General features: G+C 43.6%; 44 protein-coding genes, 2 tRNA genes and 1 pseudogene (1 of these 47 running past the window's edge). 13 read left to right on the forward strand and 34 right to left on the reverse strand.

Annotated features, from left to right (window positions below):
* Positions 1-268: 268 nt before the first annotated feature.
* From EKM67_RS01615 to EKM67_RS01645, 7 genes are all read right to left on the reverse strand, one after another.
* Positions 269-341, reverse strand: a tRNA-Val gene (locus EKM67_RS01615).
* A gap of 11 nt (positions 342-352) precedes the next feature.
* A tRNA-Glu gene (locus EKM67_RS01620) sits at positions 353-424 on the reverse strand.
* 154 nt (positions 425-578) lie between these two features.
* Complete coding sequence (locus tag EKM67_RS01625) at positions 579-1706, reverse strand: LCP family glycopolymer transferase (RefSeq protein ID WP_225417269.1); 1128 nt, start codon at positions 1704-1706, stop codon at positions 579-581.
* 132 nt (positions 1707-1838) lie between these two features.
* Complete coding sequence (gene smpB / locus EKM67_RS01630; protein WP_125576620.1) at positions 1839-2312, reverse strand: SsrA-binding protein SmpB; 474 nt, start codon at positions 2310-2312, stop codon at positions 1839-1841.
* 409 nt (positions 2313-2721) lie between these two features.
* A complete protein-coding gene (gene rnr / locus EKM67_RS01635) occupies positions 2722-5043 on the reverse strand; it encodes a ribonuclease R (RefSeq protein WP_125576623.1) in 2322 nt (773 codons plus the stop codon).
* 428 nt (positions 5044-5471) lie between these two features.
* Positions 5472-5708 carry a preprotein translocase subunit SecG gene (gene secG / locus EKM67_RS01640; RefSeq protein ID WP_164506527.1) on the reverse strand — a complete coding sequence of 79 codons (237 nt, stop codon included), beginning with the start codon at positions 5706-5708 and terminating at the stop codon, positions 5472-5474.
* Between the two features lie 97 nt (positions 5709-5805).
* A complete protein-coding gene (locus tag EKM67_RS01645; protein ID WP_125576627.1) occupies positions 5806-6816 on the reverse strand; it encodes a helix-turn-helix domain-containing protein in 1011 nt (336 codons plus the stop codon).
* Between the two features lie 160 nt (positions 6817-6976).
* Between EKM67_RS01645 and EKM67_RS01650 the strand changes: the two genes are divergently transcribed.
* Positions 6977-8611: an ATP-binding cassette domain-containing protein gene (locus EKM67_RS01650; RefSeq protein WP_125576629.1), complete on the forward strand. Its 1635-nt coding sequence runs from the start codon at positions 6977-6979 to the stop codon at positions 8609-8611.
* A 295-nt stretch (positions 8612-8906) separates the two neighbouring features.
* Here the strand turns inward: EKM67_RS01650 and eno are convergent, their stop codons facing one another.
* From eno to clpP, 6 genes are all read right to left on the reverse strand, one after another.
* Positions 8907-10199 (reverse strand): phosphopyruvate hydratase, encoded by a 1293-nt coding sequence (gene eno, locus EKM67_RS01655; RefSeq protein ID WP_125576631.1) that lies wholly within the window; start codon positions 10197-10199, stop codon positions 8907-8909.
* 90 nt (positions 10200-10289) lie between these two features.
* Positions 10290-11045, reverse strand: a complete 756-nt coding sequence (gene tpiA / locus EKM67_RS01660) for a triose-phosphate isomerase (RefSeq protein WP_125576633.1) — start codon at positions 11043-11045, stop codon at positions 10290-10292.
* A gap of 19 nt (positions 11046-11064) precedes the next feature.
* Positions 11065-12276, reverse strand: a complete 1212-nt coding sequence (locus EKM67_RS01665; protein WP_125576635.1) for a phosphoglycerate kinase — start codon at positions 12274-12276, stop codon at positions 11065-11067.
* 106 nt (positions 12277-12382) lie between these two features.
* Complete coding sequence (gene gap / locus EKM67_RS01670; RefSeq protein WP_125576637.1) at positions 12383-13408, reverse strand: type I glyceraldehyde-3-phosphate dehydrogenase; 1026 nt, start codon at positions 13406-13408, stop codon at positions 12383-12385.
* Positions 13409-13450: 42 nt separating this feature from the next.
* A complete protein-coding gene (locus EKM67_RS01675) occupies positions 13451-14488 on the reverse strand; it encodes a sugar-binding transcriptional regulator (RefSeq protein ID WP_125576639.1) in 1038 nt (345 codons plus the stop codon).
* A gap of 894 nt (positions 14489-15382) precedes the next feature.
* Positions 15383-15970 carry an ATP-dependent Clp endopeptidase proteolytic subunit ClpP gene (gene clpP / locus EKM67_RS01680; protein WP_125576641.1) on the reverse strand — a complete coding sequence of 196 codons (588 nt, stop codon included), beginning with the start codon at positions 15968-15970 and terminating at the stop codon, positions 15383-15385.
* Positions 15971-16984: 1014 nt separating this feature from the next.
* Here clpP and EKM67_RS01685 point away from each other — a divergent pair.
* The 6 genes and pseudogenes from EKM67_RS01685 to EKM67_RS01710 all read left to right on the forward strand — a co-directional run bounded on the left by EKM67_RS01685 (position 16985) and on the right by EKM67_RS01710 (position 24295).
* The gene (locus EKM67_RS01685; protein ID WP_125576643.1) at positions 16985-17680 is read left to right on the forward strand and encodes a VIT1/CCC1 transporter family protein; all 696 of its coding nucleotides are present in this window, start codon (positions 16985-16987) and stop codon (positions 17678-17680) included.
* A 248-nt stretch (positions 17681-17928) separates the two neighbouring features.
* Positions 17929-19049 (forward strand): annotated as a pseudogene (locus tag EKM67_RS01690) (trans-sulfuration enzyme family protein).
* 3 nt (positions 19050-19052) lie between these two features.
* Positions 19053-20195: a trans-sulfuration enzyme family protein gene (locus tag EKM67_RS01695; RefSeq protein ID WP_125576645.1), complete on the forward strand. Its 1143-nt coding sequence runs from the start codon at positions 19053-19055 to the stop codon at positions 20193-20195.
* 206 nt (positions 20196-20401) lie between these two features.
* On the forward strand, positions 20402-22405 hold the full coding sequence (locus tag EKM67_RS01700; RefSeq protein ID WP_125576647.1) for a serine hydrolase: 2004 nt from the start codon (positions 20402-20404) through the stop codon (positions 22403-22405).
* A gap of 205 nt (positions 22406-22610) precedes the next feature.
* The gene (locus EKM67_RS01705; protein WP_125576649.1) at positions 22611-23522 is read left to right on the forward strand and encodes an ABC transporter ATP-binding protein; all 912 of its coding nucleotides are present in this window, start codon (positions 22611-22613) and stop codon (positions 23520-23522) included.
* A gap of 2 nt (positions 23523-23524) precedes the next feature.
* Entirely contained in the window at positions 23525-24295 is a 771-nt protein-coding gene (locus tag EKM67_RS01710; protein ID WP_125576651.1) for an ABC transporter permease, read from the forward strand.
* 63 nt (positions 24296-24358) lie between these two features.
* On the opposite strand, the gene EKM67_RS01715 is transcribed toward EKM67_RS01710, so the two are convergent.
* From EKM67_RS01715 to EKM67_RS01750, 8 genes are all read right to left on the reverse strand, one after another.
* Positions 24359-25423 (reverse strand): glycosyltransferase, encoded by a 1065-nt coding sequence (locus EKM67_RS01715; RefSeq protein WP_125576653.1) that lies wholly within the window; start codon positions 25421-25423, stop codon positions 24359-24361.
* A gap of 900 nt (positions 25424-26323) precedes the next feature.
* Entirely contained in the window at positions 26324-27148 is an 825-nt protein-coding gene (locus tag EKM67_RS01720; RefSeq protein ID WP_125576655.1) for an alpha/beta fold hydrolase, read from the reverse strand.
* A gap of 2 nt (positions 27149-27150) precedes the next feature.
* On the reverse strand, positions 27151-27792 hold the full coding sequence (locus EKM67_RS01725) for a malonate decarboxylase holo-ACP synthase (protein ID WP_125576657.1): 642 nt from the start codon (positions 27790-27792) through the stop codon (positions 27151-27153).
* A complete protein-coding gene (gene mdcD / locus EKM67_RS01730; RefSeq protein ID WP_125576659.1) occupies positions 27780-29447 on the reverse strand; it encodes a biotin-independent malonate decarboxylase subunit beta in 1668 nt (555 codons plus the stop codon). Before mdcD ends, EKM67_RS01725 begins: the two co-directional genes overlap by 13 nt.
* Complete coding sequence (locus EKM67_RS01735) at positions 29437-29736, reverse strand: malonate decarboxylase subunit delta (RefSeq protein WP_125576661.1); 300 nt, start codon at positions 29734-29736, stop codon at positions 29437-29439. Before EKM67_RS01735 ends, mdcD begins: the two co-directional genes overlap by 11 nt.
* Complete coding sequence (locus EKM67_RS01740) at positions 29711-30562, reverse strand: triphosphoribosyl-dephospho-CoA synthase (protein ID WP_125576663.1); 852 nt, start codon at positions 30560-30562, stop codon at positions 29711-29713. Before EKM67_RS01740 ends, EKM67_RS01735 begins: the two co-directional genes overlap by 26 nt.
* A gap of 4 nt (positions 30563-30566) precedes the next feature.
* Positions 30567-32213: a malonate decarboxylase subunit alpha gene (mdcA, locus tag EKM67_RS01745; RefSeq protein WP_125576665.1), complete on the reverse strand. Its 1647-nt coding sequence runs from the start codon at positions 32211-32213 to the stop codon at positions 30567-30569.
* A gap of 3 nt (positions 32214-32216) precedes the next feature.
* Positions 32217-33128, reverse strand: a complete 912-nt coding sequence (locus tag EKM67_RS01750) for an acyltransferase domain-containing protein (protein ID WP_125576667.1) — start codon at positions 33126-33128, stop codon at positions 32217-32219.
* Positions 33129-33323: 195 nt separating this feature from the next.
* On the opposite strand from EKM67_RS01750, the gene EKM67_RS01755 reads away from it, so the two are divergent.
* The 4 genes from EKM67_RS01755 (at position 33324) to EKM67_RS01770 (ending at position 38199) form a co-directional block, all read left to right on the forward strand.
* A complete protein-coding gene (locus EKM67_RS01755) occupies positions 33324-34199 on the forward strand; it encodes a LysR family transcriptional regulator (RefSeq protein ID WP_125576670.1) in 876 nt (291 codons plus the stop codon).
* Between the two features lie 888 nt (positions 34200-35087).
* Positions 35088-36203: an acyltransferase family protein gene (locus EKM67_RS01760; RefSeq protein WP_125576672.1), complete on the forward strand. Its 1116-nt coding sequence runs from the start codon at positions 35088-35090 to the stop codon at positions 36201-36203.
* A gap of 134 nt (positions 36204-36337) precedes the next feature.
* Positions 36338-36466, forward strand: coding sequence for a methanol dehydrogenase (locus EKM67_RS01765; RefSeq protein WP_125576675.1), 129 nt, complete (start codon positions 36338-36340; stop codon positions 36464-36466).
* Positions 36467-36504: 38 nt separating this feature from the next.
* Positions 36505-38199, forward strand: coding sequence for an oleate hydratase (locus EKM67_RS01770; protein ID WP_125576677.1), 1695 nt, complete (start codon positions 36505-36507; stop codon positions 38197-38199).
* Positions 38200-39109: 910 nt separating this feature from the next.
* Here the strand turns inward: EKM67_RS01770 and EKM67_RS01775 are convergent.
* The 10 genes from EKM67_RS01775 to EKM67_RS01820 all read right to left on the reverse strand — a co-directional run bounded on the left by EKM67_RS01775 (position 39110) and on the right by EKM67_RS01820 (position 54535).
* The gene (locus EKM67_RS01775; protein WP_225417270.1) at positions 39110-40054 is read right to left on the reverse strand and encodes a galactose ABC transporter substrate-binding protein; all 945 of its coding nucleotides are present in this window, start codon (positions 40052-40054) and stop codon (positions 39110-39112) included.
* A 127-nt stretch (positions 40055-40181) separates the two neighbouring features.
* Positions 40182-41153: a sugar ABC transporter substrate-binding protein gene (locus EKM67_RS01780; protein WP_125576682.1), complete on the reverse strand. Its 972-nt coding sequence runs from the start codon at positions 41151-41153 to the stop codon at positions 40182-40184.
* Entirely contained in the window at positions 41143-43008 is a 1866-nt protein-coding gene (locus EKM67_RS01785; RefSeq protein ID WP_225417272.1) for a cache domain-containing sensor histidine kinase, read from the reverse strand. The genes EKM67_RS01780 and EKM67_RS01785 overlap by 11 nt, the downstream gene beginning before the upstream one ends.
* On the reverse strand, positions 42971-44599 hold the full coding sequence (locus tag EKM67_RS01790) for a response regulator (RefSeq protein WP_125576684.1): 1629 nt from the start codon (positions 44597-44599) through the stop codon (positions 42971-42973). The genes EKM67_RS01785 and EKM67_RS01790 overlap by 38 nt, the downstream gene beginning before the upstream one ends.
* A gap of 385 nt (positions 44600-44984) precedes the next feature.
* Entirely contained in the window at positions 44985-46640 is a 1656-nt protein-coding gene (locus EKM67_RS01795; protein WP_125576686.1) for a galactose/methyl galactoside ABC transporter permease MglC, read from the reverse strand.
* An 18-nt stretch (positions 46641-46658) separates the two neighbouring features.
* On the reverse strand, positions 46659-48167 hold the full coding sequence (locus EKM67_RS01800; RefSeq protein ID WP_125576688.1) for a sugar ABC transporter ATP-binding protein: 1509 nt from the start codon (positions 48165-48167) through the stop codon (positions 46659-46661).
* A gap of 140 nt (positions 48168-48307) precedes the next feature.
* Positions 48308-49600, reverse strand: a complete 1293-nt coding sequence (locus tag EKM67_RS01805; RefSeq protein WP_125576690.1) for a substrate-binding domain-containing protein — start codon at positions 49598-49600, stop codon at positions 48308-48310.
* A gap of 797 nt (positions 49601-50397) precedes the next feature.
* A complete protein-coding gene (locus tag EKM67_RS01810) occupies positions 50398-51861 on the reverse strand; it encodes a glycoside hydrolase family 1 protein (RefSeq protein ID WP_125576693.1) in 1464 nt (487 codons plus the stop codon).
* A gap of 33 nt (positions 51862-51894) precedes the next feature.
* Complete coding sequence (locus EKM67_RS01815) at positions 51895-53052, reverse strand: GGDEF domain-containing protein (protein ID WP_164506529.1); 1158 nt, start codon at positions 53050-53052, stop codon at positions 51895-51897.
* A 100-nt stretch (positions 53053-53152) separates the two neighbouring features.
* Complete coding sequence (locus tag EKM67_RS01820) at positions 53153-54535, reverse strand: FAD-dependent oxidoreductase (protein ID WP_225417274.1); 1383 nt, start codon at positions 54533-54535, stop codon at positions 53153-53155.
* Positions 54536-54821: 286 nt separating this feature from the next.
* Between EKM67_RS01820 and EKM67_RS01825 the strand changes: the two genes are divergently transcribed.
* Positions 54822-55526, forward strand: a complete 705-nt coding sequence (locus tag EKM67_RS01825; protein ID WP_125576697.1) for an EAL domain-containing protein — start codon at positions 54822-54824, stop codon at positions 55524-55526.
* Between the two features lie 70 nt (positions 55527-55596).
* On the opposite strand, the gene EKM67_RS01830 is transcribed toward EKM67_RS01825, so the two are convergent.
* A complete protein-coding gene (locus tag EKM67_RS01830; RefSeq protein WP_125576699.1) occupies positions 55597-56112 on the reverse strand; it encodes an NUDIX hydrolase in 516 nt (171 codons plus the stop codon).
* 138 nt (positions 56113-56250) lie between these two features.
* Between EKM67_RS01830 and EKM67_RS01835 the strand changes: the two genes are divergently transcribed.
* On the forward strand, positions 56251-56676 hold the full coding sequence (locus tag EKM67_RS01835; protein WP_125576701.1) for an AlbA family DNA-binding domain-containing protein: 426 nt from the start codon (positions 56251-56253) through the stop codon (positions 56674-56676).
* A gap of 30 nt (positions 56677-56706) precedes the next feature.
* Here the strand turns inward: EKM67_RS01835 and EKM67_RS01840 are convergent, their stop codons facing one another.
* Positions 56707-57288 (reverse strand): histidine phosphatase family protein, encoded by a 582-nt coding sequence (locus tag EKM67_RS01840; protein WP_125576703.1) that lies wholly within the window; start codon positions 57286-57288, stop codon positions 56707-56709.
* Between the two features lie 183 nt (positions 57289-57471).
* On the reverse strand, positions 57472-57671 hold the end of the coding sequence (locus EKM67_RS01845; protein ID WP_125576706.1) for an ABC transporter permease. The gene runs 2209 nt beyond the window's last position; the window shows 200 of its 2409 coding nt (coding positions 2210-2409); the start codon falls outside the window, past its right edge; it ends in the stop codon at positions 57472-57474.

Consider the following 57671-nt stretch of genomic DNA (forward strand, 5'->3'; position numbering starts at 1 on the left):
AAAAGCGATATCTGTAAATTCAGATATCGCTCATAAATCTCCACCAACACTATTTGACAAAGACCCACAAAATTGTGTTGGTTTTTTTCGAATGAACCTCCAGCAATCAGACGCCCATTAAACATAAACTTCCTTATTAGTTCCACTCAATACAGAACCGTCAGCAACGTCCTAAATCCAGCCCAGGGTCTTCCGCAAAACTGAACTAATTCTACAAACCGAATGCGACGTTATTCAAATTCTAGCATAAGTAAACTAACAAGCTACATGGAGGTTACAGGGCTCGAACCTGTGACCCTCTGCTTGTAAGGCAGACGCTCTCCCAGCTGAGCTAAACCTCCAGATGGTGCCATGACCCGTACGGGATTTGAACCCATGTTACCGCCGTGAAAGGGCGGTGTCTTAACCACTTGACCAACGGGCCATTCAATAAGCAATAATTAGTATATCGAGAAAAGCAGTATTGGTCAATACTTTTACTCAAAAATTATTTGCCTATTTTTTTAAATACTGTCGCAATACGATTCACCTTGCAAAAGTGATGACTCAAATCATAAAGCGAAATGCATCAGCCGACTTTAATTGGAGTAGACTTCATAATTCTGATCGAATGTTGGGTTAGTGAAGATAAACCCATTATTTGCATTCAACTGATTTTGACGCGTGGTTTCGTTGCTGACGGTTTCTTTTGTGAGGCTCAATTCGTTACGAATTTTATCGGAAACCCGTTGAATTTCTGTTGTGGAAGCAATTTGGACAGATGCTTCACCCCAATAGGCACCCACGCCTTGCAGGTGATCACTTTCAACCGTCGTGGCAGCACTCCGATAATTCTTGAAGATGGCGACCATTTGATCGAAGGTGAAATTGGTTGTGACGTTACTCGAGATCGAGTCTAACAACTTTTGAAAATTAGCCAAGGTCCCCGTTGAGGCAGCACTTTTAATGATCGACTCGATGATCTGACGTTGCCGTTGCTGGCGACCATAGTCCCCTTGCGGATCTTCATAACGCATCCGCGCATAATTAAGAGCCTGTTCGCCATTCAGATGCATCTTGCCTTTTTTGAAAGTTGAACCACCATATGAGAAGGCCAAGGTGACCTCCACATCGACCCCATTAACGGCGTTGACGATCTGTTCTAGGCCGCCCATGTTGACACTAACATAATTAGTCAGTGGGACATTTAAAAGCTTAGAAACAGAGTTTAGGGCCATTTTAGCGCCACCCTGTAAGTTGGCCGAGTTGATTTTTTGGAAATCATAATTAGTCGTGCCGACAATTTGAGCCATCGTATCTCGCGGCACACTCGTCAACGTTGTCCGTTTCGTCTTCGGATTGATCGTGGCCACGATGATCGTATCGGAATTACCATAAACTTCTTTACGACCATAAGCCCCGGTATCCGTTCCGAGCAAAAGAATAGAAATTGGATCCTTGGCAACCACATTATCCGTCGTTGCCGCTTCTTTTGCTTTATCAACCGAGGAATAAGTCTTATCTAGCGCACTTTTCGTTTCTTGATAAAGATGGACACCATATGCCACACCAACTAATAAAATTGCCGCAAGAACTAACAAAATAATTCTTAAAATAGGCTTTTTCTTTTTATCACGTGGTCGCCGCGGTATGAACGGTTTCTGTGATTCATTGTCTTTTCCATCGGTTTCTTGTTGCATCCGATCAGTTCGTGCATGTTCTGACATAGGCGCCCCTCATTACGCGTAATTTTACAACATTATAGCATATTAATGTGATAAAAAATAACGTGGATAATTAAATGTTTATTAAAAAAGCGTTGACCATCGAGGCCAACGCTTTCGTACCAGAGCTTAACATCAGAAATTGTTCTTCATCACGCGTTGTAATTCGCGATCTTGTTCGCGTCGCTTAATGGTTTCGCGCTTATCGTACTCATGCTTACCAGTTGCGACACCGATCAAAACTTTCGCGTAGCCGTGCTTAAGATAAACTTTCAAAGGCACGATGGTCACACCCTTATCTTTAACCACGCCGACTAATTTAGCGATTTCGCGTTTATGCAAAAGTAATTTTCGATTCCGCAGCGGATCATGATTGAACTGATTACCGGCATCATAGGGACTAATGTGAACATTTTCCAACCATAATTCACCTTGGCGAAAATGGGCATAGCCATCCTTTAGATTGATTTTGCCAGCCCGAACCGATTTGATCTCGGTCCCCGTCAAAACGACTCCAGCTTCATACGTATCTGAAATCGAATAATCATGTTGGGCCTTGCGGTTAGTAGCTAACTGGTTTTTAGGCTTTTCTGGATGTTTCTTCGCCATCTTGATCACCTACTTCATTTTGAAATTAACGAAAATAGTTCATGAGTTTTAGTGGATTTTGAAAAACATTGCTCTGATATATCTATGTGATTCCGGCGGAATTTGCGGTGAGAGCAGGCAACTGGCTGTGGGGACGGTTCCAGGATTTCCAAAGTACGGAAATTCTTACACCTGCAATCTGAGCTTTTCCAAGACCGGGAAAATCTCAGATGTGCCCATTTCTGTAAATTCGCCAAGTACGCTCATTAACAGAAATTTCACTGCGAGTACCTGCTCTCACCACAAATTCCCCCTCGTCTATTCGAAGTCAGAGAAATGATGTAAGTCTTTCTAAAAAACAGCTTTGCAAATCTTACCCCCAAAATAAAATCCGTTTAGGTAGTAGTTGCAGAAGAAGGTCGACTAATAATTAACGCTTCTTTTGTCCATTGCGTGAACCATTAGATTTATGCTCATACTTGCCTCGATGGGTTGGCTTATTATTCTGGCCAGTCGTCGCAGGCTTGTGCGGTGCAGAGGTTCTGGTTGTTCTTTCTGGTGCAGGTTCTTGTCCGGCAATGATGAAATCGATTTGACCTTGATCAGGATCTGAACGCAAAACTCTGATCTGAATTTCTTGCCCAATTTTGAAGACATTATGCGTCTTAGCACCCGTCAACGTCATTTGTTTCTCATCGTAGTCGTAATAATCGTCACGCATGTTCGAAATATGGATCAAACCTTCAACGGTATTCTCCAGTGAAATGAACATCCCAAATTTGGTAACTGACGAGATAACACCCTTAAATTCCTGACCGACTTTATCCATCATGAATTGAGCTTTCTTCAAATCATCGACATCCCGTTCGGTACTGATCGAGCGGCGTTCTTGCTCAGAGGTGTGAACAGCGATGTCAGGTAATTTTTCTGCCCAACGTTCTTTGTTATCGTCAGACATCCCTTGGCTCGCGTAACTATGGATCAAGCGATGAACCATTAAATCAGGATACCGACGAATTGGCGACGTGAAATGCGTGTAGTATTCTGCACCTAAACCGAAATGGCCCAGAGCATCAACGGAATAGCGAGCTTGTCGCATGCTCCGCAATAACATCGTCGTGACAACCATTTCTTCTGGTGTGCCCACAACTTTCGCCAAAGCTTTTTGTAATTCAATTGGCTTGATATCGTCTGCCTTACCGTGACCCACGATTCCGAACGCAGAAACGAATTCGAAGAATGCTTTGATTTTTTCACCGTCTGGTGTTTCATGAACGCGATAAAGGAATGGCACGTGTAAGTGATTGTAATGTTCAGCCACGGTTTCATTGGCTGCCAGCATGAAGGATTCGATCATCTTTTCAGAAGTCCCGCGATCACGCAGAACGATATCGATTGGCCAACCTTTTTCGTCGACCTTGATCTTAGCCTCTGTTTCCTCGAAATCAATGGCTCCACGTTCATGACGACGTTTAAATAAAATCGCATGTAAGTCAGCCATATCTTCAAGCATTGGGATTAATTGGTCATATTCTTTGGTCATCTCAGGATCATGATCTTCGATAATTTTATTGACGTTGTTGTAAGTCATCCGCGCTTTAGAACGGATCACACTTGGAAAAATCTGATGATTCAAAATTTGACCCGTATGGTCGATTTCCATCTCACAAGTTAATGTTAAACGATCCTCGCCAGGATTCAACGAACAGATCCCGTTAGATAAGCGGAATGGCAACATTGGTAAAACACGGTCGGTCAAATAAGTACTCGTGCCACGTTCGTAAGCTTCCTTATCCAGTGGCGAATCTTCAGTAACGTAATGGCTAACATCGGCGATATGCACGCCTAAATAAAAGTTTCCGTTTGGCAATTTGGTTAAGCCAACTGCATCATCGAAATCTTTTGAATCGTCGCCATCAATGGTCACCACCACTTGATCGGTCAAATCTTTGCGATTGACCCAATCATTGGGTTGTAATGCATCAGGGACAGTTTGTGCTTGTGCTTGCACATCCTCGGGGAATTCGGTACGAACACCATGTGAATAGACCAGTGCCATAATATCGACACCGGGATCATTTTTATTACCTAAAGACGTGATTGCTAGCCCTAACATCCGAGTTGGATAGGCATCGCTAGGATATTCAGTCACTTCAACTTGAACCATGTCGCCCATTTGTGGATGGATACCTGTATCTTTAATATAAACAGGATAATTGGCCAATTTTTTATCATGACTACGGACATAACCGATCAAGCCGGTCTTAGCGGCTTGCGCATCGCTGTATGGCTGGAATTCGCCCACTAACTGAGTCATGCCATGCTCAAGAATCTCGCTAACTTCGCCTTCAGGACCCTTACCATTCCAAGGATTCGCCTTTTTAACAATTTTAACCTGAACGCGATCACCTTGTAAGGCATGCGCAGTGCTCTGCTTAGGCACAAAAACGTCAGGAACTTCTTCAGTACTCTCTTCGTCAGTCTCGACGCGAACAAATCCGAATCCCTTGTCATTAGCGGAAAATTTACCGATCACTTCTTCAGAAGTTGGTGTTAATTTGAACCGCCCACCTTCATTGACCGTAACAGATCCTTCACCTTCTAATGTTGCCAAAATCTTGACTAAACGCTTGAATGCCGTTGCACCCTTGAGTTTTAAAATATCGTTGATATCTTGAACACCATATTTACGTTCAGGATTCTGCCGAAAAATCTCTAAAACCTCTGCTGTTAAATAATCTTGCTCTGCCATCTAATTCCTCACTATTTCTATAATTTAATTAGTTTCTCTATTGCTAAACACCATTGCAAAATTTCAAATGATTAGAAACATCATTCCGATTTGGCAATGATGCTTAGCACAAATCCCATTCACTGGCTCAAAAAAGCCTGATAACCCATCCCACTCAACCCACGGGCCTTTCCACACGCAGAACTAACTCTACAAACCGAATGAGACGTTCATTCCAGCTACAAACCACACGCGGGTCAACCTGCCCGCAGAACTAACTCCACGAACCAAACAAGACGTTCACTCCAGCAAAACCACACACCACGGGTCTACCCACCCGCAGAACTAACTCTACAAACCGAATGAGACGTTCATTCCAGTTCTACACCAAAAAAACAACAAGCTACAAAAAAAGCCCCTACGATTTGCAGGAGCATCATTTCCCAGTGTTAATGTGACGACAGATAAACCAAGGCAATTGCCAACACAAAGAAAATAACTCCTAAGACGGCAGTTGCCTTCTCCATGACCGCTTCAAACCCACGCTTCTTGGTTTGACCAAATAATTCGCCACCACCACCAGATAGTGCGTTTAACGCATCTTGTTGTTTAGTCGGTTGCATCATAACTGCGATGATGATAATAACCGAGTCAATGATTAATAATGTCTGAATAATATCGTACAATGGCTTGACCTCCGAAAACATAACTACAGAATCTTACTCATAAAACAATATCATAGTTGCGGACTTTTTTCCAGTCCCACAATCACTCAATTAAAAACTATTTGTCTCGATAATAACTCAGAGGATTGCCTTTTTTCGCAATCGCAGCGGTTAATCCGGGAAATCCTTGTAAATATGTCCCCAAATCTTGCTTGGCCTTTTTCGGAATCGACTCCAGTAACCGAACAATCACGCCGATCTCCTCGTCAGACCAGACAACATGATAGCCATATAGTTGGCGCAGATGGCGGACCGTATCCAAGTAACCGTCTTGAATAAACTGCGCACTCTCTGGGCTCAAAACAAAAAGGGTCCCCGTAATCTGTTTGATCTGTTCAACAGCGACCCGTGAATCTGTGTCGGCAATTTCAACGAATTGCTGAAAAATTAAGTAACTCATTTTTTCATTCAGTGTGGGATTATCCGCTTGCCACATCGGGTCAGCTAAAACCTTCCGGGCTTCTGGTAGTGCCTTGATCTCGATCGCATACCAAAATCTATTCTGTAATAACAGTTTACTCAAGCGATAATAGTCTGAATGAAATTTGAAACGTGCCAGATTATCTGCGATGCGTTGAAAAGTTGATTCGACAACCATCGGGTCCAACAGAAGAACTTCTTTCAACAAGATCGTTAATTGATCGATCGTCAATGAAACTTTATCCAGATAATATGTTGCCAACCACAATCGTTCTTCTGTTGGCAAATCTGCGTCAAGCCAATATTTCAAATGTGCCATGATTGCTAACTGCTTAACTTTCGGATCAGCGCTATTCCGATACTGTTCGTAAAAAGCCAACGGCGCGGGATCTTCTAACGAATCGAATTTGAGTTGTTGATAAGCCGACCTCGCCGTATCATCGGATTTCGGTTGTTCAGTATTCAAATGTTGCAATGTTTCTAAGTCTAACTCTAATCTTGACATGACTGTTAACAAGCTGTTGGCCTTGAGATCCACTTCGCCATTTTCGAAACGGATGGCTTGGCGCTTGCTCAATAACCCGGTGTAAAGTTCTTGCTGAGTTAGATTCTGTTCTTCTCTAAATCGTTTAATGATTGAACCAAGCATTTATCCCGCCCCCATGATCACTCTAACTGATAATCAGTTTTCAAATTTAATAGGTGTCGTTTTCGTCATCATATCATTTGAGTCTGGCAATAACAATCTATAGTCAGCTATATCGGCATAGCAAAGCTTAACCGGCCCTAGATCATTGGAGGAATCAACTATGAAAAAAATTTGGAAAAGCGTTAAAGTTTCAAGCTATCTTGTCTTTTTACTCGGTCTGATCTTAACGTCATTCAACGGCGTCTTCGTTGCAGAGATGATCAAACGTGTTGGACAGTTCAAGTCGAATTCAACACCGCGGGAAATCATCACATTTACTTTAGGCAGTTTAGGCGCTTGGATCCTGATATTCTTTGGCATTTATTTAGCCTGTGTGATGCAAGCTTCGATCCTACGACAAATCAATGTCTTTTTAAAGCGTCAAGTTGCTCGCCAACAATTGAGGCAGCCACAAAATCCAAAAGTTACTGGAACAATTTCATTCATCAGCAACGATTTGAATTTACTCGTCAACAATTATTTCGAACCAATTTTCAATATCGTGAGTAATATCGGTACGCTTACTGTCTCAGTCATTTATATGGTCTCCATTGATCCACTGATTGCGTTGCTCTACATTGCCATGGGGTTCACGATACTAATTCCAGAACAACTCGCCAAGAAGAGGCTCAATCAAGCCGGTGCCAATTTTTCCTTGCAAAAGCAAACCTACTTAGACTATTTGAAAGATATCTTAAGTGGGAGCACCACGCTCAAAGCCAACCAGGCGTTGCGAGTCGGCGAAACAAAACTACAGTCAACTTTAGAAAACTCTGAAACCGCGCAATATCAAATGGATAAGCTCACAACTAAGGTGAGTTTCTTTACACACATCCTCTCGGGCATCAACTTCATTCTTCCTTTTGGAATCGGGTTGCTCGTCATCAGTCAGACCCACTCATTATCGATCCCCTCGTTGATTGCGATTTTTCTGGCTTCTAATCAGGTTTTTAATCCGTTAATGTATACAGTCAGCTACTTCAATCAAATCACAACCACGAAAGATGTTCGTACGAAAGTTGAAGCGATCATTCAGGACAACAGCACCACATCATGGCCAGAAGCAGCAGAATCAACTGACTTTTCTGTGGAAAATCGTTCACCATTTAAGACATTGTCGATCAAACAAGTGACTAAAAGCTTTGCAGATAAAGTCGTTCTGAATCAATTCTCGTTAGTCGTTCATCCGCATGATCGCATCCTGATCACTGGAAAAAGCGGTGCCGGTAAGTCAACGATTTTTAATTTACTGATGGGTGTTTTCAAACCGGATCAAGGCGCGATCGATCTAGATGGGCATCCCCTCACTGATCCGCAGATATTTGGGATCATCCACCAACAACCTTATATTTTTAATCAAACTATCGCCTACAATTTAGCTTTAGGCCAAGCAATTTCCAGACAAGCTCTACTGGCAGCACTCGATACGGTTCAATTAACAACCGAGTTAGGTGCAGATCCACTGACTTATCAAGCCGGCGAAAGTGGTGCAAATCTTTCAGGCGGACAAATTGCGCGCATCGAAATTGCCCGCAATATTTTGCGCAAGAAGCCAATTCTACTTGTTGATGAAGTAACGGCTTCTTTAGATGATCAAAGTGCCACTCACGTGAGAAAGATTCTTTATGCACTTGACGTCGCCATCATTGAAATCGCCCATCACTACAACAAAAATGGACAGCAAGCCAATTTCCAACAAGTCGAATTGATCAACGGCCAAGCCAAACTAATCGATCAGACCGAACGCCCCACATAAATCTAGCAAATTAAAAAAACGCATCTTTCCACACGCAGCACCAACGCCACAAACCAAATGAACCGTTGATTCCAGTCACCCACACACAACGGGTCTACCCACTCGCAGAACTAACACCACAAACCAAATGAGCCGTTAATTCTAGTTACCCACACACAACGGGTCTACCCACTCGCAGAACTAATTCTACAAACCGAATCAGACGTTGATTCCAGTCACCCACAGTCACATATAACAAGCTACAAAAAAAGAACTCACAATTTAATTGTGAGTTCTTTTCGATGGTTCAAACGAATTATTTACCTAAGTTGTAGAAGCTGTGAATACCTTTGTATTGAGCAGCATCGCCAAGTTGGTCTTCGATCCGCATTAATTGGTTATATTTAGAAATACGATCAGTCCGGCTCATTGAACCAGTCTTGATTTGGCCAGCATTAGTTGCAACAACTAAGTCAGCAATTGTTGTATCTTCTGTTTCACCAGAACGATGTGAAACAATTGCAGTGTAGCCAGCTTCTTTAGCCATTTCGATAGCTTCGAATGTTTCAGTCAAAGTACCGATTTGGTTAACCTTAACAAGGATGGCATTGGCAACGCCCATGTCGATACCCTTCTTAAGATAATCAGTGTTCGTAACGAACAAGTCATCACCAACGATTTGAACTTTTTTGCCAAGTTTGGCAGTCAAAGTCTTCCAGTCGTCCCATTCGTTTTCGTCCAAAGGATCTTCGACAGAAACGATTGGATACTTGTCGATCAAACCGTCGAGTAATTCAGTGAATTCTTCGGCAGTATATTCGCGACCATCAGCTTTAGTCTCATATTTATGAGTTTCAGCGTTGTAGAATTCTGATGAAGCAACATCAAATGCGATGCTGATATCTTCGCCTGGTTTGTAACCAGCACGTTGGATAGCTTCAACCAAGATTTCGAATGGTTCTTCGTTGTTAGCAAGGTTAGGTGCAAATCCACCTTCATCACCAACACCAGTGAAGTCGCCACGGTCTTGCAAAATCTTCTTCAAAGCTTGGAAAGTTTCTGAACCCATCCGGATAGCTTCGTGAACAGACTTAGCACCAACAGGCATGATCATGAATTCTTGGAAATCGACGTTGTTGTCAGCATGTGCACCACCATTGATAACGTTCATCATAGGTGTTGGCAATACATGGGCATTGGGGCCGCCAAGATATTCATACAATGGTTGGCCTAATTCGTCAGCAGCAGCACGAGCGGCAGCTAATGAAACACCAAGAATTGCGTTGGCACCTAACTTAGCTTTGTTAGGCGTACCATCTAACTTGATCATTGATTGGTCAAGGGCACGTTGGTCAGTAACGTCCATGCCAATAACAGCTTGGGCAATAGCATCGTTTACGTTAGCAACGGCTTTTAAAACACCTTTGCCACCGAAACGACTCTTGTCACCGTCACGTAATTCAACGGCTTCGTGTTCACCTGTAGAAGCGCCTGATGGCACAATAGCGCGGCCAAAGCCACCTAATTCAGTATAAACTTCAACTTCAACAGTTGGGTTACCACGAGAATCTAAAACTTCGCGGCCTAAAACATCAGTAATTACAGACATATGTTTTGCTCCTTTTTACTTTTTACCGATCAAATCGGCGGACAACCTTATTTTACCAAATTACCAGGGTAAATAACAAAGAAATTGCGATTAATCTTGATAATTAACTAAAGCTAAGAATGATTCTGGGTCAAGGCTAGCGCCACCGACTAAACCACCATCGATGTCAGGCTTTGCCATTAATTCTTTAACGTTAGCAGGTTTAACTGAGCCACCATATTGAATGCGAACATTCTCAGCAGTTTGTTCGTTGTAAAGATCTTTGACGGTCTCACGAATCACTTGGCAAACTTCTTGAGCTTGGTCACTTGAAGCCGTCTTGCCAGTACCGATTGCCCAGATTGGTTCGTAAGCAATAACGAGACTAGAAACTTGATCAGCTGATAAACCTGCCAATGCAGCTTTAACTTGACCAGAAACCCAGTTGTTTGTTTCGCCAGCTTCACGTTGTTCCAATGTTTCACCACAGCAGATAATTGGTGTGATGCCATTGTTGAACAATGCTTTAGCTTTTTTGTTAACGTCTTCGTCTGTTTCATGGAAATATTGACGACGCTCTGAATGGCCAACGATTGTGTAATCAATGCCCATTTCTTTCAAAACTTTAGGACTTGTTTCGCCAGTGAATGCACCATTGTCTTCAAAATAGGCATTTTCAGCAGCAGTCTTTAAGTTAGAACCCTTAGCACTTGCAAGCAAAGCTGATAAGTCAACTGCAGGTGCAGCAATAACGGCTTCAACTTTGTCAGATGCAGGTAATTGATCTTTAACTGCGTTAACAAATGCAGTTGTTTCTTCAGGGTTTTGGTTCATTTTCCAGTTACCAGCGATAATTGGTGTTCTCAAAATTAATTCACCTCAAAAATTATTTTTCGGAAATAGCAGCGATACCAGGTAATTCCTTACCTTCAAGATATTCAAGTGATGCGCCACCACCAGTAGAAATATGGCTGATCTTGTCAGCAATTCCTAATTGGATCGCAGCAGCAGCTGAATCGCCACCACCGATAATTGTTGAAGCATCCTTCAAATCACCAAGTGCGCGGCCAACTTCAAGGGTACCATCAGCATAGTTGCTCATTTCGAATGCGCCCATAGGACCATTCCAAACAACTGTCTTGGCATCTTTAAGAATGTCTTTGAACAAAGCGATTGATTTAGGACCGATATCTAAGCCCATTTCGCCGTCAGGAATATCAACGCCGACAACTTCGTGCTTAGCATCATTTGAAAATTCTGCAGCAGCAACGTTATCAACAGGCAAGACGATCTTGTCGCCTGCTTTTTGTAACAATTCTTTAGCCAATTCAACTTTATCAGCTTCGAATAATGACTTGCCAATTTTGTGACCTTGAGCAGCTAAGAAAGTATAAGCCATACCGCCACCGATCAAGATATGATCAGATTTAGGGATCAGGTTTTCGATCACGCCGATCTTGTCAGAAACTTTAGCACCACCAAGGATCGTTACGAATGGGTGAACTGGATTATCAACGGCATTGCCAAGATACTTGATTTCTTTTTCCATCAAGTAACCAGCAGCAGCAGGTTTGCCAGCAGCCTTCATAGCGGTTGCGATACCAACGTTAGAAGCATGAGCACGGTGAGCGGTACCAAAAGCATCATTGACATAAACGTCGCCCAATGAAGCCCAGTATTCGCCCAGCTTAGGATCGTTCTTGCTTTCGCGTTTGCCAAAGTCATTGTCGATATCTTGGAAGCGCGTGTTCTCCATTAAGATAACATCGCCATCAGCCATTTCGTTGATAGCAGCTTCTAATTCAGTACCTTCGTTAGTTGGCACGAATTTAACTTCTTTGCCAAGTAATTCAGATAAACGTGCAGCAACTGGACGCAAGCTCAAAGCCTTTTTGTCTTCGTCACTCTTGATCCGGCCAAGGTGAGAAAGTAAAATTGCCTTACCACCGTTTTCAGATACATATTTGATCGTTGGTAATGCAGCAACGATACGGTTATCATTGCCGATCACACCATTTTTGATCGGAACATTAAAGTCGACACGGATCAAAACTTTCTTATCCTTAACATCGACATCAGAAACAATTAATTTTGCCATTGATGGACAACCTCCACGACTATTTTCAAAAAATAAAGGGCGAAAGGAGTAGACCTCCCTCCGCCCTAAAATCAGCATATTAGATTAATGCGTTGAACTTTTTAAATTAAAGAGTTGCGAACTTGAGTAAAGTACGAACCATTTGGCAAGTAAAGCCATATTCGTTGTCATACCAAGCAACAGCCTTAACTAATTGGTGATCCCCAGCAGTTGTAACTTCTGTTTGAGTAGGATCGAAAACTGAACCGTAAGTAGAGCCAATAATGTCACTAGATACGATGCTGTCTTCATTGTAACCAAATGAAGGGTTGTCGATTGTGTATTTCTTGATTGCAGCATTAACTTCGTCTGCATCTTTGACTTTTTTGCCTAAGATAGAAACTAATTCAGTAACTGAACCATCAGGAACACCAACACGTTGTGCATGGCCTTGTAACTTGCCAACTAAGTTTGGTAATACCAAACCAATAGCTTTAGCAGCACCAGTTGAGTGAGGAATAGTATTGATTGCAGCAGCACGTGCAGCACGGACATTACCCTTACGTTCTGGGCCGTCAAGCAACATTTGTGTTGAAGTATAAGCATGGATAGTTGTCATAGTACCAACTTCGATACCAAATTGTTCGTCTAATGCTTGCGCAAATGGAGCAAGTGAGTTAGTTGTGCAAGAACCAGCAGAAACAATTGTGTCGTCAGCTGTCAATTCGTTATCATTTACAGAGTAAACGATTGTCTTAAGGTCGCTACCAGCAGGTGCTGAGATCAAGACACGTTTTGCGCCAGCATCCAAATGAGCTTGTGCTTTTGCTTTTGAAGTGTAGAAACCAGTACATTCGAGTACGAAGTCAACGCCATCATTCTTAACCCAAGGAATATCTTGTGCTTGTGGGTCTGCATAAACATGGTATGATTTACCATTAACGACGATTGAATCCTCAGTAGCACTAACTTCAGCATCCAAAGTGCCATGAGTTGAATCATATTTAAGCAAGTGAGCAAGCATAGCAGGTGAAGTCAAGTCATTGATTGCAACAACTTCGATATCACTTGATTTTGCACCAAGTTCCAAAATACGACGGAATGCTAAACGTCCAATACGTCCGAAACCATTAATACCAATCTTTACAGTCATACAAAATTTCCTCCTTCAGGAAATAAAAATATAAAAATTTCTTTAAAAGGTTGCCCCTTTTAAAAGCGAGTTAGCAGCAGACTCATCCGTGATAAACCACGTTTGATGAGGTGCGTTGTGCATGTATGCTCGAATTGCTGTGGCCTTCTTAGCACCAGCCGCAACTGCGAAAACATACGGAATATCATTCAGATCCCGAATCTGTAAACCGATCCGCGGTATCTTGTAAACAACTTGACCAGTTTCATCGAAGAAATAACCAAAAGCCTCGGCAACTGCTTGCTTCTGCTCTAATTCTGCGATCACATCGTCGGACATTTGTCGGCGACTGGCCATAGTCATTGCCTCACCAATGCTATGGATCACAACATTGGCATGAGAAATCAAATCTAAAACCGGTTTGATCGATGGCTCCTTGAGTAGCGGCTCATACGTGCGTTCACTGACATTTTCAGGAACATACAAGCTTCGATGCTCACCGCCGGTATTCTGCGCCATCTGCGAACAAATCGCATTAGCCTGAATATCGACGAGCTCACCAACCCCACCGCGTGCAGGAACAAATAGTAATTGACGCTGACGCGCTAATTGCGGTGTAAATTCTTTCGCAACTGCTGCCATTGTCGTTCCGCCCATTGCCGCGATCACATTACGACCATCAGGCAACAATAGCGATAAAGTGTTATTGAGCAGCTGACCAAGACGTTTAAGAACTGGTGGCTGTTCATCACTATCTCCCGGAACAATGAGCACATGATCAATTGCCAATAAGGAAGCCAATTTCTTTTCCATCTTGGGAAATCCAAGTAAGTCAGACATTAAGCCGTCTAATTTGGCCAAGATTTCATGACCGCTCTCAGTTAACACCATACCTGATTTTGACGATAATATCAATCCAGAAGACTTCAGAAAATCCGTCTCCGTTCGCAGCACACGTTCGCTCAAATCGAGTTCTTGTGCTAACGTTCGTCGACCTACTGGCGCCATCCATTGAATCCGTTGCAAAACCAAATATCGTTGTCTGATCGTATTCAAGAAGTCTGGAGCGATTGTTTCAATCCACGCCAAATCATTTTGCATAACTCTCAAACCTTTCCGTGGGACAGATATTGTCCATCGGTGTCATTTAAAGACCCATCGTGCCAAAAATAAAAGAGATCACACGATGTGCCCACTCTTCTCAAGAACATATTCATTATAACAACACCTATTTATCATTGCAAGAACTAACCACGGATTTTTCACAAGTAAGCATTTTCATTTTTGACAGCCACTTCCCTAACTAAATTGCGCGCCTTATTACCAACTAATCAACAACCAAATTGCAAATCTTCCCACACGCAGAACTAACGCCACAAATCAAATGAGCCGTTCATTCCAGTAATCCAACAAACAAACTACCGAAAAAACGAATCTTTCCGCCCGCAGAACTAATACCACATACCGAATGAGCCGTTCATTCCAGTAATCCACCAAGCCACCTAACAAGCTACATAAAAACCACCCAGATCAACTAGGTGGCTAAACAAACAATATTCAAAATAGAACAAACTCAAACTACCAAAAGAACGAATCTTTCCGCACGCAGAACTAATGCCACAAACCGAATGAGCCGTTCATTCCAGTCATCCGCCAAGCCACCTAACAAGCTACAATAAAAACCACCCAGATCAACCAGGTGGCTAAACAAACAATATTCAAATAGTACAACCTCAAACTACCAAAAGAACGAATCTTCCCGCACGCAGAACTAATTCTACAAAACGAATGAGCCGTTCATCCCAGTAATCCACCAAATAAACTACCAAGCTACAATAAAAGCCACCCAGATCAACCGGGTGGCTAAACAAACAATATTCAAAATAGAACAAACTCAAACTACCAAAAGAACGAATCTTCCCGCACGCAGAACTAATTCTACAAAACGAATGAGCCGTTCATCCCAGTAATCCACCAAACCAACTAACAAGCTACCTACTTATCCTGCATATTAACCATGATTTTGTCGATCAAACCATAATCTTTAGCTTCTTCGGCACTCATATAGTTATCGCGTTCTGTGTCTTTTTGAATCGTTTCGATACTTTGACCAGTGGCATCGGCCAAAATCTTGTTCATCTTTTTGCGCGTCTTCAAAATTTCTTCGGCTGCAATTTCGATTTCTGTTGCTTGGCCTTGTGCACCACCCAAAGGTTGATGAATCAAGACAGTAGAATTAGGCAATGCAAAACGTTTGCCCTTTGTACCAGTCGCTAATAATACGCTGGCCATAGATGCTGCCATACCGATCGCAATCGTTTGAACATCAGATTTGATAAAGTTCATTGTGTCCATGATTGCTAAACCAGATGTGATCACACCACCAGGTGAGTTGATATAAATTGAAATATCCTTAGTTGAATCTTGCGCGTCGAGAAAAAGTAACTGTGCAATCACAGAATTGGCTGTTTGGTCATTGATTTCACCAGACAACATAATGATTCGATCTTTAAGTAAACGGGAATAAATGTCATAAGCGCGTTCACCACGAGAAGTTTGTTCAATAACTGTTGGCACTAACATTGTATTGCCTCCTTGATTTCGTTTTTACGAATTAGCACTCTTAATGCTACTTTGCTAATTTACCATAATAGTCAAAATAGGTCAAACAATCTAACTCTGTTAAATTATGATTTGTTCAGCAACTCATATTATAATTTTTATTGTGTAGAAATTCAATTAATACGATGGAATGTTACTGCTGAAATCATACTAGTATAACCTTTTTTAAAAACAATCTACCTGCGGTCGAAAGTTCTGGGGCAGGCAGTACGTTGGCTTGTGGGACCGCTCTCCACTTTTCCAAGTTCGGGAAAAGTTCCGAGCTTCGATTCGAGCTTTTGCAAAATCGGCAAAATCTCGAATCGATCCACCATGTAAGGCGGGCAAAAACGGCCCGCCAACATGGTTGTCACTGCCACGACTGCCTGCCCCAGAACTTTCGACCTAAACATATTTGATTTAATGTAGGAAATAAATAGCTAGGTTCCTAGAAGTTGGATTATCAATGTTGCCTTTACTTTGAATAACTAAAGAAGCAAAGCGATGAATTTAAAATCTGAGCATAATAAGACACGACCGATTTTAAAAATAGGTCGTGTATATAAATTACCAATTCTCGCTTCACGCGTTAAAAGAATATTGGTTGGAATAGAAATACAAATTAAATCTTCAACGCAAACCATTCGAGCTCGTACGAATAGACTAGGCGAAATTTGTGGTGGGAACTGTGACTGCAGTGGTATTTCTGTTAACGAACGAATTTTGTGAGTTTACAGAAAGGGGAAATGTGAGATCCGGCGGTTTTCCGGAGCTCACATTTCAGGCGGAAGAATTTTCCGTACTTTGGAAAATCCTGCAGCCGTCCCCACGGCAGTTTCCCAGTTCCCACCACAAATTTCGCCGGAACCGCACAAAAATCAAACCACAAAAAACTATTTTTATATTTTTCATTAGAATGATTCCAAATGTGATTGTAAGCAACCAAAAATATAGTCATACTACCCTTATAACATAGAAAAAATAGGAAGAACCTAAATGCAGAAAATAGCCACTTCAAAAATACGTTTACTATTCGACAAGCACGAACGACCAAATCTAGTTCGCGCCGCGGTCATGGGCGCTAACGACGGCATCATTTCCACCGCAGGCATCGTAATGGGCGTTGCCGGTGCCAATCTACCTCCATTAACGTTGCTATTGACCGGATTATCCGCGATGATCGCCGGCGCCTGTTCAATGGGTGGTGGCGAATATGTTTCCGTTTCGGCGCAGCGCGATGCACAGAAAGCTTTCGATAAACTGTCCGCGCAAACTGTTCTGGACGAAGACAATGGCTTTGACAGCTCACTTCAAAAGAATTATCAACAACATGGTCTCTCAGTTGAACACGCTCAAAACGTCGCGCAAAAAACCAACGCCGATTTATTGACCGTCTTGATCGCCAAACGCCATTACCAAACCCAGCAACGCTTGAATCCTTGGCATGCCGCGATGGCTGATTTTATGTCGTTTATTCTTGGGGCGCTGTTGCCACTTATTTGCATCGTCTTCTTGCCTGCTAACATTAAAGTCGTTGGAACCATGCTCAGTGTGGTCGTCTGTCTTTTCTTCACCGGTTATTATAGTTCGCGTCTAGGCCAATCGCCATCATTCAAGGGCGCCTGGCGCAACATGCTCGTTGGTATCCTGACGATGGTGATCAGCTACTTGCTGGGAACGATCGTCGGTTAAAATTTTATGGGCACATTAAAGACACCGTTTTGGCGGTGTCTTTTTTTATTCCATTTTGAAAACAAGCCAACTTTCATGATGTTAAAGATAAAAAAATGATAGTAAAATTATCCGAGCATCACTTGACCCGCTGGATTATTAGCGTATTATAAATTTATTAGATTAAAAGATAATGAGAACATGGTTAACTTAATTTGCCTCTTGCTACTCATTTATCACCATATTTTAAGTAAGAAGGACTTCTGCTCATGACTAAAATTTCAACACAACTGATCCAAGGTTCCAACGGTAGCGATGACGATAAAACTGGCGCCGTTTCTGCACCGTTATATTTTTCGACCGCATTTCGGCACCCGGGGTTGGGTCAATCGACTGGCTACGATTATTCCCGCTTGGCCACACCGACGCGCGAATTACTTGAGTCTCAGCTGGCGACGATCGAACACGGTGAACAGGCTTTTGCGGTTAGTTCTGGCATGGCCGCAATCGATCTAGTTTTCTCAACGTTTACTAAAACTGGCGATCATTTCATTGCCAGCGATGATTTATATGGCGGCTCGTTCCGTTATTTCGATAATCAAAAGGCTAAATATCTGATCGACTATGAGACTTGGAATGGTCAAGATACCGACCAACTCGTGCAACTGATCAAGCCTAGCACTCGCCTGATTTGGCTCGAGACCCCTTCCAACCCAACGATGAAAATCATTGACATCAAGAAAGTTGCACGCGCAGTTCATCAATTGCGCTCCGACATTTTAATTGCGGTGGACAATACTTTTTTGACCCCGATTTATCAGCAGCCTTTGACTGAAGGCGCGGATATCGTCGTCCATTCCGCAACTAAATACTTGGGTGGGCACAACGATATTCTTGCTGGTGCGGTTGTTGTGCAACTCGCCGAATTGGCCGAAAAACTGGCCGCACAGTTAGTTACCACTGGGCAAACGCTCGATCCGTTTGATTCCTGGTTGCTGTTGCGCTCGCTGAAAACATTGAGTGTCCGCATGCATGCTCACACGCAAAACGCCCAATTTTTAGCGCAAAAATTAGCGACGCTTGCTGGCGTGGATCGGGTTTTGTACGCCGGCGTCGGTGGTATGATCAGCTTTTATTTAAACGATAACTATGACGTCAACACATTTTTGCAAGGATTGAAAGTTTGTTCGTTCGCCGAAAGTCTTGGTGGCGTCGAAAGTTTAGTCACCGTTCCCGATGTCCAGACCCATCACGACATGCCGGTCGTAAATCGGCGCGCACTCGGAATCACGCCCAACTTGATCCGTCTGTCCGTTGGCTTGGAAGACAAGATGATTTGTTCGCAGATTTGCAGCACGCCATTAATAATGCTAAGAAAAACGAGGCCTGATCCATGAATGATCAAACAAAAATTATAAAATTAACGACCGTCAAAGATAAAGAAAGTGGCGCCATTAATACGCCGATTCAACTGAGTTCGACTTTTCAACAAGATGATTTCGATCATTTCGGCGAATTCGATTATTCGCGCAGTGGCAACCCCACGCGCAAAGTCGGTGAAAATGCCGTTGCGCAACTCGAAAACGGGCAGTACGGATTTCTATATAGTACCGGTATGGCGGCGATTTCGTCCGTGTTAGAAACTTTTAGTCAAGGTGACCATTTGATTGTTTCGAAGTTCGTTTATGGTGGTACTTTCCGCGTGTTCACCGAAGTCTTGAACCGCTTTGGCATCGAGCACACTTTTGTCGATCTGCGTGATCTCGATCAAGTGACCGCGGCTATCCAGCCGAATACGAAGGCTATTTATATCGAAACGCCCTCGAATCCCGTTTTAGCCGTAACCGATATTCGTGCGATTGTCGAAATTGCCAAGGCGCATGATCTGCTGACGATTGCGGACAATACTTTCATGTCGCCTTATTTACAAAAGCCGTTGGATTTAGGCGTGGATATTGTCGTTCATTCCGCCACCAAATTTCTTTCCGGCCACTCCGATATTCTTGCCGGCGCCGCGATTACCAATGATCCGGCGCTTGCAGACAAAATCTATTTCATCCAAAACGCCGTCGGTGCCACCTTGGGTGTTTCGGACACGTGGTTATTATTGCGTGGCATTAAAACTTTGGGCGTTCGCATGGCCCAATCTTCTTCGTCGGCTTTGACCATCGCCAGCTGGCTCGAGCAGCAACCCGCAGTCACCCGAGTTTGTTATCCCGGGCTAAAAAGTAGCCCCGATTACGAAATTCAGTTGTCTCAGGCAAAAAATGGCGGCGCCGTCTTGAGTTTCGACGTCGGGAGTGAAAATAATGCCCGCATCTTAGCTGAGGCCGTTCAAATCCCCGAATTTTCTGTCTCACTTGGTGGTGTCGAATCGATTCTTTCGTACCCACCTAAAATGAGCCATGCCGAATTAAGTCCAGCCGAACAGGCCGACTGTGGGATCACACCGGGATTGTTGAGATTTTCAGTCGGTATCGAAGACCCTGCCGATTTGATTGCGGATCTCGAGCAAGCCCTCGCGCAGATAAAATAGCCACCACCATCACTAAAAACAAGCGTATTTTATCAACAAAAAGTTAAATTTTATTCATAATTGACGATTATACTAGCTATAGTCGTTATTTTTTATACATAATAGTGGCAGCAGTCATTTGTTAAATGAACGACATTCTATCGATGATCCCGATTCTTTGCGCCGCAATTGAGCATCACCACTCGACTTAAAAGGGAGTTTCCAATGTGAAAATCAAACGACTTGATCTGGTTGCATTTTTCTTATTCTCACTCATTCTTTTCTACGAATTTCGTGGCAATATTTTTTCAGGCTCGGTTATTTCCATCGGTGTCGTTTTCGTCCTGATCGGTTTCTTGGTTACTGCTCGCGCGCTCGATCGATTTGCCGCCGATCAAAAATTGACCTTGTCCTCATTTCTGTTCGGCGCATTAAAAATATTATTGTTGCCGCTCATTTTTTTGGTCATCTTGATCGTCCCCCTCGCTTTGATCTTCAATCGTGAGCTGCTGACCGGATTGGGCAGTCAACTTGCGGCGACTCTCGGGTTTGCCAATAATTTTTATCAAACAACCAGCTTGGGGAGCGTTCACTTCATCAACGCCAACGAACTTTTCTTCCACGTTTGGCCGTTGGCGATCAGCGCACAATTTCTCCTAGTATGGACGATGTTACTGTTATTAATTGCTAAAATAAGCGCCAGAAGTTCGCGGGCAGTTCGCCAAATGAGAATCTTAACGTTCATTGCGGCGGGCTTGATCAGTGTGGTCGGTCTGATGATATTGGGTCGGGAAACAATTGCTGGTGCGAGTTACGCGCGTCTCTACTTTTCCGCGACTTCATACCTGCTACCGTTTTTCGTGGGAAGCAGTTTAGCGTGTCTATATGGCTATCAAACGGCACCACAGAACTTTGTTGACCGGATATTGCACCTGTCGAGTCGGCGGCAACTTTTAATGATCGGAATCGATTCGCTGCTAGTGTTAGGCATTGCGGTCGGCACCCACATCAATCATTATTGGCAGTATTTCTTGATCATTGTGCTCGGCTGCATCCTTGCCGCGACCGTCCTTCATGCGATTCGCGTTTTACAAATTCAACGGCAGATCACACCAAATATTCGCACGCTGTATTTCTTCTATTTGTTATATTTGACGACCTGGCCACTATCGTTGATCCTCGCCGATCATTTTTCAGCCACAGTCAGTTTTGGACTCGCATTATTATTCGCGATTATTTCCGCGCTAGTCTATCAGTTATTTGCTAAAATCGTCGTGCGCAAGTTTTTGACCATCAGCCATCCTCACCAGGTTCGAATTTCTGCCGGCGTGTTGATTGCAATCACGGCCATGTTTGTCTTCGCGCAAAATCATCGACCCGATTCCGTCGATGGCGCCACCGATCCGGCCGCAACCCTCGCTCAACTGAAATCCGCCGCTTCGGACAGAATCATTACTACGACCACCGCGACGACGAAAACAACCGCCAAGACGACATCAACCGCTGCAACGACCAATGATAAAACGGCGACCGAATTAAAGACGGCTTGGCAAAAAATATTGAACACCACGAATAGCCACGTTCAAATCGCCGTCTATTCGAATAAGACCAAACAAACTTATCGGCTCAGCAACGTGAGTACCACCACAACTTTTGACACCGCCAGTATCGTCAAAGTCTCCGTGCTCACAGAATTATTGAAGCAGAAACAAGATAGTAACACGACTTTGACCGCGAGTGAGAAAGCCTACGCCGTCAAAATGATCGAAGACAGCGATAACGACGCCACCACTTACTTGTTAAACAATCAAATGGGTGGTTACACCGCTACTCAAGCCTTATTCGACGATATCAAGATGACGCAATCGACCGCCAACGCCGATGCTTGGGGCAACACGCAAACTACCGCCACTGATCAAGTGAAGCTTTTGAACGCGATTTATTACAACACGGGGAATTATTTATCGACGGCTTCCCGCAAATATATCAAGATGTTAATGGCCAATGTTGAAGATACGCAGGATTGGGGTGTCTCTGCCGGTGCAACCAGTTATCACGTTAAAAATGGTTGGTTGAACGCTAGCGACGGCACTTGGCGAGTTAACAGTATCGGTCACATTGAAGATGGTGATTACACGATCGCAGTGCTCACCAATAATAATAGCGATGAAACTGCCGGGATCGATTTGATCGAAAGCCTGGCAAAAGTAACCCATGATATTTTAGATTAAAAATAATCAGCCGCCACATTCCGATTTATTCAGAATGCGGAGGCTATTTTTTTGCAACATTTCACAATCATGGTCTCAAAAATTGGCTAGTCTCAGTCAAACGACCGATTGCCACCGACTCACAATTTGCGTTAGGATAACAACTGTTGAAACACGTGTGATTTTAACGTGTGTAATCGGGTTAAATACATATCTGGAGGAAGTTATGGCAAATTTATTAAGCGTCCAGCAATTAGACAAGTCGTTTGGCAATCGACGTGTCCTTCATGGCGTTAACTTTGAAGTCGCCGCCGGGCATATTGTGGCATTAGTTGGTCCCAATGGTGCCGGTAAAAGCACGATCATGAAAGCCGTTCTCGGTTTGATCCCAACGGATGGTGGTCATCTGACCATCGATTCCCAACCGGTTTCGATCACGAGCCACCAAGCACTCGCTCATGTGGGCGCGCTGATCGAATATCCCGGGATCTATCCGTTTCTGACTGGGAAACAACATCTCGAATTATTCGCCGATAAAGAAAATCGTGACACCAATATGACGCAAATCGTCGAAGCGCTAGGGATGACTAGCTATATCGATCATAAGGCCAAGCAATATTCATTAGGCATGAAGCAAAAACTTGGGATCGCACAAGCCCTCGTCAATCATCCTAAGCTCGTGATCTTGGATGAGCCGATGAACGGACTCGATCCGCAAGCCGTCAAAGATTTGCGCGATTACATTCGCAAGATGGCCGATCAAGGCACTAGCTTCTTGATCTCAAGCCATATTCTCAGCGAATTGGAAAAACTCGCCGACGATGTCTTGATCCTCAATCACGGCAAAATCGTCCAACAAAGTAGTATGGGCGAACTCGTTGCATCTGGGGGCACGTCATACGTGATCACCACGGCCGACGATGCCTCCGCAAAAACTGCATTAATGGCTGCTGGCTTACAATTAGTTCCCGCTGAAAAAATCATGATCCGCCAACAAAATGAGAAAACTTTAAATCAAGTTTTGCAGACCTTAGTCAACGCCAACATCGAAATTACCGACGTCGTTAAAGTTCAACACGATTTGGAAGAATCCTTCTTGGACATGGTCAACACGCCAACCACAAAGGAGGACAAATAATCATGGGAACTTTAATCAAACAAGAACTTTATAAACTCACTCATAAAAAGGGCACTTGGATCGCGATTGGCATCATGGTCGTTCTCCAAATTATCCCTGCTCTCGTACAAAAAGCCGATTCTGAATTTTTCCAACTGAGTTCTCTGATCAGTAACGATTATTTAGGCGGTGGGCTCTATTTATTCATCATGATTGCCAGCGCTGCTAGTATTATTGCCATGGAATTTCAGTACGGCACGATCAAGCAGCTACTCTATCGGCAATATTATCGTAGTCAAGTTTTTATCAGTAAGTTGATCGTCATCTTCATGCAACTAGTTGTGCTAAAAGTTATCTCCACAATCATGACTTTCACCTTGACTGCCCTACTCTTTCCCAGCTTCGATTGGGATCAAAAAATCGAGGGTAGTCAAACGTTATTACAACTATATTTCTTGGGAATGGGTGGAAACGTGCTTGTCACCGTCTTTCTGCTAAGCGTCGTGATTCTAATTGCAACCTTACTCAAAACCAACGCTGCCGCCATCACTAGTGGTTTCATCGGTTACTTCGTTTCGATGGCTGCTTCTAGCGTCTTACTACTCCTGATCAATAAATGGCATTGGCTGCGATTCAATCCATTCAGCATGTTGATGACCAGCTCGCAGATCATCTCGCCAGACATGAGTCAAGCAACGCTGATGAGCACCCCGTTAATGATCACGCTCACCTTTGTGTACACGATTTTATTCACGTTCATCGCCTATTTCAGCTTCAGAAAACGTAGCGTCTAATTCCAATTTAAAGGGCCTGACCACAGTTTAAATACTGTGGTCAGGCCCTTTTTCAATCGCCATTTAAGCTTGGGCAATTTTAACTAAGGCTGCTTGCAAATGTGTGAAATAATTCTGATCATAAAAACGATCGATACTTGCTTGAACCACCCGCTCATCGACAAACGGATCATCTTGCACAACTTGCTTGAGTGCACGATGCAATTTCCCGCTGTCTTCTAACGGGTACAAGAACCCCGTGCGCCCTTCTTCAATAATATCCGCCGGACCCGTGGGACAATCCGCCGCAATACAAGGCACCCCATGACTCATGGCTTCAAGCAACACCATGGGCAACCCCTCGAATTTCGAACTCAACAGCAGCGCATCCGCCGTCTGAATTTGCGGCCACGGATCGGTCACCCAACCATGCCAACGAACGCGTGATTTCAACTGCGGATGGCGCTTGATAAACGCCTTACACTTATTCAACCCAGAACCCGCACCATAGAAATCGATCACCCAATTACCGTGCAGATTTTGCAAAGCACCAAGTAAACTCTTCAGATTCTTCTGACCACGATACTGGATCCGCCCGATAAAAATAAAATGCTTCGGTTCATTATCATGACTCCGAGCAATCAGCTGTTGTGCAGGTGTAACTGGATTATAAATCGTGTAAATTTGGTCAGCCGGAATATCAAAGCCACGCATTTGCTCGGCGATCCCGCCACTGATGGCTAAATGCGCGTCAGCATCTTTTAACGAATTCGTATCAAACCAAGTCACATTGCTCAACGTACTGTGGATCCAAGAGACAATTTTATAAGGTCGCTGCATCCTCCTGCGGATCTGCGCCGCCACAAAAATTGGGCGAGATCCTAAACAGATCACCAATTCCGCGGTGGTATTGGCCATATAATGCCGCGTAAATGAGCGAACAATGATCGGATTGCGCGTCGGATTCTGCACGATCTCAACACGGCGGTCTAATCGTTGCAGCCACTGTTTATGTTGCGATCCTTCGGTTAAAACGAGTTGATAATGATTGTTGGTGGTGTTTTGCGTGAGATAATTCAGGACTTTGATCAGGACTGTCTCGGTCCCACCTTGCCCCGAAAGAAATGGGGTCACAAATGCAATGTTCATATGTAAAGCTTCCTTTCCTTAGTTTAATCGTAACACAGGAAAGCAAAAGTGGCGGGAATGTGAGTTTTGGGGATGGGATTATACTGATATCGCTGAAAGATTCAATCTTCGCTTGGATAGATTTTTGTGGTTCCGGCTAAATTTGTGGTGGGAACTGGGAAACTGCTGTGGGGACGGCTGCAGGATTTCCAAAGTACGGAAATTCTTCCGCCTGAAATCTGAGCTCCTGAAAACCGCAGGATCTCACATTTCCCCTTTCTGTAAACTCACAAAGGCCGTTCGTTAACAGAAATATCACTGCAGTCCCAGTTCCCACCACAAATTTCGCCTCGTCTATTCGGAAGAGCTCGATAATATTTATTGCATGACATTTTTGTTATTTAGGGTAAAGGCTACCTTGATAATCCAACTTTCAGGAACCCATCTATTAAAATCCTACGCTAAACTAAATAAGTTTAGGTCGAAAGTGCTGGGGCAGGCAGTCGTGGCAGTGACAACCATGTTGGCGGGCCGCTTTTGCCCGCCTTACATGGTGGATCGATTTGAGATTTTGCGGTTTGTGCAAAAGCTCAAATCGAAGCTCGGAACTTTTCCCGCACTTGGAAAAGTGGAGAGCGGTCCCACAAGCCAACGTACTGCCTGCCCCAGCACTTTCGACCGAAGGTAGACCAACTTTCAGAAAATATTATCAAAAAAAGAGCAAAAAAAATCGGTCACTTCTGACCGATTTTAGGGTTAATCTTTCTTAGAATGACATAAACTTCGACAAGCACACTGCGTTTCGTCTAACATCTGGCAATGACACTCACCATGATAACCCGCGCAAGGACAGCCTTCGTGGCAGCTCATGCCGGCATGGCAGGCAGGATTTTCTTGATGAGTTTGATTTTCGGTCTTCATTTACGATTTACCGCCTAATTTTTCTCGGCGACCACGCGTTTTCAGTAAGAAATGGCGCAGCGTTTGATTAAATCGGTCGGGAACTTCGGCCATAATATCGTGCCCACAATCGTCGATCAGAACCTGACTAGCAACCGCATTCCGCTCGGCGACCCAAGCGCCATAACCTGGGCGATAATAAGGGCTCTGTTTGGCAGAGATAAATAGTGTTGGACTGGTTTCCTGACAAGCGGTTTGCCGCCAATCCGCACGAAAATGACTCTTCAACAATGGCAGACCCTTTTCTCGAGAAAACGGGGCGTTGGTCTGGGCAATACTAAACGGTCGAAAAATACGATCAACGAAACCATGCAACGTTTCGCGAACGGCAGGTTTGGTGGCGTACTTTTCTTGCCAGTTATTCTCATTGACGCCGACAAAGCCATACGGCCACTCCGAATCATTGATCATTTTCGGCGGCTGATCGACTAGTACAATGGCTTTGACCGCCAAGCTAGGATAACGCTGGCGTAAATTCCAAATCACGCTACAGCCCATTGAATGGCCCACCAGGATCGGTTGGTCGAGCTGCAATTTTTCAATCAAGCCCGCGAGATCATCGCCCAAATCATCAAGGGATTGCGCATAATCGCCTGCAGAACCACCCTGCCCGCGAAAATCATACCGAATCACGTGATACGATAATTGGGCCAACATGTCGAGTTGCCCGGTCCAAATTTCCTTATAACTGCCGAAGCCGTTGATGAAAATCAGAGGTTGATCTTGCACGTCACCCTGTTGTTCAACGGCTAATTGTTGACCATTCGCCAACGAAACCAATGTCATTTCTAGTCATCCATTTCTGTCATTAATTGCCAAGGATCTTGGCTTAAAATCGGACCCTCGTTAGTCTTCACGAGAATTTCTGCCGTCCGTTGAGCCGCATACTCTTCCAGTGAAAAGCCGTATTGTCCCTGCACCATTTGAATATCCGCGTGGGCACCCATGATCGTGCGTAGCTCGGCGATCAAGTGTTGCGCTTCGTGAGGCGTTATCCGCTGCTTTGGCAGTGTCATGATCACATCCACGTCGCTTTCTGGACGCGCCATTTCAATACCGGTCACCAATTCATAAGCCAGTGAACCACCGACACCCCATTCGTAAGTTTTCAAAAGCGGGGTGATGGCGTCCAAAGTTTGAAACGGTTTTAGCTGCCGGCGCGTGGACGAAAGCTTCGGTAAATATTGCAGCGCTTGTTGCGGCGTCACCGCAGCCAACCAATTATCGGGATGGATCCAAGTGCCGAAGCGCTGGCTTTTTTGGAAGCCGCGAATGCCAACTGGAATTCGGTCCTGCTGCTCACCTCGACGCACGATCACGTACGAAGTTAAGTTTAATATTTTTTCTGTCCACACTGGCAAAGGATCCGCCGTTAATAATAACGTCGGATCCTTCAACTTGATCAGTGTGTGTGGCATTAGCCGTTCCATTGTTCGTCCATCAAACGGCGTACCTTATTTGTGGCAACACGGCCACTTTGGACAGCGATCGGGTTCGTGTAACGGAAACTCAAATCTGTGGGCTTGTTATCTAAGTCTGCTAAAGCCTCATCGATCACGCCTTCGACAGTCGAAATTGCCTTAGCGCTAGAATCATAGCTCTTCACACCAGAAATCAGTTTGTAAAGTGAACCTAATTTTTGATAATTTTCAATATCATAAGCCATTGCGGGAACATGCTTCGTGGCTTCTTCCAATTCGGCGATCGTCCGTTGTGTAATACGGGCAGAACTGGCTTTGCTCATGGCTTGAATCGTGATATCAAGGTCATCGAGTGCGATCAAGCGATTCGATTGCAACCCATGTGCTAAGAAACCACCGGATACGGCGTCGCCAGGAATAAAGGCAACGACTTTGTGACCGGCCTGACGTGCGCGTGCATAGGCACTGGCACTGGCAGCCAAAGACATGTGGATCCCGATCAATTCTTCTTTGTAGCCATAAGCTTGGCTAGGCACATCGACGACTAAAATCAACGGTGTCTTTTCAGCTTTGTTGGCATCAGCCTTGATCAAATCATTAACAACCGATGCAACGGTATAGCCTTCAACCAAACCAACTTCACCGTGGCGAACACGTGGGAAGCGATTATTTTCATCGGCCACGATAGCAATATACTCACGGCCATTTTTCTGTGCGTGTAAAACGGTTGGCACATCACTGTGCGCGTTCTTGATGCCCGTCAATTGTTCGAACCATTGACGGCCACGACTCTTCGTCCCTGGCTTGCTACCCTCAGTTGCAGCAGCCAGATGATGTTCAGTCGTCTTAACTTGCTTGTATAACTTCTTGTAACCATCAATATCCAAAGGTTGGCTAGGATCGAGTTGATCCAGCAACGATAGGTAAAAATCACCTTGTTGATCGCGATGGCTATCTTTATTTTCATTGATGGCACTGGTAATGGCATTTCTGAAAGCATCCACGTCGTCATCAACGACTTCGTCAATGATTCCGGTAGCTTGGCGTTGTTTCGTACCCAACGTGCTCCAGATCAAATCCTTGTCGCTAGAATCGAATTCTTGAACGCCAGCTTCTTGTTCGATGACTTCTGGACCATTCAAGGCGATACGGGCACGGTTAGTCCCGATCACATATGACAAAAGTGCATTCGTGATCGACATACCACCGAATGAACCCACACGACCAGGAACCAGGCCAATAACTGGGACATACTTTTTAAGAGCAACGACCATGTTATGGATCTCTGAAATTGAGAGCAAGCCATAATTAGCCTCTTGCAAACGAACGCCACCTGTATCCAAGATGATGATCGGATAAACGGTTTTGCCAGCCTTATTGTCGGCCAAAGCGTGTTCCAAAGCAGCAACGATTTTGGCACCACTTACTTCACCAATACCGCCGCCTTGGAAATTACCTTCGATACCAACGACCAGTGCATTTTTACCACTGATCTGGCCTTTCAAGATCACGATACCGTCATCACTTTCAGGCACGATGCCTTGTGGTTCCAAGTGTGGTGAGATCATGTCGTCAAAAGGACCGATCAATTCACGGCCAGTGCCTGCGTCTAACAAGGCTTCGGCGCGTTGGCGTGCATGTAATTCTACGAAACTATTGCTCATCTTTCAACGCCTCCATTGCTTGAGTTAAACGTAGGTTGACTACGCCGGGTGTTGCACCAAAGTCATTAATTTCAAAGTTTGCTTTGATTGGGTAACGATCGAAGAAACGGTCTAGAACATGTTCCCATGTTTCTTTGAAACCATCGCTACCAGTCACGATAGCCAATTCTGCGCCATCTTTATCAGTTGGACGCAATAATACTTCTAAGTCACCTGAAGCAACGACGCCAACATGGACGGGATGGTCGATCGGTTGTGTTGCTTTATAGTTGAAATGTAATTTTTCCATAATCTAAAACGCTCCTCTCGGCTAAATCTTGTTTGGGTAAAGTCTTTAAGAATTTCGTCGCGGCAAAAAGATCAGCGCTGCCACCAGGCGAAATATTTTTTTCAATTGTAAAATCGGCCAAGCCAGCAAACTCCGAATTTTTCAAAACCGGCTCACTAGCTTGCGCGATTCGTTTAGCTTGTTGCTGCAAAAATCGTAACGTCGCCAGATCCGAACGATGGATCACATTCGTATCATCGACCGTCGCGTACAAGGTCAACAGCGCACGCAACCAATCATCTTTAGTCGTCAACGGTAATTCCAACAGACGGGCAATATGCGGAAAGTTACTCTGTGCCTCAGCTTGTGCGCCACCGATCCCATATTGATGTTGGGCTTGTTGACCATAGGTTTGTTTGGTGACCGATTCATTGCCAGGATCATCGATCCGGGCGAGTTGCCCCGCAATCGCTAATAATTGCGCAGAATTTGCCGCGGGTTGCAGCCAATAAGCGGTGACCAGCAAACCTAACGCCCAAATCGCACCCTTATGTGTATTCACACCGTTCGTCGCGGCAAACATCCTTTTCTCAGCGGTGCGACCCAAGCTGCCGATCTGTTCGCGCAACAAGTCATTAGGCGCCCGTCCCTCAGCAACGGCACCTAATTGCACGAAATAATCGTGCAGACTCGCCGCAGAACGATGAAACAATGCGGCATCCATATCTTGATGAGCACCATTCGAAATGGCATCGACTAACCCAGGCTTCGGTGTAAAATCAACTTCCCAATCCAAAGCGGCGACTGCTAAATCGGCGATTTTTTGATAATTAGTTACGGCCGTCATCTGATTATGACCAGCTACGGAACTTAGCAGGTGGATTATAAAGACCCTTCGACCATTTAACTAAGTCTTCCATATTTTGTGCAGCTAATAATGACCGCTTAGCATCCGTGCGACGAACACCCAAGTCTTCAGGCAAGGCCACGATACCGCGAGCACGCAAATCATTAAGCGTCTTGGCATTGCTACGCAAACCAACAGGTGTAACACCAGCAATAGCTTCGATGGCAGCTTGGCGTTCAGCCATGCTATCCGTCTTGTACAAGTAGGCGATCCCTTCTTCAGTCACGATATGCGTCGTGTCTTCGGAATAAATCATGATCGGCACGTTAGCCAATTTAGCTTCTTTACGAACTTCTTCAGCATCCAAGTGATCAACGAAAACAGGTTTCTTACTTGAACCAAACGTTTCAACCATTTGAACGACTAATTTTTGTCCCTTACCTAATGGATCATTGTCAGGACGAAGACTTTGCCAAGCTGGCGTTGAGTGACGACGACCCGTTGGATTTGAACCCATGTTAGGCGCACCACCGAAACCAGACAAACGACCATTGGTGACAGTTGAAGAATTACCGAATTGATCGATCTGCAACGTTGAACCAACAAACATATCCAGCGCATATTGACCGGCCATTTGACCGAAAGCACGGTTAGAACGCATCGTGCCATCTTTACCAACGAAGAAGACGTCGGGACGTGCAGCAATGTATTTCTCCATGCCGACTTCGCCACCGAAACTGTGGATCGATTGGATCCAACCACTTTCGATTGCAGGAATCAACGTTGGCGTTGGGTTAACTTCCCAGTTAGGAACGATTTTACCCTTCAAGCCTAATTGCTCCCCATAAGTTGGTAAGAGTAATTCAATTGCGGCCGTGTTAAAACCAACACCATGGTTAACAGACTGAACATTGTGCTTTTCGTAGATCCCACGAATAGCCATCATGCCCATTAAAATCTGTAATTCGGTGATATTTTGTGGATCACGGGTGAATAATGGTTCGAGTTGATAAGGTTCGTCTGCAGGAATAACGACGTCGATCCAATCAGCAGGAATATCAACACGTGGTAATTTATCAACGACTTCATTGACTTGAACAATAACGATCCCGTCTTTAAATGCAGCTGATTCAACGATCACAGGTGTCTCTTCGGTGTTGTAACCAGTATAAAGATTACCGTCACGGTCGGCTTTGTCAGCTGCAACCAAGACGACATTAGGAATCAAATCAACAAATAAACGTGCGTACAATTCCAAATAAGTATGGATATCACCAACTTGTAGCGTACCGTCGGCGATCATTTGCGAAACACGGGTACTTTGGGGACCGGCGAAAGAAAAGTCCATCTTGCTGGCAATCCCATCTTCGAAAATATCCAAATGTTCTGGGCGAGAAATACTGCTCATGATCATATGCAGATCATGTACTTTTTCAGGATCAACACTGGCTAAAATTTTCGATAAGAAACTGGCTTGTTTCTGGTTGTCGCCTTCAAGGACGACCTTATCGCCACTACTGATCAATGCTTCAAGAATCTGTTTTGCATCATTGGTCTTGGCATACTTGCCAGAAAGTAGTGGCTGGACAGCGGCCATCTTCGTGGCTTTGGCGTCACGATGGCTGGCCCAATTACGTTCACTATCACTCATAAATTAAGAACCTCTTTCCCATTTTTTCAATAAATAAGTTGCGTCAGCAATCGTCATCTGATCTAAATAGACCTGATGAATATCGCCGAACTTCTGCGCGAGCACCTTTCTAAACGGACGCCCGGGAGAAAAATTAATGATCACGTTGGGCTGATAATCCGTCGCCACTGCCATCATTGACTCGAAGAAAACTGGATGAGCCAAGTTGTGACCCAGATCGTCGCGTAACGGTCCAGATTGTCGAACGGCATGACCCGTATTGTTGGCCAGATAGATACCTTGTGGCCGGTCGATCGTCACATCCGCTAAAGAAGCCGCGAGTTTAGTGGCAACGTCATTCATCAACGGTGAATGAGAAGGCACCGGCACGCGCAAGCGCATGGCTTTAGAAGCACCGTTGTCTTTTGCCAACTGAACGACGGCATCGATGGCTTCCAACTGACCGGATAAGGCGACCTGATCTTCCGCATTCTGATTCGATGCGTAGACCGGCTTTTCTTTCGTCGTCACTTGTGCGACCAATGCCTCAACTTCAGGCCGTGTCAAGCCTACGACGACGCCCATCCCATAACCACTTGGATACGCGCCTTGCATGAGCTGAGCACGTAACTTCACCGTTTTAAATAAATCCGGTGCCGAAATCGAACCCAACGCATACGCTGCAGCGAAAACGCCAAGCGAATGACCAGCAGCTAACCGCGGTTTAAAACCAGCAGCCAACAGACGATCCACTTGATCCACTTGCAATAATTCGATACCAACTTGCAACTGAACCGAATCTTGATAGGCATCATCAGTATCCAACAATTTCAGTTGTAACTGATCTTCAACCTTGGCTCGTAATCCCGGATCAACGGTTGCCAACATGTCAGCATGTTGACCGCCCTGTCCAGGGAAAATCCAAAGAGAATCCAAACGAATCCCTTCTTTCAAAGTGTGCTTAATTATGATGAACTCATAACGAGACACACGTTTCAATCATCGTTTCATTTATCATTTTCCGAAACAACATGATCGATCTCACTTGATTACTTTAACGCGAATATATATTGATGTATAATGATTAATATTCATTTAATATAACTACAGGTTATGAAAGCTGGAAAAATAATGAACCTCTCACAACTAAAAGGCTTCGCGCTGGCCGCCCAGACTGAAAGCATCACCCAAGCTGCCCGATTAGCTTTTATCAGCCAACCTGCAATGTCGAAGTTGATTCAACAATTAGAAGAAGAATTAGGCGTCACCCTTTTTGACCGCGTCGGCAGAACCATCAAGCTGAGTCAAAACGGTCAACTTTTCCTGTCGTATGTCTCTACCGCGCTGGATGAACTGCAACAAGGAATCGATGCGGTCACTTCCAAGGCCAAACACCCCACACAACCGATCCGCTTATTGATCGAAGTTGCCTCCAGCTTCATTCCAGAAATGGTTCGCCGTATTCAAAGCCAATTTCCGGAAACGCCCGTCCAATTGACTCAACGCATCGCAACAATCAGCGAACCGCACCAGTTTGATTTCACCATTTCAACGCGCGAGCCCTTGAAAGAGGACATTGCAATTCCACTGATCAACGAAGAAATCTTCGTCGGGAGCGCCGGCGTTCAAATCAACTCACCATATATTAATCCCACCGATTTAAAAGATATGCCGGTGATTGGGATGGGCTTGCACAGCCCGTTGCGCGACACGATCGATAATTATTTCGCACAATACGGCATCACGCTGAATTATCAATACGAAGCCGATGATCCCGCGACCTTGCGCGAATTATTATTGAGCAACGCCGGGATCGGCTTTATTCCAGCAACGACTTGGCAATCCACCGGTAAAAAAATGCATTTAGCACGGCTGATTCCCAATCCCCCATTCCGAACGATTTATCTAACTGAAAATAAAGCCACCGAAACCAATCTCAATCGCGTCGTGGCTAATATTTTGGTTCAACTGTTTGTTGAACAGCGGAAGAATTCTTTGAAGGTTTGAAATAGTGATGTTAAAAAGATGATCTACCTGCGGTCGAAAGTGCCGGGGCAGGCAGGTCTGTGGCTGTGGGACCGCTCTCCGCTTTTCCAAGGACGGGAAAAGCTCCGAGCTTCGATTTGAGCCTCGGAAAAACGCCGAGTCTCGAATCGATCCACCATGTAAGGCGGGCAAAAGCGGCCCGCCTTACATGGTTGTCACTGCCACGACTGCCTGCCCCAACACTTTCGACCTAAACTTAATTTTAGTTTAGTGTAGGAAATGAATAGCTGGGTTCCTGGAAGTTGATTTACAATGTAGTCTTTACTCTGAATAACAAAATAAAAAATGTGATGAATTTCAAATCTGTGCATAATAGGACACGACAAATTTTTAAATTGGCGCCGAATAGCTTGGAAAGACGATAATGTCAGCTTTTCAAGCGAAAGATTGCGCCTATTTTAAAATCTGTCGTGTATCCAGTTTGCCAATTTTCATTTTGCGCGTTTAAAAAAATATTGTTTGGATTAGAAATGTAAATTAAATCTACAACGTTAATCTTTATCGAGCTCGTTCGAATAGACTAGGCGAAATTTGTGGTGGGGACTGGGACTTGCAGTGGTAATTTTGTTAATGAGCGGTTTTTGCGAATTTACAAAATGGGAAAACTGGAGATCCTGCGGTTTTCAGGAGCTCCGGTTTTAGGCGGAAGAATTTCCGTACTTTGGAAATCCTGCAGCCGTCCCCACAGCAGTTTCCCAGTTCCCACCACAAATTTCGCCGGAACCACAAAAAATTATTTTCAATTATCTCTGATCCCCCACATTCTTGCTTATTTTTTTATTCTCTGCTAGAATAACTCAGAAACAAACCACCTGATCGATCTCACAATCTGAAAAAGGTGGTTCCACCATGACTAAATCAAACAAACTGACCGTCATTTCTGCCGACATCGGCGATTATCTCAAACTTGGCGCCTGCACGGCAGTTATGTTGCAAACAATTTTAAGTTTAGCTTTAACAACTTCCCCATCAACAACCGCGCAAACTTGGATCGGCATGATTTATGACCTGGTCAAGTTTACAGCGCCCGCATTTATTTTCGGCATTCTATACACAACAACACGTACCACCATCGACAAAACCGATCTCACTTATGGCCAGTACATGAAAGGCACTTGGCACGGCTTATTTATTCCGACCATCTGGTGGACATTCGTTTATCTGCTGGTCATGCCTTGGGTGCAACAAGTCAATCAATATCACGATCTTCCTAGCTTCCTCTGGCATTTTATCAACGGGAACGCCTCACCGCATTTGTGGTACAACACGATGATGCTTCAGTTCATTATTCTGATGCCACTATTCTGGGCGATCGGTCGTTGGGTCGGTCAAAATACAAAGCGTGGCCTGATTATTTTCGTCGCAGCCATCATCGTTCAAGGTTTGTGGTTAGTTTTTTATGACACGCAGATTTTCCACGGTCCCCACATGCAAGACTGGTATTTATTCGACCGTTTCTTCATGAGCTTCTTCATTTACGGCGTCTTCGGAACTTTAGCTTGGCAATTCCGCGAATTCTATAATCGCACCGTTAAAAAATACTGGCTCGTCTTGGTCGTTCTTTTCATTGCCATCTTTGTTTGGGTCAACCGCGAACTGTTTAACTTCGGCTATCCGGTCATGCTCGCCAATGCACCCTACTACAAACCTTCGATGACTTTATTCGACCTGATCATTATCGGTTTGCTTTCTGCACTCGCCGTTTATCAAATCGAACGCAAATTGCCGTTCACGAATTTCGTCCACAGCTTTGCCAATTTCGCGTATAAGGCCTACTTGTCGAACGTTTTCTGGGCACAATTACTTTGGCTCACGTTTGGTAAAACTTTAATGCAGCACTCCACTTTCTTCGGCATTGTCATTATTTATGTACTGACTTGGTGCCTCGCGTTTGCATCTGCCTTTGGATTACATGCCATTTGGTCACGCCTCAAGCCCCGATTAACCGTGAAGAAAACCGCCTAATTAATTTAAATCAATTATTTACTAGACACCTTACACAAGGTGTCTTTTTTTTAGACACTTTTAGGACTTTGTCTATTGGTTTTCGTAGTAAAGCGACTATGATGAAGTCGTAATCAGAAAAGGAGTGACAAAATATGAAAAAGCATTTATTCGGTCTTAGCTTGACCCTTGGTGCTGTCGTTTTGGGCGTCGCTTACGTCGCCAAAAAAACCGGCTTTTTTGAAAACGATAGTCACTTGTACGACGAATTCGAATCCCGTTAATTTTTTAAAACTATTGCACTTAGAATGGAGAATTTCCAATGAGAAAAAATAAAGCAATTATGATTGGTGCCGGCCTTTCCAACATGGCCGCTGCCGTTTATCTAATTCAAGAAGGCAAATGGCAAGGTGATCAGATCACCTTCTATTCACTCGATGATCACGGTGCTAACGATGGCGCCACCACTGATTCTGTCACGGATGAGTATTGGAATAAGAATCATCCGCTTGAAAATAAAAAAGGCTACGTCGCTCGTGGTGGCCGCATGTTAAACTATCGGACCTATGTTGATTTGATGGACCTTTTAAATCGGGTCCCTTCAACAACAGAGCCAAATATGACTGCCGCCGAAGATACACGCGACTTCGATGCCAAACACCGCACGTTTGACAAAGCGCGTTTACTAGAAGGCGACAAAGGCATCATCGATGGTGGCAAGCTTGGTTTTAACAACCAAGACCGGCTAATGTTGACTAAATTAATTGCCATGCCCGATTCAGAAGAGGAAAAATTGGACAATGTGACCATCTCCGAATATTTCAAAGATGATCCCCATTTCTTCAATACCAATTTCTGGATGATGTGGGAAACAACTTTCGCCTTCCGTTTGCAAAGTTCCGCTCAAGAATTCAGACGTTACATGCACCAGATGATCTACGAATTCACGCAGATCGAGCATTTGGTCGGTGTTAACCGGACCAGATATAACCAGTATGAGAGCATCATGTTGCCACTGATCAATTACTTGAAGGATCAAGGCGTTAAAATCGTCTTAGATCGTCTCGTCACTGACTGGGATTTCAAAGATACGCCGATGCAAGATGAAATCACAGTCACGGGATTAGAAATGCTAAATACCAAGACCAACAAAAAAGAACACGTTGATGTCGACGATGACACTGCCGTTATTTTCACCAACGGATCAATCACCGACTCTGCAACAATGGGCGATTATGATCATCCAGCTGCAGAAAATATGGATTACGGTGCCGCTTCGAGTTTATGGAAAAAAGCCAGCGAGCGTTTCTATAACGTTGGTAATCCCGATAAATTCTTTGCAGATCGCAATGCCAGTGAGTGGGTCAGTTTCACACTGACTACAAGTGATCACGTCTTGCTCAACGAAATCACTCGGATCACCACGCAAGTTCCTGGTAATGCCTTGAATTCATTCATCTCGACTTCACCGATCACCGAACTCGGCCAAAGAGATGTCAACATGTCGATCGTTGTTCACCATCAACCTCACTTCACTACTCAAAAACCAAACGAATCTGTTATTTGGGGCTATTTCCTTTACCCACGTCGTCGCGGCGAATTCGTCGACAAGCAATATATCAAGATGACCGGTAAAGAAATGTTGCAAGAATTGATCGGTCAATTATCTAAAGTCGATCCTGGCCCAGGTAATATTCGTGATAAAGAGTCTGAAATTATGGACAGTGTTATCAACAATATTCCTGTTTACATGCCATATGCTTCTGCCTTGTTTAACAATCGTGCCAAGACAGATCGTCCCAAGGTTATTCCTGCACATTCGACCAACCTCGCCTTCACTGGTGAATTTGTAGAACAGCCTTACCAGATGATTTTCACGGAACAAAGCGCCGTCCGTTCCGGCGAAATTGCGGCTTACCACTTCGCTGGAATTCCAATGGCCAACTTGGTCAAGACACCACGTTACGATAAGGATCTCAAGACCTTAGCACGCGCTGCTAAAAAAATGTTTGATTAACTGAATTGAACGTAAGACGATCACGTCGATTGATGACGTGATCGTTTTTTGTGCGTTTTTAATCTACTTACGGTTGAAAGTGCTGGGGCTGGCAGGTCTGTGGCTGTGGGACCGCTCTCCACTTTTCCGAAACGTGTTCTGCAACATTGAAATCAGCATCTAAGAGATCAAGCCACGAAGAATGAAGCCCGATTCTTGTGTCTTGACGTCTTAGCTGTTGATTTCAACCCATGTTGCGCCACACTCTGGAAAAAGTTCCGAGCTTCGATTGAAGCCCCGGAAAAACGCCGGGTCTTCAATACGATCCACCATGTAAGGCGGGCAAAAACGGCCCGCCAACATGGTTAGCACTGCCACGACTGCCTGCCCCAGCACTTTCGACCTAAACGTATTTGAGTTAGTGTAGGAATTGAATAACTGGGTTCCTATAACTTAATTGACATTGTTGTCTTTACTCTAAATAGTTCAGCTTGAGAGTTTGATTGATTATCATGTCCGCATTTCGTCTTCTAGAAATTAAAGTTGCAGTACAAGTCAGTCGCACAGGACTAGACGTTAACTAGAGTAACCACTATAAAACTGCCGAGATGAGTCAGAACGCGGAAGAAAAAGTTGCGACTCGCAGTGAAATTGTTCTTGCGGGACCAAATTATTTCCTAAATGTTCTCGGATGAGTTACGCAAGAATTCAGTTCTCCACAAACCCAAGTCCCGCTAGAACAAGGGTGAGCTTCAAGACTTTTGTGGGTTTCAAAAGGCTTGAAGTCATCCCCACAGCGAGGCGCAACATTTTTCTGCAGCGTTCTGACGGAACCAAACAAACTCCTACCATACGCAAAATAAGTGTTCAAAACTTGCAGTTTCCCAGTTCCGCCACAAAATTCGCCAACATCAACAAATTATCAATGCCTTTATCGACTCGATGAACTGGTCGATTGATAGTCAGCAACATTTTCTTTCGTAATTTTCGCGTAGGGCAAATAATTTTGCTGAGTAAATCTTGAATCTTTTTCTGAGTTATCATTTGTTTCCAGCATCATGACCAAATCGGCCATTTTCTTGGCCTGCCCTTCTTTATCATTATAAACCGTTCCTGCGAGCAATCCCTGTTTCACAGCCACTAAGCCTTCATCCGTACCATCAATGCCGAAAAAAACGGGAATACTTGATTCAGTTCGATTCAGCTTTGCATAAGCATCAATACCTCCTAGTGCCATGTCGTCATTATTTGAAAGGACGAGTTCGATCTTATTTTGATACTGATTGATCAGCTGAAGCATCCGATTCTGGGCTTGTGAGCGATTCCAGTTGGCAACACCATATCCCAGCTTTTCTAATTTAATACCGCTAGCTTTTAAAGTGTTGACTGCCTCTTCTGTCCGAATAATGGCGTCTTGATGGCCAGGCTCACCCTCTAAAACCACATATTGAATCTTGCCATCTCGATTACGATCGACATCATTATTCCCTCGAATGAAATCCGCCGCGAGTTCACCCTGCATTACACCGGATTCTTTTGCATTTCCACCCACATAATAGAGTTTATTCCACTGCTTCAAATCTTCGGTAACTGGTTCTCGATTGAAAAAAATGACGGGGATTTTTTTCTTTTTGGCCAATTCGATAATTTCAGATGAGTCCGTTCGATCGACCAAATTAACGAGAAGCACATTGCAACCCGCGTCAATAAGTTCCTTAACCTGCGTATTTTGACGGCGTTGTGAGTCCGCTGCGTCACGAGTCGTCACTAGAGTTGAAATATCTTTATTGTCGCCATTGCGTTTCAGTTCACCTTCAAAACTCGTGACCAGCTCTTTGATAAAGACATCCGTTTGGTCATAGCAAGAAATTCCCACATAAATTCTACTCGCGTCTCCTGTCTGCGTTTTGGCACAGGCACTTAATAACAATACCGCTACGCCGCAAAAGATAAGCTTCCAAAATTTTTTCTGTTTCAACATAACACCTCTACTTCAATAAAGACTATTGATTCATCGTTGTTAAGAGTTGCTGATTCTTTTCGGAAAACAGCTGTTCACGACGTATGACGCGAAAAGAAACAGACTGAGCTTGAATACCTTTGTATGGATGCTTAAGAAACTGTGCTAACTGACTTAGGCTTTGATGGCCCACACTAAATTGATCAGGCACAATGAGACATTCTATGGCATCTGTATCGAGATAATAAATCGCCTCGGTAGAATGACCGATGCCATAAACGACCGGACCAGTTAAATTGTTAGTCTTAACTTGATTGCCCAATATCGTCAAGCTTTGATCATCTAATGCAACTAGCACATTTGTTCTCGTTAGCTGTGAGCGTTTTTTGTTTTGATCTGTTTCAGTCGAGTGACTCGTTTGCCAAGAAATCATTGCACCTTTCCCTTTAATCCCATTTTCAAATCCCTGCTGTCGACGCGCCACAGCTTCTGTGGATTTTGTTTCGGAAACAAGTCCAATTGTTTTTCCAGCAAGATTCCCCGAATAGTCGTTCAATATTTCTTTAGCCAAAGCTTTCCCCATAGCGTAATTATCTGGTTCAACTGTATTTAAAGCCGTTGTTTTCGATGTTAAAGAAGCTTTAGAGCCAATTAAGAGGATCGGGATCTGATGGTCACTTTTCGTTAGCGTTGCTTCCATATTGGCTCCAGTGGCGGGCTGGAGAATAATCGCATCAGCCCCCTGTTTGATTTCTTGATCAATTAAGCGCTGTTGCTCTTTGACAGTCATCGTTTTTCCAGTATCTACAACAAACATTTCTGCATTAAAATCCTTGCTCGCTTTTTTTAGGCCATATCTCAACGAAGCCCATTGATTCCCATCAGAGTCAGGAATGATAACAGCCACTTTGCCCACAACTGAATTGGTATTCCCGTTTAACATCACAGAAGCGAGAATAATCGCTAAGATAGCTAAGACAGCTTCAACCAGAATAAATATTTTATTATTTTTCATCGGTGCCTCCACTATCCTGACCAGCGATTCCTTGACTATGCAGCCCCTGTTCAAGACGCTTTCGAGTTTCTTCAGAATAAGGAATTGCCGGGAATCTCATAACGACTGTGGTGCCTTCATCGGGTTTGCTCTTGATCGTTAATCCATATTCCGTGCCAAAGTGAAGTTGAATACGTTTATTGACATTTACAAGCCCCACACCAGATCCTTTTTTAGCTACCTTGGTACTATCACTCAGGAGCGACGAAACTTGTTCTGCGGACATCCCAATGCCATTGTCAGTGACCGAGAGAACAATATCACCATCTGAAAATTTACCTACTACTCGGATATATTCCTCATCATCCACATCGCGCACCGCATAATTCAGACTATTCTCCAAGATGGGTTGCAGAATTAATTTAACCGTCGCATATTTTTCAATCTGTGGATCAATTTCAAACTCAACCGAAATGGATTCTTGGTAACGTTCCTTTTGAATATTCATATAGCTTTTTGCATGTTGCAATTCATCTGCAATCGAAATAATCGTACGCCCTTTTGATAAACTGACTCGAAATAACTTAGCGAGTTGCGTGATCATGAACACCGCCTTCTCATTACGCTCACCTTCAATCATCCAAGTGATAGAATCCAAGGTGTTGTATAAAAAGTGGGGATTGATCTGGCTCTGCAAAACGTCCAACTCACTTTTACGCCGTTCATTATGTTCCACGATCACTTCCTGCATCAGTTGCTCATTTTGTTCGTACGATTGCTGAATCGATTCGCCTAGATGTCTAATTTCTGAAGAACCACCACTATAAATATTTGGTGTTTTACCTGATTCGTATTCGGTTACAGAGTCATTAAGCTTTTTCAGTGGTCGTGAAATTCTTAGAGAGATCAAGCGATTTACGACCACGAGAACCATTGCCATCATTACCAAATATAGCGACATGAAAAGACCGGCTTGTAACCGATCTTGCTTAAATGTCGTGGCTGGGATCACACCAACTAGTTTCCAACCTGTATAACTAATGTCGTTAGCAATGACTTTGCGCTTCTCCCCTCTAAACGATTCATCATAACTTCCTTCTTGATAATCGGCCACCGCTTGATTGTTCTCGGCAGTGATTCCTCTAGCAATTTGAGTTTGCTTAGGGTGATAGATTATCTTTCCTTGACTATCACACAGATAAAAATATTTCTCATTATTTTGGGTGTTCAATTGATCCATGATATGAGAAATTTGATAATAGTCCATGTCAACAAGTAAGACGCCAAGCTGCGATTCACCGCCTGTACTCAATTCCACAGCGCGGCTTAGAGAAATGACCTCATCATATCGCATCGTGCCATTATCAAAAAGATTTTGAATGTGTGGCGTCGAAAAATGGATATTTTCAACTTGTGCGAGCGCTTCTTGATACCAGTCCTGACTAGTCACATCCGGGTCTTCCTTCTGCAAAGCCACTGGTTCAGCCGCCATCAGACTGCCTGAATGATTATAAATAGCAATATTTGATAAATTATTTTTGTTGCTCTGGTAGAGGAGATTCATGCCTGAATGAATACGTTCAGTCTGGAGTGAAAGATCATTTTCTTTGACCACATCATAATAAACAGCATCGGATATTTGTCGCATTTGAATCAGATAATCTTCCAATGATTCTCTCGTTTGCTGAGCCATTTCTTGTGTGGTATCGATTTCTTTTTCCTTCGAGAGTGAAGAGAACCGCTCATACAATAACACACCAGTGATCATAGTTACGATAATCGATAACGTCGAAAAAACAAGCATGATAATCGATTGCATACCCATCGAAAGAATCTTGTTAGTGTGTTTTGACCCTTTGCTCATCACTTTCTGCATATCCCATCCTATATTTTAATGGTGAAAGACCAAATCGCCTTTTGAAAACATAACTGAAATAATTTGGATCAATATAGCCGATCTTGCGGCCGATCACATAACTTTTCTCTTCTGTTTCGAGCAATAAGCGAGATGCCCGATCTAGTCGATAATCAGTTAGATATCCAATAAACGATTTGCCTGTCTCTCGTTTAAACATGGAAGAAAAATATGAATTGGAAACACCGAGAGATTGACAGACATCATCCAGTGACAAGCTTTCATTAGCATAATTTTGATGCACATACTCCTGTGCCTTTGAAACTAAGGACTGAGTAGACCGGCTCCCGGCAGAACGCAACTTCTCATGTAATAAGTTACTGATCTCCACGAGCCATCTTCGCAATGCTTCTGGTTCTAGGTCAGGAAGCCACTGATATAAATCCTTGAGATCTTTCGTAAATGGCGCTATGGAAATACTATTATTGGCAGCAAAACGATACAATGAGCCAATTAATTCTGAAACCACAATGATATGTTGTGGCAAGGATTTTTCAGTAGTATAAACATGATCAAGATATTTATTCGCTTCTGCTGAAATTTCGTCTGCGGATCCCACGTGAATCTTTTTTAATAGGTCTGATAGCTCGATGTCATCGGTTAGATTGAACCCTTCCATTTTTTGTGGGGCAACTTCTTTGATATTGATCACGCGAGAAGCACCGTAGATTCCCCGATAAGAAACCGCCATTCTCGCACCGGCATATGATTGATCGAGCTCAAGTAAGTGAGCGGCCACTTGACCAATGCCGATCGTAACAATTGCACCAATCATGCGAAAAATATATTTACACAGATGGTCACAATCATCAGTTAATCGCGAAACCTCATTTTCATTCTGTAGTTGAACTAACATCACCGTATCGGTTAAATACGTGAAATAAACGGCTTCCCATTCTTGATCGAAATAATTCTTAGCTTGTTGTTGCACGGATGCCACCAATAATGAAATATCCATTTCTGCTGGTGCTTGTGTCAGGGAGGTGTGGAGTACCAGACAACAATATAAGGGACCAGTCAGGGGGATCTGATAGTTTGCTAGATATCTAGGTAAATCTACTTCTTTTATTTTACCTTCAAGCAGGGTCGAATAAAAGTTAGTCTGCATGAGTGGCAATGATTCTTGATAATGCTGCTGTAAAATTTCCACATTGCGACTTTCATTAATTTCTCGATCTAGCTTTTCTTTCAATCGCGTAAATACTTCAGTGAGTTCCTTGGCACCAGCCGGCTTTAAAATATATTCCCCCACGCTCAGATGGAGCGCCTCTTTTGCATATTCAAATTCGTCAAATCCAGTAAAAATAAGCACTTTTGTAGTTGGGTAATCAGCTCGGACGTGTTGAATAAGTTCTAGCCCATTCATATAAGGCATCTTAATATCGGTCATGATGACATCAGGTTGACAATCGGCCATGATATCAAGCGCTTTCATTCCGCTGCTAGCTCGTCCAATGATCGTAAAGCCTAACGCCTCCCAATCAAGTTTTTTAATGATGGCGTCTAAAACTTCTTCCTCATCATCCACTAAAAGGAGCGTGTAGTTTTCCATAATCTTTCCTCCAGTTATATTTAGAGTAGAGATACTAGATAAAGCGCTTAACTTTTATGCCGGGCGCTTTTTTAATTTTTATTTTATGCCACCTTGTCGACAGAATCAGTTTTATTATATCAAATAATTGTTAAGAAAAATACAATTCATTTATTATAGTTGACCTGTTTCCAGCTAAGTTACGCGTCAGCCATCGGATTTAAAAATAGTCTGACATTTAGAGAACTGAGTCCGCATGCGCATCGAATAAATGATTTCAAACCAATAAGCGACAAAAAACGATTCAGCTGCACAACACAACTGAATCGTTTTTATCTAATTCAAATTTTCCAAGACTATTGTTATTGATCCTGAATCTATTTTTGCCAATTAAGCAAGTAGCGACTCATTTCTTCTGTACATATTTTAACGAATCTAAGGTTACGGCAACTAAGATAATAATACCTGAGAAGACAAACTGGAGGTTCGTATCGATACCAAGAATTGTTAAAGCATATGTCAATGCGGTAAAGATCGTCACCCCGACAACGACACCAGAAATTTTTCCGATCCCACCAGTAAAGGAAACACCACCAACCACACAGGCTGCGATCGCATTCATTTCCCAACCTTGACCATATGCTGCTGAACCAGATCCAACCATTCGAGCGGTTTCCAGCCAAGAACCAAATCCATAAAGAATTCCGGCTAAGATAAATGCACCCATGGTAACTGCAAAAACAGAGATACCAGAAACGGATGCAGCTTCAGGATTACCACCAACTGCGTATAGGTTTTTGCCAAAGCGGGTCTTATTCCAGATAAACCAAACGATTACAATAGCAGCTATTGCCCAAATAATAATGGTTGGAAAACCATTCAGCTTAGGAATGATCAAGTTAGGAATCCCGGGGTCAATGGCACCGAAGGAAACCCCTTTAGTCGCATAAGTGACCAATCCGAAAATAATCAATGTGTTAGCCATAGTTGAAATAAATGGATGCATCTTGAACCGAGCGGTGAAGAATCCGGCAATCGTCGTAAACACTGTACATAATACAATACAGGCGACTAGTGCAAAGATAACTCGGACACCCAATGACATCTTCGTGAAATCAAAAATATGACCAAAGACACCACCGGTATTAATGCCTTGATGCATGATAATCGTCGCAGCCGTCATGCCCATACCGACCATACGCCCAATCGAAAGATCCGTACCCGTTAATAGAATTAATCCCGCAACACCAAGCGCAAGAAACATTTGTGGTGAAGCTTGCTGAAGGATATTAATAATATTATTGTAAGTTAGTAGCGGTGTCCCTTTCACAATGGGTGTCAGAATGGCTAGAAAAATAAAGACGATGATAATCGCAAAGTATAATCCATTACGCAGCAGAAAATCTCGCCGGTTGAAAGTGTACTTATAATTTTCCCATTTTTGATCCAGCAATTCTGTAAAACTAGGACGCGACATTTTAAGTAAGTCAATGAGTTGATATTTCTTCAAAAAGGCCAAATGCTTTCTGTCTTTAATCCGACGCTCTTCAGCTTGTAAATCCATTTTTGCGTCGTAACGTTTATTCTTATAGACTTGTTTCTCCTCTTTAATTTCCTGAGGATCTGAAAGCTTAGCATTTTCCTTTTTATAAGTTTCATCAAGTGTCTGAACATTTTTCTGGTAATCTTTCTCAGCCGCTATTTTTTCTTGAACCGTACTTTCTTTAACATGCTGGAAATAATCTTTTTCGAAATGTTCTTTTAAGTATGCTTCTGCTTGATCAATGTACTGATTAATCGCACTTTTGTTTTGGGCTTCAACCTTTTTAGCTTTTTCTAAATCTGCCTTGTAACCCTTTATAGCTTGTGCTTTTTCTTCTTTCGATTGACTGCGGTCATGCTTGGCATTTTCAATATTGCTCAATGCTGTAATGACCTTATCCGTACCATCTACACGTAGTTCGTCGATTTTTTTCTGAATTTGGCCGACATGTTCATCAATTGGTTGAAGGAGCGCAATTTCTTGCTCAGCGGTCAGGATTTTATTTTTTTGAATCACCATACTTTTTTATCTCCTTTACTATAAATACTTTGCACTGAGCCTTAACAGCTCTTCTTGATTCGTTTCTGCCGTATTGACTATCCCTGAAAGTTGACCATTTGACATGACCCCGATCCGGTTGGTGATCCCAAGAATTTCAGGCATTTCTGACGAAACCACAATAATACTTTTACCTTGCTTCGCCATTTCAATGATCAACTCATAGATTTCGTACTTCGCGCCAACATCGATCCCGCGAGTGGGCTCATCCATCATAAAAACACGGGGATTTCGTTCTAGCCACTTGCCGAAAATCACTTTCTGCTGATTACCGCCTGAAAGACTGGAAATCAAATCATTAGGTCCCATAGTTTTGGTACGCATTATTTTGATTTCATTTAAAGTTGCTTTTTCCATCTTAGGATTAGAAAGTGCCACGCCTGATTTGTACTGAGGCAAATTGGAAATTGTCGTATTAAAAGTTAAGCTGCCCTTCGCAAACATCCCGTTGGCTTTCCGCTCTTCGGTAATCATGGCGAATCCATGCTCCATGGCCTCTTTGGCGCTATTGAAATTCATCAGTTTATTATTGTAATAAACCCGCCCTGAAGCCCTCGTGCGAATACCGAATATCGTCTCGAGGAGTTCTGTCCGGCCTGCACCGACCAAACCATACAAACCAAAAATTTCGCCTTTACGGACATCGAAACTAATATCTTGCAACTGTGGCGTAAATTTAGTCGATAAATTGCGAACAGATAAAATTGTTTCCCCTGGCACATTGTCAACTGGTGGAAAACGATTATCCAGCGAACGTCCAACCATCGCCGTGATCAATTCATTCATATTGGTATCTTTGGTTGATTTCGTGGTAACTAGCTTACCATCTCGTAAGACGGCGACTTCATCACAAATTTCAAAGATCTCATCCATCTTATGCGAAATATAAATCAGCGAAATCCCTTTGTCACGTAACATTCTCATCATTTCGAAAAGCTTTTCCACTTCTTGAACGGTTAGTGAGGAAGTAGGTTCATCCAGGACGATCACCTTAGAATTGTAAGAGATTGCCTTGGCGATTTCGCACATTTGTCTTTGAGAAACAGACATTGTACGCATCGGTTGGCTTAAGTTGACGGTAATTCCTAGACTGATAAAGAGTTTAGACGCCTCTCGTCTCATTCGCTTTTCATCGATCACACCTAAAGAATTAACTGGGTAGCGTCCTAAAAATAAGTTGTCCACGACATTTCTTTCTAAGGCCTGATTTAATTCTTGATGGACCATCGCTACGCCATTTTCCAGAGCATCTTTGGGACCACCAAAGTCGACTTCCTTATTTTCTAAGAAAAAAGTACCCTCATCTTTTTGAAATGTTCCGAAAAGACATTTCATCATGGTGGACTTACCAGCCCCATTTTCTCCCATGAGTCCCATTACAGTTCCACGTTTAACATCCAGATCAATATGGTCCAACACCCGGTTGCGACCAAAAGACTTACTCAAACCTCGTATCGATAAAACGATATCATTCTTCTCTTCTGCCATTATTTTTACTCCTGTGAAATTCCAGTGGTTTTTGAATCTATTACAAGACTTTCAAATGAGTTGCCTCTCGCGTACTGTTCATTTAAAACTGGGATTGCGACAATACTTCGTCACGATCCCAGCCTGTTTTTGAATTACCTTTATTGGTTAAGAATTGAAGTATAAGAAGCTGCGTTGTCTGTTTTAACCATGTTAATGGCAAACGCATCATACTCACTAGGATTACCCAGCCGGTTCGTGATATTAGATTCTGTTTGTCCGTCCCCGCCAATATATTCAACCTTCAAATTAAGGAGGCCATCATAGGCTTTGAGCAGTGGTTGATATGTGGATCCTAAGAAGTTATCAGATGAGTTATAGATATCCAACCAAACTTTCTTTTCAGGAGATTTTGATTTGTCCAACTGATTTGAAACCGGTGCATAAACCTTAGTTGAATCTGTAAAGTCTTTGTAATTATCAGCTGTAACTGCAACATTCAACGCATAATATGAACGTTCTGATTTCTTATAAGTGTAAACATCCTTGCTTAAAACGTTACCAGCATCGTCTTTTTTGCCAATACCAGTGTCCATATCAACACCATCTAGAGAATTACGGAGCACGCGGAGCGTCAAGTAAGCTTGAACATCGGCATGTTGGCTCACTGTCCCACCATATCCCTCAGCAATTGCAGCAACGGCATCACTGTTGGCATCATAACCAAAAGTTGGTACCTTGTTGTCTTTTGCCCAAGAATTAAACATTGACATTCCCATACCGTCGTTGTTAGAAGCAATAACGTCAATTTGTTTGCCAAAAGAAGAAGCCCAAGTTCCGATTGCATTCCCGGCAGTCGCAGCATCCCAAGTTGCGCCCGAATTATTCTTCATTTCTTGTGAAGCCAGTTCTCGAATTTTATAAGTTTTTCCAGCTACTTTGATCGTGCCATCTTTGACGGCTTTTGCTTTGCCATCAGCGTTGGTACCAATTGGCTCACTATCAACGCCTTCACCTTTTTTAACGCCAGTTCCAAGCGCTGTCCGAACACCTCTCGTACGTGCGATCGAATCATTATGACCAACATCACCAATGGCTAAGACGTAACCAATCACGCCATCCCCATTCCGGTCAACCGTTGCAATATTCTTTTCGATGTACTCTTTGACCATTTGTCCCTGAACTTCAGCACCTTGTTGTGCATCAAAGCCCACATAATAAGTATTGTCATTATAGCTAAGCGCCGTTTTGTCCAATTCTCCCGTAGAACTGTTTGAAGGTTGGCGGTTATACCACACCAACGGTTTATCTTTGTTTGCTACAGTGCCAGAACTCGCTGTGCCATCTTTCTTGGAGCTGCCCGAACTATCATTACTTGATGATCCACATGCCGCTAGCGATGCGGTTAACCCTAATGCTAAGGCCAACGTTAAAATTGCAGTTTTCTTCTTCATAAATATATTCTTCCTCTCTTTTACACATTTGTATGCGCTCTAACAACAATCTCAATATAACAAATAAAGGGCTTACATAATATAGAAAATTTTTTATGTGACATTGAAATATTATGCATTGGCAATACTAACTGTGACATCTTGGAAAAAATCTACCTTCGGCCTAAAGTGCTGGGGCAGGCAGGTCTGTGGCTGTGGGACCGCCTGCCCCAGCACTTTCAACCTAAACGTATTTGAGTTAGTGTAGGAATTGAATAGATGGGTTCCTGAAAGTTTGATTATCAAGGTAGCCTTTGCTTTGAATAACCAAAGAAGAAAAGTGATGAATTTCAAATCTGCGCAAATTAAGACACGACAAAACACTAAAAAAGGTGCAGATTAGGCTAAAAAAGCGGATATCATCGTGTTTTTGGCGAAAGATTGCGCCTATTTTTAAATTTGTCGTTGGTCTAGATTACCAATTCTCGTTTTGCGCGTTAAAATTTAGAAAAATAAACTAAATACGCAACGTTAAACATATCGAGCTCTTACGAATAGACTAGGCGAAATTTGTGGTGGGAACTGGGACTGCAGTGGCATTTCTGTTAACGAACGGGTTTTGTGAGTTTACAGAAAGGGGAAATGTGAGATCTTCCCGATTTTGGAAGAGCTCACATTTCAGGCGGAAGAATTTTCCGTACTTTGGAAAATCCTGCAGCCGTCCCCACAGCAGTCTCCCAGTTCCCACCACAAATTTAGCCGGAACCACACAAAAAAAAGAACTCATTTTTCGAGCCCTTCATCTGACAAACTTTTAATTAATAGTCAACTTCATTATCCAATTGCGCGCCATTCGTTGCGATCACACGCTGATACCAATTGAACGACTTCTTTTTGGACCGTGCCAAAGTTCCGTGGCCTTGATCATCTTGATCGACATAGATAAAGCCATATCGTTTCGACATCTCGCCTGTAGAGGCACTGACTAAATCGATGCAACCCCAAGGCGTGTAACCCATCACAGGAACGCCGTCTTCGAGCGCATTGGCAATGGCTTGGATGTGTGATTTCAAATAGTTAATGCGGTAATCGTCAAAAATACGACCGTCTGCTTCAACTTGATCTTTGGCGCCTAACCCATTTTCGACGATAAACAATGGCACGCGATAACGGCCATATAATTCGTTTAGTGCGATTCTGAGTCCGGCTGGATCAATCTGCCAGCCCCACTCGCTGGATTCCAAATAAGGGTTCTTAGTGCCACCTAGCAGGTTTCCTTCTGCAGTCTCATGGCTGACACCCGTGACTTCGGTCGTTGTCGACATGTAATAACTAAAGGAAATGAAATCGACGTGATATTTCTTGATCAACGCCAATTCTTCATCGGTGATGTCCAAATCACTTCGTTTAACACCTTTGCTTGCCATGTAGCGGTCAGTATAAGCGGGATATTCACCACGGACCTGCACATCTGCACAGTAAAAATTAAAGTCCTGATTATATTCGAGGTTGGCGATTTGGTTGACGGGATCCGAATTGTACGCGTAACTCGTCGAATAAATAATCATGTTACCCACTTTGATGGCGGGATCGAATTCGTGGGCAATTTTGACAGCTTGGGCACTGGCAACAAATTGATTATGCCAGGCTTGGAACATATTCTTCGGATCGTCGGCACCGGTCTTGTGAACGAGGCCTTGGCTGAGCACAGGCAAATGTGCAGCCGAATTAATTTCGTTGAAAGTTAAGAACAATTTAACGCGATCACCATAACGATTGATAACCGTTGCGGTAAAACGTTGGAAAAATTCGATCAGCTGTTTGTTTTTCCAACCACCATAATGTTTCGCCAGATACAGTGGCATCTCATAATGGTGTAGGGTGATCAGTGGTTGAATATTGTGGCGCAAACATTCGTCGATCACCTGATCATAGAAGACGAGTCCGGCTTCGTTAGGCTCGGTTTCATCACCTTGGGGGAAAATCCGGCTCCATGAAATTGAGAAGCGGTAAACTTTGAAGCCCATCTCCGCAAACATGGCGATATCTTCTTGGTAATGATGATAGAAGTCGATGCCTGAGTGGTTCGGGTAAACGTACTTATCGGGATCGATCGTCCAGTCGAAATCTGGCGAAGAAACCACGGCCATTCGCTGTTTGCCACCGGGTAATGCATCGTCGATCGACGGACCGCGGCCACCTTCTAGATAGCCACCCTCTAATTGATTGGCAGCTGTTGCACCACCCCAGAGAAAATCTTTTGGAAAAATTGTCTTTGTCACCTGAATATACCTCCTCAAATTTAAGTCATAAAATTACTCAGTTTCATCGGTCGTGATCAAGTTACGCCCACGTCCTTTAGATAAATACAGCATTCGGTCGGCACGTTCGAATAATTGATCTGAAGTTCGATCGGCGACCCGCAACTTGGCGATGCCAATCGAAGCGGTAAAGGTAATCGGCTGACCGTTGTAATTGACGGTGAGCGCGGCAATTTGTCGATGCAAGTCTTGGGCAATAACTTGGGCGTCCGCCACCGTTTTATGTGGGAGGAGAATACTGAATTCCTCGCCACCGGTGCGATAACATTCGGCATCAGGAATTTGATCGGTAATTTCGCGCAACGTTGCGCCGACCCTGGTCAAAACATCGTTACCCGCCAAATGGCCGTAAGTATCGTTGATTCCCTTAAATCGATCGATGTCCATTTCGATCATACTTAAATCGTTTTGATCGATCTGAGCACGGGCGAAAACGTTTGCGTACTCCTTATGAAACATATTATAATTCTTCAACTTTGTCAATGTATCGATCGTTGCTTGACGAGTCACGCTGATCAATTGCTGATTATCGCGGAACAAAATCGTTAATCCGAAGAATAAAATCGTCTCCATCAACAGAAAGCTCCAAATATTGAACCACATTTCAGAAGTCGTCACTTTACCGATCCCGACCACATTAACATAATGTAGCGTGATCCAGACCATTGTGATCAATCCTTGAACCGCCGGAATGACCCACCCCGCCGGCGAATCGCGCTTTCGAATCAGATAAGCCACCAATGTGATCAACAATAACATCAAGAGCATGAACAGCGAATGATATAGGGTCTCGATCGAAAAATGATAAAAAAACAAGTGAGCTAAAACATCGACCGACATAATTTCGAAACTCGAACGGAAGCCCAGAAAAACCACGATAAAAATCAGTAACAGCATTCGAAAATTAATAAATGCCGCATAACTACGCGATAATGCCGATTTATATTCAAACAAACTAGCCAATACCGAAAAATAAACCACACTAATGATTTTTAAACGGCCAACAGAAAAATCGACTTTGTCCATATTTTGTTGATGTGCGGCTGAGTATTGTAAAACTAAACGTACTAATAGCTGGAAGAACAGAATTATTCCCAGTGAAAAGAAAATCCCGGTAAACAGCGGCTTGACGAGCCAGAGTTTCTCCGTCAAATTAATCATCCCTTGCAGAAAATATTACTGACAACTGTTGATGGCCAAATTGACGCTGGTCAAGAAATTATCACGATCGAATTTATTTTTTTGAATAGTTCTAACCTTTTGCAGCTACCTTTTCTTGTTCGATCGCCATCTGTGCAACTAAATTCAAATAATTAAATGGTTGATCGTAGTTCGGTTGAAAAAGCATATCAACGTAGGCTAAATCATCGATGGTATTTTTATTCTGGATACAAACCGAAATTGTATTCGCAGACTGGGCAACTTCATGCTTGCTATATAATTGCGCGCCCAAAATTTGCCGGTTATCGCGATTGTACACTAAAATAATCGTCAGCATGGCCGTCGTCGGCATGTAATCGGGACGATAATTATCATGATAGGTCACAGATGCGGCATTGAATCCGGCGGCTTGTGCGTGATGCAAAGTCAGCCCGGTGGAAGCCAGCGTATGATTGAACAGTGACATGGCAGAAGTGCCTTGAGTGCCCATATATTTCTGAGTATGGCCAAAGAGATTGATCGCCGCCAGTTTGCCTTGACGTACGGCGTTAGTGGCTAGCGGAATATAAGCCGTTTTGCCAGTTGGATTATAATGAACCGCACTGGCATCTCCGGCTGCATAAATAGCTGGGTCAGAAGTTTGCATATAATCGTCAATCAACAAAGCGCCGCGTCGGTCCATTTCTACTTGGCCACGCAGTAATTCAGTGTTGGCCACGAAACCTGTACTCACGATCGCTAAATCTGCGGCGTGTTCACCTTTATTGGTCTCTACGATCACTTCATCCGTGCCCTTGAACCCATGAGCGTGTTCGCGATCGTAAACGTGCACCCCGTGATTGACCAAACTTGTTTCGATCACTTTTGCCAACTCGGCATCTACGTAATTATTCAGCAATTGATCTGGTCCCTGAATTAAACTAACTTCATGATCGGTGTTGGCGTAACTCTCCGCCAATTCGACTCCCACGTAACCCCCACCGACGATTGCGATTCGTCTGTGATTTTTCGCGGTGTCGTAAATGGCTTGTGCTTGGGCGTAATCTTTACATAATAAAACTCGAGAATGATCAACGCCCATAATTGGCGGTACTTTAACGTAAGAACCGGTTGCCATGATCAGCTTGTCGTACGAATCGGTAAAAACTTCGTTCGTGTCTAAATTCTCGCAGGTTAATTCCTTCTGCTTGGCGTCGATTTTTAAAACGTCGTGCTTCATCCGCACGGTGGCTCCCAGTTGCCGTAATGCCTCTGGATTCGAATAGAACATGTCCTCCAAGCGTTTAACTTGCCCGCCTAAATAAAGTGAAATCCCGCAAGATAAAAAAGAGATATTATCATGACGCTCGTAAATCGTCACGTCTGTCTCAGGATGATCTTCCAGAATCTGCGTCGCCGCAACTGTTCCTGCATGTGTGCAGCCAACAATAATAACTTTCCTATCAATTCCCCGTTCCTCAAATATTGATTTCACAGATAAAATTGTGCGTCAATTCAACTAAAAAAATGATTCCGATCGATCCCACAATTATTCGTATACAATTGCACTTACCTTCAATTATAGTACAAAGCGCGCCAACACGGTAAATTATTTTAAAATTGCGATTCTTAAACTTAAAAAAGCATCGATTTAGCTCTGCGTGTTACTGAAAAGATGGTCATGAAAAATAAATTATTTTCTGATCAGGTAAATTCTGATTTCCATTCTGTCCAAAAATGGCTTAGAATGGAGTTGATAACTGAGAAATGGAGGCCTCTCTGTGAGCACAGTAGACGAAAAGCGCTATCGCTACTTTATCCAACCACAATTAGATAAGATCAATAATACATTGATCGGATATGAATTATTAATGAAGTACCACACGCCGGATGGATGGCGCCCTCCTCATTCATTCGCGGAAATTCCACCGAAAATTATTGCCGACACTTTAGTCGAGACGGTCAAACAACTCGAATTAAAAATCGGTTCTGTGTCGGTCAATATTAACCGAACACAACTCATGGATCCGCAAATCGACGATGCGATCATTCAATCTCAATCGATTTTGCGGCCATTGAAATTAATTGTCGAGTTGACCGAAGAACCCGATGATGAAAACTTTAAGACCGAGCAGATCATCGAAATGGTTCAGCGTTTCACCGATCGCGGCATGGAGCTCAGCCTCGATGATGTGGGGATGGACCAGAATAATCTTGACCACGTGAAACCCCTGTTGCCCTACGCAACTGAAATGAAATTTGCGCTACAAGACTTGTCAGCTTCTTTTCAAGATAAAGAAACGCAAAAGCAAGTCAAATTCTGGCAGAATGTTGCCTGTCAATATAATCTCCGCTTCATCCTCGAAGGGATCGAAGACGCTGAAGATGACGCCACCGCGGATCAGTTGGACATTGATTTACGGCAAGGCTATTTCTATGGCAAGCCCCATCTGCTCAAAATTAACGCGGATGATCCAGATCAATAAATAATCAGATAACAAAAGCCACTGTGATTATTCAAATCACAGTGGCTTTTTAGATGGCCATAAAAATCGATCACTCAGTCAGGGTCTCGCCAGAACTGCAATGCCAACTGAAAATATCTTTCGCAAATAAATAGGGAATGAATTGTCCCTGTGCAAGCAACGCCTTTAATTCCTGCTCGTCTACCCACTGAACGTCCGCAACTTCGGACGCTTGCAGCTGTAAATCGGTTACGGCAACGTCGAGATCGACAAAATAAATTTCATCCCAACCTTCAGAAAAGGCCACTGTCATCCGGCTAGGTGTGTTGTCAAAATCGATCTGGATGCCGGTCTCTTCCCGCAACTCGCGACTGGCGCCGGCTGCGACGGTTTCACCACTGATCACCGAACCACTGGCGGTAAGATCCCAATAACTGGGCCAACCGATTTTGTCTGCGCGTCGTTGTTGAATCAAAACTTGTCCTTGAGCGTTGAAGATGCAAACCATCACCACAAATCGATATGTCCCAGGCGCCATTTTGGTTCCACGCTCATGTTTTTCCGGCAACATTTGCTTCTGTGCATCGTACAAATCATGTAATTCCACTGTGACCACTCCTTTTTGTCTGAAAATTTCGTGAACTTAAATTTTACCACGCGCCGATTGAATTGATGTCCTTTTTCTTGACCTACTCTTTAGAATTGTTAACAATAAAGTTATCAGACAAATCGAGGAGGCACTGGTATGAGTTTGCCCACGGAAGATCGCCAAACCGAATACAAACATGCTTCGAAGAATCGGTTACCCGAATCCATTTGGGAAACGATCAGTGCCTTCGCCAACACGATCGGTGGGCGCGTCATTCTTGGCGTCTACGAAAACGTCCACGAGCACACTTTTCAAGCGGTCGGTCTATCCGATCCGGAAAAATTAAAGACAACTTTCTTGTGTGATCAACAAAATCCCGCCATCATTTCTGCAGAAGTAGTCCAACCCAACGACATCAAAATTATCCAAGTTGACCATCATCGCTTGCTAGAAATAACGGTTCGCGAAATTGCCGCAGACCAGCCTGCCATCTTTCTAAAAAATGATCGCGCCGAAACTTATTTGCGCATTAACGACACAGATCGGCGTATTAGTGACATTGGTCCAGCAATCATGCATTAAAAACCGCCTCGAAAAATCGAGACGGTTTTTTTAAATCTGCGGACGGATCACTTCTTCTAAGTGAAATTGTTGCGCCGTAAATTGATATTTGAAAATCATGCCATTGGTAAAGCCTTTCGCTAATTCTTCCGTCGGATCTTGTAACATCCGCAAAAAGTTGAAGCACGCTCCCGCATGGGAAACCGCCAAGACCACATGACGATCCTCTAAGGACATGATTCCCGTCAATGTTTTCAGCATCCGCTCGCCCACCGCGTTGGAAGATTCACCCCCATAAGGAACGAAGAAGCTTTGATATTCCTTGGGTGATTTTGGATTCAAGCGTTCACTCTCACCTTCGAAAGTGCCGAAACCCATTTCTCTGAGATCTTTCAAACGTTGATAAGGCAAGCGCGCGTCGATCGCTAATTCAAGTGTGTCGCTGGCACGTTCGGCAGTTGAACTATAAGCGTGATCCAACTCGATCGACTGGAAAAACTCATGGGCAGCCAAGCCTTGCTGAATGCCACGATCCGTTAGTGGTGAGTCACACCAACCCTGAATTTTATTTTCAACGTTGAATAAAGTCTCACCGTGCCGCATTAAATACAATGTTTTCGTCTCGTTCATCATAAACGCCTCCAAATAAAAAAATCGTCACCCACAGCATACTACAATATGCGTGGTGACGACAATGGTGCCTTGTGTAGCTTGTTAGAACGGTAGATAAAAGCTTAATATTAACGTCTCATTCGTTTGGATGGCGTTAGTTCTGCGTGCTGATAGACCCGTGATTCGCGTACTTGAAGCGCCACTTTATTCGGTGCGGATCATCAGGTCAATGTCTTGTTTGCGGATCATTCGCCAGGTGACTATCGCAAAGACTGCGCCGATCAAGAGTAGCGCTACTGCAGTTACGACTATCTCGATGATCGGCCAATGAAATGACTTGTCCGATATTTGACCTGCACTCATCAGCTGATAGAGTCCGCGGGCAATACCACTGCCAAGCACAC

It is taken from the genome of Lapidilactobacillus mulanensis (assembly GCF_003946215.1).
Classification (GTDB): domain Bacteria; phylum Bacillota; class Bacilli; order Lactobacillales; family Lactobacillaceae; genus Lapidilactobacillus; species Lapidilactobacillus mulanensis.

Coding starts and splice junctions, on each gene's coding strand:
- EKM67_RS01625 (WP_225417269.1), bottom strand. CDS start 1,706: ATGTCAGAACATGCACGAACTGATCGGATGCAACAAGAAACCGATGGA.
- smpB (WP_125576620.1), bottom strand. CDS start 2,312: ATGGCGAAGAAACATCCAGAAAAGCCTAAAAACCAGTTAGCTACTAAC.
- rnr (WP_125576623.1), bottom strand. CDS start 5,043: ATGGCAGAGCAAGATTATTTAACAGCAGAGGTTTTAGAGATTTTTCGG.
- EKM67_RS01645 (WP_125576627.1), bottom strand. CDS start 6,816: ATGCTTGGTTCAATCATTAAACGATTTAGAGAAGAACAGAATCTAACT.
- EKM67_RS01650 (WP_125576629.1), top strand. CDS start 6,977: ATGAAAAAAATTTGGAAAAGCGTTAAAGTTTCAAGCTATCTTGTCTTT.
- eno (WP_125576631.1), bottom strand. CDS start 10,199: ATGTCTGTAATTACTGATGTTTTAGGCCGCGAAGTTTTAGATTCTCGT.
- EKM67_RS01665 (WP_125576635.1), bottom strand. CDS start 12,276: ATGGCAAAATTAATTGTTTCTGATGTCGATGTTAAGGATAAGAAAGTT.
- gap (WP_125576637.1), bottom strand. CDS start 13,408: ATGACTGTAAAGATTGGTATTAATGGTTTCGGACGTATTGGACGTTTA.
- EKM67_RS01675 (WP_125576639.1), bottom strand. CDS start 14,488: ATGCAAAATGATTTGGCGTGGATTGAAACAATCGCTCCAGACTTCTTG.
- clpP (WP_125576641.1), bottom strand. CDS start 15,970: ATGTTAGTGCCAACAGTTATTGAACAAACTTCTCGTGGTGAACGCGCT.
- EKM67_RS01685 (WP_125576643.1), top strand. CDS start 16,985: ATGCAGAAAATAGCCACTTCAAAAATACGTTTACTATTCGACAAGCAC.
- EKM67_RS01695 (WP_125576645.1), top strand. CDS start 19,053: ATGAATGATCAAACAAAAATTATAAAATTAACGACCGTCAAAGATAAA.
- EKM67_RS01705 (WP_125576649.1), top strand. CDS start 22,611: ATGGCAAATTTATTAAGCGTCCAGCAATTAGACAAGTCGTTTGGCAAT.
- EKM67_RS01710 (WP_125576651.1), top strand. CDS start 23,525: ATGGGAACTTTAATCAAACAAGAACTTTATAAACTCACTCATAAAAAG.
- EKM67_RS01715 (WP_125576653.1), bottom strand. CDS start 25,423: ATGAACATTGCATTTGTGACCCCATTTCTTTCGGGGCAAGGTGGGACC.
- EKM67_RS01720 (WP_125576655.1), bottom strand. CDS start 27,148: ATGACATTGGTTTCGTTGGCGAATGGTCAACAATTAGCCGTTGAACAA.
- EKM67_RS01725 (WP_125576657.1), bottom strand. CDS start 27,792: ATGGAACGGCTAATGCCACACACACTGATCAAGTTGAAGGATCCGACG.
- mdcD (WP_125576659.1), bottom strand. CDS start 29,447: ATGAGCAATAGTTTCGTAGAATTACATGCACGCCAACGCGCCGAAGCC.
- EKM67_RS01735 (WP_125576661.1), bottom strand. CDS start 29,736: ATGGAAAAATTACATTTCAACTATAAAGCAACACAACCGATCGACCAT.
- EKM67_RS01740 (WP_125576663.1), bottom strand. CDS start 30,562: ATGACGGCCGTAACTAATTATCAAAAAATCGCCGATTTAGCAGTCGCC.
- mdcA (WP_125576665.1), bottom strand. CDS start 32,213: ATGAGTGATAGTGAACGTAATTGGGCCAGCCATCGTGACGCCAAAGCC.
- EKM67_RS01755 (WP_125576670.1), top strand. CDS start 33,324: ATGAACCTCTCACAACTAAAAGGCTTCGCGCTGGCCGCCCAGACTGAA.
- EKM67_RS01760 (WP_125576672.1), top strand. CDS start 35,088: ATGACTAAATCAAACAAACTGACCGTCATTTCTGCCGACATCGGCGAT.
- EKM67_RS01765 (WP_125576675.1), top strand. CDS start 36,338: ATGAAAAAGCATTTATTCGGTCTTAGCTTGACCCTTGGTGCTGTCGTT.
- EKM67_RS01770 (WP_125576677.1), top strand. CDS start 36,505: ATGAGAAAAAATAAAGCAATTATGATTGGTGCCGGCCTTTCCAACATG.
- EKM67_RS01780 (WP_125576682.1), bottom strand. CDS start 41,153: ATGAAAAATAATAAAATATTTATTCTGGTTGAAGCTGTCTTAGCTATC.
- EKM67_RS01785 (WP_225417272.1), bottom strand. CDS start 43,008: ATGCAGAAAGTGATGAGCAAAGGGTCAAAACACACTAACAAGATTCTT.
- EKM67_RS01790 (WP_125576684.1), bottom strand. CDS start 44,599: ATGGAAAACTACACGCTCCTTTTAGTGGATGATGAGGAAGAAGTTTTA.
- EKM67_RS01795 (WP_125576686.1), bottom strand. CDS start 46,640: ATGGTGATTCAAAAAAATAAAATCCTGACCGCTGAGCAAGAAATTGCG.
- EKM67_RS01800 (WP_125576688.1), bottom strand. CDS start 48,167: ATGGCAGAAGAGAAGAATGATATCGTTTTATCGATACGAGGTTTGAGT.
- EKM67_RS01805 (WP_125576690.1), bottom strand. CDS start 49,600: ATGAAGAAGAAAACTGCAATTTTAACGTTGGCCTTAGCATTAGGGTTA.
- EKM67_RS01835 (WP_125576701.1), top strand. CDS start 56,251: ATGAGTTTGCCCACGGAAGATCGCCAAACCGAATACAAACATGCTTCG.
- EKM67_RS01840 (WP_125576703.1), bottom strand. CDS start 57,288: ATGATGAACGAGACGAAAACATTGTATTTAATGCGGCACGGTGAGACT.